The sequence below is a fragment of the Nocardiopsis sp. JB363 genome (assembly GCF_900143625.1).
Classification (GTDB): domain Bacteria; phylum Actinomycetota; class Actinomycetes; order Streptosporangiales; family Streptosporangiaceae; genus Nocardiopsis.
The window spans coordinates 1-57,671 of sequence record NZ_FRFF01000157.1; the positions used below are offsets into that span (position 1 = coordinate 1).

The 57,671-nt window shown below is 68.9% G+C and carries 44 protein-coding genes, 1 pseudogene and 1 riboswitch (1 of these 46 running past the window's edge); of the genes and pseudogenes, 23 read left to right on the forward strand and 22 right to left on the reverse strand.

The window, feature by feature from the left end; genetic code table 11:
* From BQ8420_RS24455 to BQ8420_RS24465, 3 genes are all read right to left on the reverse strand, one after another.
* The coding region (locus BQ8420_RS24455; protein ID WP_200816086.1) for a CPBP family intramembrane glutamic endopeptidase at positions 1-1,186 on the reverse strand (1,186 nt) is incomplete at its 3' end.
* Positions 1,187-1,338: 152 nt separating this feature from the next.
* Complete coding sequence (locus BQ8420_RS24460; protein WP_087101680.1) at positions 1,339-2,100, reverse strand: M48 family metallopeptidase; 762 nt, start codon at positions 2,098-2,100, stop codon at positions 1,339-1,341.
* 42 nt (positions 2,101-2,142) lie between these two features.
* Positions 2,143-4,092, reverse strand: coding sequence for an amidohydrolase (locus tag BQ8420_RS24465; RefSeq protein ID WP_087101589.1), 1,950 nt, complete (start codon positions 4,090-4,092; stop codon positions 2,143-2,145).
* 494 nt (positions 4,093-4,586) lie between these two features.
* On the opposite strand from BQ8420_RS24465, the gene BQ8420_RS24470 reads away from it, so the two are divergent.
* Positions 4,587-5,723, forward strand: coding sequence for an acyltransferase family protein (locus BQ8420_RS24470; RefSeq protein WP_087101591.1), 1,137 nt, complete (start codon positions 4,587-4,589; stop codon positions 5,721-5,723).
* A 73-nt stretch (positions 5,724-5,796) separates the two neighbouring features.
* Here the strand turns inward: BQ8420_RS24470 and BQ8420_RS24475 are convergent, their stop codons facing one another.
* Positions 5,797-6,720, reverse strand: coding sequence for a CDP-alcohol phosphatidyltransferase family protein (locus BQ8420_RS24475; RefSeq protein WP_087101593.1), 924 nt, complete (start codon positions 6,718-6,720; stop codon positions 5,797-5,799).
* Between the two features lie 243 nt (positions 6,721-6,963).
* Here BQ8420_RS24475 and BQ8420_RS24480 point away from each other — a divergent pair, with 243 nt between their 5' ends.
* Complete coding sequence (locus BQ8420_RS24480; protein ID WP_087101595.1) at positions 6,964-8,403, forward strand: GuaB1 family IMP dehydrogenase-related protein; 1,440 nt, start codon at positions 6,964-6,966, stop codon at positions 8,401-8,403.
* Between the two features lie 60 nt (positions 8,404-8,463).
* On the opposite strand, the gene BQ8420_RS24485 is transcribed toward BQ8420_RS24480, so the two are convergent.
* Together BQ8420_RS24485 and BQ8420_RS24490 are read right to left on the reverse strand one after the other, a co-directional pair.
* Entirely contained in the window at positions 8,464-9,240 is a 777-nt protein-coding gene (locus BQ8420_RS24485) for an endonuclease V (RefSeq protein ID WP_087101596.1), read from the reverse strand.
* A gap of 55 nt (positions 9,241-9,295) precedes the next feature.
* Complete coding sequence (locus BQ8420_RS24490; protein WP_235006466.1) at positions 9,296-10,132, reverse strand: M23 family metallopeptidase; 837 nt, start codon at positions 10,130-10,132, stop codon at positions 9,296-9,298.
* Positions 10,133-10,323: 191 nt separating this feature from the next.
* Here BQ8420_RS24490 and BQ8420_RS24495 point away from each other — a divergent pair, with 191 nt between their 5' ends.
* From BQ8420_RS24495 to BQ8420_RS24510, 4 genes are read left to right on the forward strand one after another with little or no spacing between them, the layout of a single operon-like run.
* Complete coding sequence (locus BQ8420_RS24495; protein ID WP_087101598.1) at positions 10,324-11,061, forward strand: ATP-binding cassette domain-containing protein; 738 nt, start codon at positions 10,324-10,326, stop codon at positions 11,059-11,061.
* A complete protein-coding gene (locus tag BQ8420_RS24500) occupies positions 11,048-13,156 on the forward strand; it encodes a YhgE/Pip domain-containing protein (protein WP_087101600.1) in 2,109 nt (702 codons plus the stop codon). The genes BQ8420_RS24495 and BQ8420_RS24500 overlap by 14 nt, the downstream gene beginning before the upstream one ends.
* A 21-nt stretch (positions 13,157-13,177) precedes the next feature.
* A complete protein-coding gene (locus BQ8420_RS24505) occupies positions 13,178-13,813 on the forward strand; it encodes a TetR/AcrR family transcriptional regulator (RefSeq protein ID WP_369825541.1) in 636 nt (211 codons plus the stop codon).
* Positions 13,814-13,855: 42 nt separating this feature from the next.
* Entirely contained in the window at positions 13,856-14,260 is a 405-nt protein-coding gene (locus BQ8420_RS24510; protein WP_087101604.1) for a DUF3592 domain-containing protein, read from the forward strand.
* Between the two features lie 24 nt (positions 14,261-14,284).
* Here the strand turns inward: BQ8420_RS24510 and BQ8420_RS24515 are convergent, their stop codons facing one another.
* Positions 14,285-15,361, reverse strand: coding sequence for an RDD family protein (locus BQ8420_RS24515; RefSeq protein ID WP_087101606.1), 1,077 nt, complete (start codon positions 15,359-15,361; stop codon positions 14,285-14,287).
* Between the two features lie 465 nt (positions 15,362-15,826).
* Here BQ8420_RS24515 and BQ8420_RS24520 point away from each other — a divergent pair, with 465 nt between their 5' ends.
* The 8 genes and pseudogenes from BQ8420_RS24520 (at position 15,827) to BQ8420_RS24555 (ending at position 23,584) form a co-directional block, all read left to right on the forward strand.
* Positions 15,827-18,370, forward strand: a complete 2,544-nt coding sequence (locus tag BQ8420_RS24520; protein ID WP_087101608.1) for a nitrate- and nitrite sensing domain-containing protein — start codon at positions 15,827-15,829, stop codon at positions 18,368-18,370.
* A 2-nt stretch (positions 18,371-18,372) separates the two neighbouring features.
* Positions 18,373-18,816: a roadblock/LC7 domain-containing protein gene (locus tag BQ8420_RS24525; RefSeq protein WP_087101611.1), complete on the forward strand. Its 444-nt coding sequence runs from the start codon at positions 18,373-18,375 to the stop codon at positions 18,814-18,816.
* Between the two features lie 8 nt (positions 18,817-18,824).
* Entirely contained in the window at positions 18,825-19,262 is a 438-nt protein-coding gene (locus BQ8420_RS24530; protein WP_087101612.1) for a DUF742 domain-containing protein, read from the forward strand.
* Positions 19,243-19,827 carry an ATP/GTP-binding protein gene (locus BQ8420_RS24535; protein WP_087101614.1) on the forward strand — a complete coding sequence of 195 codons (585 nt, stop codon included), beginning with the start codon at positions 19,243-19,245 and terminating at the stop codon, positions 19,825-19,827. Before BQ8420_RS24530 ends, BQ8420_RS24535 begins: the two co-directional genes overlap by 20 nt.
* A gap of 149 nt (positions 19,828-19,976) precedes the next feature.
* The gene (locus BQ8420_RS24540) at positions 19,977-20,924 is read left to right on the forward strand and encodes an oxygenase MpaB family protein (protein ID WP_087101616.1); all 948 of its coding nucleotides are present in this window, start codon (positions 19,977-19,979) and stop codon (positions 20,922-20,924) included.
* A 42-nt stretch (positions 20,925-20,966) separates the two neighbouring features.
* Positions 20,967-21,917, forward strand: a complete 951-nt coding sequence (locus BQ8420_RS24545) for an oxygenase MpaB family protein (protein WP_087101618.1) — start codon at positions 20,967-20,969, stop codon at positions 21,915-21,917.
* Positions 21,914-22,161, forward strand: a pseudogene (locus BQ8420_RS24550) (MFS transporter); the annotation flags it as partial. The gene BQ8420_RS24545 and the pseudogene BQ8420_RS24550, both read left to right, overlap by 4 nt.
* 13 nt (positions 22,162-22,174) lie before the next feature.
* Positions 22,175-23,584 carry a DHA2 family efflux MFS transporter permease subunit gene (locus BQ8420_RS24555; RefSeq protein ID WP_087101619.1) on the forward strand — a complete coding sequence of 470 codons (1,410 nt, stop codon included), beginning with the start codon at positions 22,175-22,177 and terminating at the stop codon, positions 23,582-23,584.
* A 133-nt stretch (positions 23,585-23,717) separates the two neighbouring features.
* On the opposite strand, the gene BQ8420_RS24560 is transcribed toward BQ8420_RS24555, so the two are convergent.
* The 4 genes from BQ8420_RS24560 to BQ8420_RS24575 form a co-directional block, all read right to left on the reverse strand.
* On the reverse strand, positions 23,718-24,470 hold the full coding sequence (locus tag BQ8420_RS24560; RefSeq protein WP_087101621.1) for an SDR family NAD(P)-dependent oxidoreductase: 753 nt from the start codon (positions 24,468-24,470) through the stop codon (positions 23,718-23,720).
* A gap of 28 nt (positions 24,471-24,498) precedes the next feature.
* Positions 24,499-25,857 carry an FAD-binding oxidoreductase gene (locus tag BQ8420_RS24565; RefSeq protein WP_087101623.1) on the reverse strand — a complete coding sequence of 453 codons (1,359 nt, stop codon included), beginning with the start codon at positions 25,855-25,857 and terminating at the stop codon, positions 24,499-24,501.
* A 5-nt stretch (positions 25,858-25,862) separates the two neighbouring features.
* Positions 25,863-26,810, reverse strand: a complete 948-nt coding sequence (locus BQ8420_RS24570) for a decaprenyl-phosphate phosphoribosyltransferase (RefSeq protein ID WP_087101625.1) — start codon at positions 26,808-26,810, stop codon at positions 25,863-25,865.
* Between the two features lie 147 nt (positions 26,811-26,957).
* Positions 26,958-27,872, reverse strand: coding sequence for a DUF3068 domain-containing protein (locus tag BQ8420_RS24575; RefSeq protein WP_087101628.1), 915 nt, complete (start codon positions 27,870-27,872; stop codon positions 26,958-26,960).
* Positions 27,873-28,031: 159 nt separating this feature from the next.
* On the opposite strand from BQ8420_RS24575, the gene BQ8420_RS24580 reads away from it, so the two are divergent.
* Positions 28,032-29,378 (forward strand): acyltransferase, encoded by a 1,347-nt coding sequence (locus tag BQ8420_RS24580; protein WP_087101630.1) that lies wholly within the window; start codon positions 28,032-28,034, stop codon positions 29,376-29,378.
* Between the two features lie 4 nt (positions 29,379-29,382).
* On the opposite strand, the gene BQ8420_RS24585 is transcribed toward BQ8420_RS24580, so the two are convergent.
* Complete coding sequence (locus BQ8420_RS24585) at positions 29,383-31,479, reverse strand: glycosyltransferase family 39 protein (protein ID WP_235006467.1); 2,097 nt, start codon at positions 31,477-31,479, stop codon at positions 29,383-29,385.
* A gap of 169 nt (positions 31,480-31,648) precedes the next feature.
* Between BQ8420_RS24585 and BQ8420_RS24590 the strand changes: the two genes are divergently transcribed.
* Both BQ8420_RS24590 and BQ8420_RS24595 read left to right on the forward strand, forming a co-directional pair.
* Positions 31,649-32,389 carry a bifunctional 2-polyprenyl-6-hydroxyphenol methylase/3-demethylubiquinol 3-O-methyltransferase UbiG gene (locus tag BQ8420_RS24590; RefSeq protein WP_200816087.1) on the forward strand — a complete coding sequence of 247 codons (741 nt, stop codon included), beginning with the start codon at positions 31,649-31,651 and terminating at the stop codon, positions 32,387-32,389.
* Entirely contained in the window at positions 32,386-33,165 is a 780-nt protein-coding gene (locus BQ8420_RS24595; protein ID WP_087101633.1) for a bifunctional 2-polyprenyl-6-hydroxyphenol methylase/3-demethylubiquinol 3-O-methyltransferase UbiG, read from the forward strand. The genes BQ8420_RS24590 and BQ8420_RS24595 overlap by 4 nt, the downstream gene beginning before the upstream one ends.
* A 10-nt stretch (positions 33,166-33,175) precedes the next feature.
* Here BQ8420_RS24595 and BQ8420_RS24600 read toward each other — a convergent pair whose 3' ends face one another.
* Complete coding sequence (locus tag BQ8420_RS24600) at positions 33,176-34,465, reverse strand: hemolysin family protein (RefSeq protein WP_087101685.1); 1,290 nt, start codon at positions 34,463-34,465, stop codon at positions 33,176-33,178.
* A gap of 199 nt (positions 34,466-34,664) precedes the next feature.
* On the opposite strand from BQ8420_RS24600, the gene BQ8420_RS24605 reads away from it, so the two are divergent.
* On the forward strand, positions 34,665-36,395 hold the full coding sequence (locus BQ8420_RS24605; RefSeq protein WP_160049414.1) for a PQQ-binding-like beta-propeller repeat protein: 1,731 nt from the start codon (positions 34,665-34,667) through the stop codon (positions 36,393-36,395).
* A 3-nt stretch (positions 36,396-36,398) separates the two neighbouring features.
* Here BQ8420_RS24605 and ligD read toward each other — a convergent pair whose 3' ends face one another.
* Positions 36,399-37,313, reverse strand: coding sequence for a non-homologous end-joining DNA ligase (gene ligD, locus BQ8420_RS24610; RefSeq protein ID WP_087101636.1), 915 nt, complete (start codon positions 37,311-37,313; stop codon positions 36,399-36,401).
* A 251-nt stretch (positions 37,314-37,564) separates the two neighbouring features.
* Here ligD and BQ8420_RS24615 point away from each other — a divergent pair, with 251 nt between their 5' ends.
* Complete coding sequence (locus tag BQ8420_RS24615; RefSeq protein WP_087101638.1) at positions 37,565-38,701, forward strand: PQQ-binding-like beta-propeller repeat protein; 1,137 nt, start codon at positions 37,565-37,567, stop codon at positions 38,699-38,701.
* A complete protein-coding gene (locus BQ8420_RS24620; RefSeq protein WP_143847544.1) occupies positions 38,698-40,263 on the forward strand; it encodes an NB-ARC domain-containing protein in 1,566 nt (521 codons plus the stop codon). The genes BQ8420_RS24615 and BQ8420_RS24620 overlap by 4 nt, the downstream gene beginning before the upstream one ends.
* A gap of 336 nt (positions 40,264-40,599) precedes the next feature.
* Here the strand turns inward: BQ8420_RS24620 and BQ8420_RS24625 are convergent, their stop codons facing one another.
* The 8 genes from BQ8420_RS24625 to BQ8420_RS24660 form a co-directional block, all read right to left on the reverse strand.
* On the reverse strand, positions 40,600-41,544 hold the full coding sequence (locus BQ8420_RS24625; RefSeq protein ID WP_087101642.1) for an electron transfer flavoprotein subunit alpha/FixB family protein: 945 nt from the start codon (positions 41,542-41,544) through the stop codon (positions 40,600-40,602).
* A gap of 33 nt (positions 41,545-41,577) precedes the next feature.
* The gene (locus BQ8420_RS24630) at positions 41,578-42,357 is read right to left on the reverse strand and encodes an electron transfer flavoprotein subunit beta/FixA family protein (RefSeq protein WP_200816088.1); all 780 of its coding nucleotides are present in this window, start codon (positions 42,355-42,357) and stop codon (positions 41,578-41,580) included.
* Between the two features lie 429 nt (positions 42,358-42,786).
* Positions 42,787-45,036, reverse strand: coding sequence for a serine/threonine-protein kinase (locus tag BQ8420_RS24635; RefSeq protein WP_235006468.1), 2,250 nt, complete (start codon positions 45,034-45,036; stop codon positions 42,787-42,789).
* A 389-nt stretch (positions 45,037-45,425) separates the two neighbouring features.
* Positions 45,426-46,226 (reverse strand): enoyl-CoA hydratase/isomerase family protein, encoded by an 801-nt coding sequence (locus BQ8420_RS24640; RefSeq protein WP_200816089.1) that lies wholly within the window; start codon positions 46,224-46,226, stop codon positions 45,426-45,428.
* A gap of 46 nt (positions 46,227-46,272) precedes the next feature.
* Positions 46,273-46,998, reverse strand: a complete 726-nt coding sequence (locus tag BQ8420_RS24645) for an energy-coupling factor transporter transmembrane protein EcfT (RefSeq protein WP_087101648.1) — start codon at positions 46,996-46,998, stop codon at positions 46,273-46,275.
* Positions 46,995-48,536, reverse strand: a complete 1,542-nt coding sequence (locus BQ8420_RS24650) for an ABC transporter ATP-binding protein (protein WP_087101650.1) — start codon at positions 48,534-48,536, stop codon at positions 46,995-46,997. Before BQ8420_RS24650 ends, BQ8420_RS24645 begins: the two co-directional genes overlap by 4 nt.
* Before the next feature lie 2 nt (positions 48,537-48,538).
* Entirely contained in the window at positions 48,539-49,180 is a 642-nt protein-coding gene (locus BQ8420_RS24655) for an ECF transporter S component (protein WP_087101652.1), read from the reverse strand.
* A gap of 76 nt (positions 49,181-49,256) precedes the next feature.
* A riboswitch (TPP riboswitch) is annotated at positions 49,257-49,364 on the reverse strand.
* Between the two features lie 88 nt (positions 49,365-49,452).
* Positions 49,453-51,600: a transglycosylase domain-containing protein gene (locus tag BQ8420_RS24660; RefSeq protein WP_087101654.1), complete on the reverse strand. Its 2,148-nt coding sequence runs from the start codon at positions 51,598-51,600 to the stop codon at positions 49,453-49,455.
* 761 nt (positions 51,601-52,361) lie between these two features.
* Between BQ8420_RS24660 and BQ8420_RS24665 the strand changes: the two genes are divergently transcribed.
* From BQ8420_RS24665 to BQ8420_RS24675, 3 genes are all read left to right on the forward strand, one after another.
* Positions 52,362-54,329: an alpha-1,4-glucan--maltose-1-phosphate maltosyltransferase gene (locus BQ8420_RS24665; protein WP_087101655.1), complete on the forward strand. Its 1,968-nt coding sequence runs from the start codon at positions 52,362-52,364 to the stop codon at positions 54,327-54,329.
* Between the two features lie 100 nt (positions 54,330-54,429).
* The gene (gene treS, locus BQ8420_RS24670) at positions 54,430-56,346 is read left to right on the forward strand and encodes a maltose alpha-D-glucosyltransferase (protein WP_087101657.1); all 1,917 of its coding nucleotides are present in this window, start codon (positions 54,430-54,432) and stop codon (positions 56,344-56,346) included.
* Between the two features lies 1 nt (position 56,347).
* Positions 56,348-57,671, forward strand: the 5' portion of a protein-coding gene (locus BQ8420_RS24675; RefSeq protein WP_087101659.1) for a phosphotransferase. 56 nt of this gene lie beyond the right edge of the window; the window shows 1,324 of its 1,380 coding nt (coding positions 1-1,324); it begins with the start codon at positions 56,348-56,350; the stop codon falls past the right edge of the window.

Genomic DNA, 57,671 nt, shown 5'->3' on the forward strand with positions numbered 1-57,671 from the left:
GCGGGGGCCCCCGCCGCCCCACCGGCAGGGGCGGCTGAGGTGGCCGAGGTTGTTGGGGCCACGGTCCCCCCGAGGGGTTCGGTCCGCCGGGGGGCGGAGCGCCGTAGGGAGTGCCCGGAGGCGGGTATTGCGGGCCGGGGGGCCCGAGCGGACCGGGGTTGCCGAACGGCGGGGTGCTCGCGGGCGGCGCCTGCGACGGCATCGCCCCCGTGGCGGCCCGGGGCTCCGGCTCGCCGTCGTCGACCGCCTCGAACTCGCCGGTGTACCCCTCCTCGTACTCGTCGTCGTAGTAGTCGTCCTCGTATTCGGCGTACTCGTCGGCCTTCGCCAACTCCGAGGCCGGTGGGAAGACGATCGAGCGCAGGTTGAGGGCGACGTGCACGAGGATCGGCACGACGAGACTGCCCGTACCCAGGTACAGGATGGTGAAGAGGGTGCCGGACAAACCGGCACTGACCAGCCCCCACCAACCCTGGTAGAGGTGGGCGAGGGAGAACAGCAGCACCGACAGGACCGCGGCGATCCATAGCGGCACGTCCATGCTCGCCACCAGGACGATGAACAGTCCGCGATAGAGCAGCTCGGCGAACACTCCACCCGTGACCGCCATGCCCGCGGCGAGGATGCGTTCCTTGCGAGTGCGCGGCAGCAGCAGGTGCTGACGACGGCCGGGTTCGGGCAGCTTCATGGGTTTGGCGGGCGCCCGGCGACCGCGGTGGCCGCGGTGACCCCGGTGGCCCTTGCGCCCCCGCGATTCCTCCGAGGCACCCTCGTCGTCGCCGCTCCCCTTCTTGCCGAACTCCGGCAGCTTCTCCAGGACGGGGTACTGCTCCTTGGTGGGCATGCCGTTGACCAGCAGCCAGAAGGCGACCAGCGCCACCATCCCACCGAGGGCACCGCCCACGATCGGACCCCACGCGTCGGGGAAACGCAGCCCGAGGTCGACCGCGTGCAGACCCGGTGAGGTGAGCACCACCACGAGGACGAGGACGCCCCACAGGACGTGGACGCCCATCGTGACGGCGTACAGCAGCTCCAGGGCACGCCCGTCGCCCTCGCGGCGGGAGAGCCACGAGAACGCGCGTCTCCCGAGGAACGGCTCACCGACCGCCGCGAAGAACAAGAGCAGGACCGTCAGCAGGGTCCCGGCGAGACTGAACTGGGGAAGAATCTCGGACCAAGGCACGGGGCACAGCCTAGAAGAACAACTCGGGTCATAGCGCCCCGAAGCCACTCGCCGTGGATATCGGCCGGCCCTCCCCCTGTGATCAGAGCGGCGAACAACGACCATGCCGGGTGTCGCAGGTCACACTTTCGGCGGTGGCCCTGGGGGCCGTTTCAGAGCACTCGGCCGGGTCGATCGCGGTCGGCCAGGGCGGCGAAGCGGAACGTGTTGATCGGGTGGCTGGAGAGCAGGTTGACCAGCATGACGAAGAACCCGGTGTCGGTGTGCGCGCGTTGAGCGATGTCGTCGAAGTCCACGTCCGGGTAGAGATACTTGCCCGCGGCCAGGACCCGAAGTCCCTGGACCCCCTCGGGACAGTACTCGTAGGCGTGGTTGTCGGCGGTGTACTCCTGGGCGCGGCCCAGGGTGCTGCCCACGCCGGGGATCACATTGGCGACCGAGACCCCGAACTGCCGCCAGAACGAGGTGTGCCCGGCGGCGATGTGACCGACCTCGTGACCGATCACGAAGCGCAGCGCGTCCGGGTCGCGGGCGCCCACCTCGAACAGGTCGCTGTTGACGGCGACGTAGCGGCGGAACCCGTGACCGGAGGCGAACGCGTTGATGACACCGTTGCCGAGCACCACGTAGGCGTCGGGCACCTGGCGCATCCCGAACCGCTCGGCGGCCTCGGCCACCATACGGTGCGCCTCGGGGAACTGTTCCTCGGTGATGCGCACCCCGTTGACCCGCTGACGGGCGTAGAGCTGGCCGCGTACGAAGTACACCAGCGCGGGGATGCTCAACAGCAGCAGCGGCTCATTGGGGTCACCGGCCAAGGCCCGGCTGACGGCCCCCGCGACGGTGAACAGCGTGACCAGGACACATCCCACCAGAATGGGTGTTTCCCGGTGATGTCGCAGGGACCGGCGCACACGGGGGTCACCCCATCGCCACGGGATGGCCCCCACCGGCGGTCAGTATCGGTACTGGGAGTCGGGCCGGTCGTCGTCGACCTCCGGGGGCGGGGGCGCGTCGTGTGCTCCACCCATCGGCGGCGGACCACCGTAGGCCGGGCCGGCCGGAGGGCCGGAGGGCGGCGGGGGCGCCATCTCCCCGTCCATGAGGGCGGCCATGTCCGCTGACAGGGTCGATTCCTCTCCCCTGCCGTTACGCCACTCGTCGTACGGTTCCCGGTCCTGTTCGCCCATCACCGCGCCCATGTCCGCGTCCGCGGTGGACTCCACCGCGGGCTCGTCGGGCGCCGGCCAGGACGAGGCGAGGAAGGCGCTGTCATAGGCGTCGTTACTCTCACCGAACGGCGACCCCGTGGGGGGCGGCCCGGCGAGCGGGTCCGATTCGCTCTCGGCGGGCGACACGGGACCCGGGTAGGCGTCCTGCGGGCCCGAGGGCACGTACTGCGGTCCCGGGGGCGGGCCCGTCAGGTCGTCCGCCACCGGATCCGGGGCGGCGTAGGCCTCGGCGGGGGCCAGGCTCTCGCCGCCACCGGTGGTGGCGCGCGGGTCCGAGGTCTCGATGGGCGCGGGTCCGGCGAAGGCGGGTCCGGCCGGGACCTCGGTCGGCGGCAGGCTCGGCCTCGACGGGTTCTTGTTCTCGCCGCCCAGGTAGGACAGCGCGGCCACGGTCAGCGCGGCGAGCCCGGCCCGGAGCGTGGGTTCGCGGGCGGGCGAGAAGTACGGCGAGTGGTTGCTCGGGACGTTGCCCATCTTCTCGTAGGGCGTGTCACCGGAAGCCGCCTCCCACACGTCGTGCGGGGTGGCGCCCACGAACCAGAACACGTACGGGATCGGCTGCGGGTCCTCGGGCAGACCGAAGCGACAGAAGTCCTCGGTGGACGGGGAGGGGTCCGGCAGGTGGATGACGTACTCCTCGCCGAAGTAGGCGAGGTGGGAGGAGGCTACGTCCGAGGTGCTCACCGGGTCGTTGTGGGTGACCCCACTGCCCTGGAAGCGTTCGACCTCGGGCTCGCGGCCGGCGCCGGAGGCCGCGGCCTCGGCGCGCACGATCCGCTCGATCGCCCTCTCCAGCTGATTCGTGACGTTCTCGTTGAGCGCCCGGGTGCTGATCTCCAGGTAGGCCTCGTCGGGAATGATGTTGGCCTTGGTGCCGGCCTGGATCCGGCCGACGGTGAGGACCGCCATCTCGCTGGGGCTGATCTCCCGGGAGACCACGCCTTGGAGACGGCTGACGATGTTGGCCGCGATGAGCACCGGGTCGACGGTGGTGTGCGGCTGGGAGGCATGGCCGCCCTCGCCGTAGATCCGTACCCGGTAGGCGTTGGCGGCGCCGAGGATGATGCCGGCGCGGTGGGAGATGAGCCCGGCGGGCTGCGGACCGAGGTGCTGGCCGAGGATGACGTCGGGGCGTCCGAACCGGTCGTACAGGCCGTCGTCGATCATGCCCTGGGCGCCGTCGAGGGTCTCCTCCCCGGGTTGGGCCACGACCATGAGGGTGCCGGTCCACTCCTGACGGGTCTCCGACAGCAGGTCCGCGACACCGACCAGACAGGCGGTGTGCGCGTCGTGGCCGCAGGCGTGCATGACGGGCACCTCGGCGCCCTCGTCGTCCACCGCCTTGGCCGTGCTGGCGTAGGGCAGCCCGGTCTTCTCTTCGAGGGGAAGCGCGTCCATGTCGGCACGCAGCATCACAGTGGGGCCGGGGCCGTTGCGCAGGATGCCGACCACACCGTTGCCGCCGACGCCCTTGTGGACCTCGTAGCCGGTTCGGGTCAGCCATTCCGCGACGACACTGGCGGTGCGCTGTTCGGAGTGCGAGAGCTCCGGGTTCTTGTGCAGATCGACATAGACCCCCTCCACGAGCGGGAAGATCTCGTCGAGGAGTCTCATGACCACGCTTCCGTGCTGGGCGGCACGGTTCGGGTCCACCGCGTGCGGCACGGTTTCCACCGCCTTCTTCGTTCTCGTCCTGGCAGAGGCTGCAAGGGGAACAGCCGCCTTCCTGCACCTTATCTTTGTGAAGGTCGCGGAATCACACCGGCGCGTCCCGTGCATAGGTCCGATGATGGGTACGTCGGGCGCGCCGGTAATGTGCCATGGGTTAGGGTCTGCACACGGTAAGCCATCCTCTCCCGCGCTCGCGCGGGTTCACCGGAGCCCTCCCCCTACCTTTTCCCGGGGACGAGACCGGCTCTGTGAACTTTTACCGGATTCGTGTGAACCGCTGGCAAATTCGAACATGTCTCAGTAAGGTAACGGACCATGTTCGTCGACGAGCCCCCGGTGCCCCCTACGCGCGCCACGCGGCACCAAACCCGCCGGTCTCCCGCAACACCCGGCAGGTCGGCACCGTTCCCCCGGCCCAAAAGGTCCGGAACGACGAAGAACAAGCCCCACAACCCCGTACGACGGAGTCCCTAGTGGCCTCATCCTTGACCAGACCGATGTCCCAGCGAGCGAAGGACCGGCGCGGCGCGAGCGCGGGTTCCGCGAACGCCCGTGCGTCGGAGAACGCACCGGGTCGTGACGCCCGTCTGGACAACGCCAAGTTCATCCTGATCGCCTTGGTCGTCATCGGCCACGCGATCGAACCGCTCACCGACTACGGGCCCTCCGGTGCCCTCTACTACTGGATCTACTTCTTCCACATGCCCGCGTTCATCATGATCAGCGGCTACCTCTCGCGGTCCTTCGACGCCTCGTCGAAGCGAGTGGAGAAGCTGGTCCTGTCGCTGGCGGTGCCCTATCTCATCTTCTGGGCCCTGCACCAGACGTTCTACGCGGTCGAGCGCGGTGGTCTTCCCGACACCCTGTCGTTCCTCAAGCCCACCTGGACCCTGTGGTTCCTGGTGGCGCTCTTCGTGTGGCGGCTGACCGTTCCGGTGTGGCAGCGGCTGCGTTGGCCCGTGGCCATCTCCCTGGCCGTCTCGCTCTTCGCGACGACCACGGACCTGGGCACCACCCTCTCGGTGGGTCGGGTGCTCAGCCTCCTGCCCTTCTTCGTGTTGGGGCTCAGCCTGCGCCGCGAGCACTTCGCCTACCTGGACCGGCTCTGGGTACGGATCTGCTCCGTCCTGATCCTGGCGGTGACGGCCGTCCTCGCCATCCCGGTCTCCGACCGGTTCAGCCGGGACTGGCTGTTCTGGCGGGACAGCCTCACCGACCGCGACATCGACCCGATCATGCCGAGCCTCGTCATCCGGCTCACCTTCATGGGCATCGCTCTGGCCATGACCTTCGCGGTGCTCGCGCTCACCCCCAAGCGACGTACCTGGTTCACGTCGCTGGGCGCCTACACCCTGTTCGTGTACCTGGGCCACTCCGTGTTCCTGCTCGTGTTCAAGGCCTCGCCCTGGTACGACCTGGTCTCCGGCCCGGTGGGGCTGGTGAGCACGCTCATGGTCGCCGTGGGCCTCACCCTCGTTCTGTGCACCCCTTGGGTGCGCAAGGCCATGGGATGGGCCGTCGATCCCCAACTGACCTGGTTGTTGCGACAGGACGGCAAAGGACTCGCCAAAGCGAAGGACGACGCGTCCAACGCGACACCGCGATCCGAGCCCGCCCCCAAGACCTCTGCCTAGAGGCCGTGAAGAAGGGGCGGTCCGCACCGATCGGTGCGGACCGCCCCTTCTTTCGTGCCCGAAGGTCCCGAACTCAGCTGTCGGTACCACCGACCGGAGGGGCCGCGGCGAGTTCGCGACGGCGCACCTCGAAGCGGCGCGTCTCCCTCCACAGCCGCAGCACGAGGACCACCTCGAAGAAGCCCAGCGCCAGGACGGAGAAGACCGCCACCGGGATGATGAGGCTGTTCAGCGGGGTGAAGAACGCGACGAGCACGGTGATCGGAGCGACCACGCACAGGAACATCTCGAACTCGATGCCGCTGAACAGGTGCGGGCGCACCCGGTGACGCCGCAGCGCGCCGCGCACCCGCGGGTACAGGCCCTTGGCCGGGACGGACGCCTTCCGCTCGGACTCGGCGGACTCGTCGTCCTCGGGGTCGGCCGCCTGAGCCCCGATCGCGTAGTCGCGCAGTCGGTCGGCGTCACCGGAGGCGATCGCCAGGGCCTGCTTCATGGACTTGCGGGTCTTGGCGACCTGGGACCCGTTGAGGTAGCGCAGCAGGTCGAAGAAGACCACCACGGGCGCGACGATCAGGTAGGCGGGGTTGTCGGTGACCAACCACTGCCCGATGAGCAGTGTCATCACGCAACCGAAGAAGCGGATGCGGTCGAAGACGAAGTCGACCCAGGCCCCGAAGATCGAGCCGTTGCCCTTCAACCGGGCGATCTTGCCGTCCATGCAGTCCAGCACGAAGCTCAGGTGGAACAACAGGGCGCCGGCCACCAGCCAGGCCCAGCCCGTGTCACCGGCCCATACCGGAGCCAGGAAACACAAGGCGGAGAGCAGCCCCAGCACCCCGGCGCCCAGCGTCAGCTGGTTCGGGGTGATGTTCGTTCGGTTCGCCGTCCACACCACCAGCCGGCCGGCCAACGGATCGACCAGAAAGACCGTCCACCAGGCGTCCTTGGCCTTGTAGGTCTCTTCCTTGACCTGCGCGAGAGTGAAACGCGACATGCTGGAATTCTCCTGGAGGATCTGGTCTCCCCTGTGCCCACCGGCAGCGGCGTTGTGTCACCGGATCCGGGCATGGGTCAGGCACCGAGTCGAGGCGGGAATCGAGTCATCATGGCAGACGGGGGTACTTCCAAGGTAATCGGTCACGGCATACTTGAGTCGTAAGAGGGGGAACAACAGGGTGCCGCCTGCGCCGAACGGCGGAATGGTCCACCCCCTTCGGTCTCGACCGAGGTAGAGGCATTGCGTTTTCTCAACGACCGGGTCCCCGATCAGGACCTGACCTACAGCGACGTGTTCATGGTCCCCGGCCGCAGCGCCGTGGGTTCCCGTCTCAGCGTGGACCTGTCGTCTCCGGACGGCACGGGCACCACGATCCCTTTGGTCGTGTCGAACATGACCGCCGTCGCCGGTCGGCGTATGGCGGAGACCATCGCCCGCCGGGGCGGAATCGCCGTCATCCCGCAGGACATCCCCATCGAGGTGGTGTCCGATGTCATCTCTTGGGCCAAGCAGCGGGACCTGGTCTATGACACCGCCATCACCCTCAACCCGACGAGCACCGTCGGTGAGGCCCTCAACCTGCTGCCCAAGCGGGCGCACAACGCCGTGATCGTGGTCGACGACGACCGGCGTCCGCTCGGTGTGGTCACCGAAGCCGACTGCGCGGGCGTGGACCGCTTCGCGCAGCTGCGCGACGTGATGTCCAGCGAGCTGTTGACCATCCCCGCGGGCACCGAGCCCCGGGAGGCCTTCGGCATACTGCACGACTTCCGCCACCGGCTGGCCCCGGTCGTGGACGAACAAGGCGCCCTGGTGGGTGTGCTCACCCGCACCGGCGCGCTGCGCTCCACCCTGTACACGCCGGCCGTGGACACGGAGAATCGGCTGCGCGTGGCCGCCGCCGTGGGCATCAACGGCGACGTGGCGGGCAAGGCCTCCGAACTGTTGGCCGCGGGCGCGGACACGCTGGTGATCGACACCGCGCACGGCCACCAGGAGAAGATGATCACGGCGATCGAGAAGGTCCGCGCACTCTCCCCGGACGTACCGATCGTGGCGGGCAACATCGTCACCGCCCAGGGCACCCGCGACCTCATCGAGGCCGGCGCCGACATCGTGAAGGTCGGTGTGGGACCGGGCGCGATGTGCACCACCCGGATGATGACCGCGGTGGGCCGGCCGCAGTTCTCCGCCGTGCTGGAATGCGCCGCCGCCGCCCGTGAGATGGGCGGACACGTGTGGGCCGACGGCGGGGTGCGCCACCCGCGCGACGTCGCGCTGGCCCTGGCCGCCGGCGCCTCCAACGTCATGGTGGGCTCGTGGTTCGCGGGCACCTACGAGTCGCCGGGCGACGTCCTGCGCGACGCGCAGGGCCGTCAGTACAAGGAGAGCTTCGGGATGGCCTCGGCCCGTGCGGTGAAGCTGCGCACCGCCGAGGACTCGCCGTTCGAGCGGACCCGCAAGGCCCTGTTCGAGGAGGGCATCTCCACCGGTCGGATGTACCTGGACTCCGAGCGTCCGGGGGTGGAGGACCTCGTCGACCAGATCATCGCGGGTGTGCGCAGTTCCATGACGTACGCGGGCGCCACCTCGCTGGCCGAGTTCCACGAGCGTGCCGTGGTGGGCGTGCAGAGCGCCGCCGGATACAACGAGGGCCGTCCGGTCGAGAACGGCTGGTAGCACCGGATACGGAACACGATCAGGGGAGGGGCCTTCGGGCCTCTCCCCTTCTTCTCGTGTTCAGGAGCCCGTCGCCCCGCCCTGGGCCTTGTACTCCTTCCGGTACGCCCCGCACATGCGGTCGGCGTGCCGGATGGGTTCGGGGATGCGGTACTTGGGCGACATCCGCAGGATGAGGTCGGCGGCGCCGGCCAGGTCCACCCGGTGGCCCACGGACACGTACACCGGTTTGGTGCGGGCGCGGGTGCGCAGGGTGCGCCCGACGACCTCGACGCCCTGTTCGGCGAGGGTCTCGGTGTCCTCGACCAGTTCGGAGCGTCCGGCCACCATCGGGGTCCAGGAACCGCGTTCCTCGCCGGGCAGCGCGTTGCGGCCGTAGAGCACCGTCTTGGCGGAGCCGACCACGCGGGCGTCGAGGAGGACGCCGAGGTGGCTGGCGATTCCGAAGCGGCGGGGGTGGGCCAGGCCGAACCCGTCGCTGACGAACACGTCGGGGGTGACGTTCAAACCTTCGATGGCCTTGAGGACCGGGGGCAGCTCACGGAAGGCGAACAACCCGGAGATGTAGGGGAAGGAGGGGGTGTCGGCGACCAGGGAGGTGTCGACGACCTCCAGGGTGCGGGCGTTCAGGACCACGGCGGCCGCGGCGAGTTCGGTGTCGCCCACCCCGTAGCTGACGTCCAGGCCGCAGACCAGCTCCACCGAGTCGACGTCGAGTCGTTCGACGCGTACCCGGTCGGCGAGCCGCCGTTGACGGACCACGGCCTCCTTGGGGTCCTCCGGCCAGTTCTCCGGGTCGTCCAGTGCCTTGGCCGCCCGTTCGGCGATCTCCGTCATCGGTCCCCCACCGTCGTCAGTCCACCTGCCACGCGCAGTCTAGACCTGTGGCTGGTCAGTGGGCGGCGCGCGCGACGGTGAACGGCTCGCCGCCGGTGGGGACCCCCACCCCGGTCCAGGTGAAGGGGAGGCCTCCGGCCCGGGTGAGGTCGGCGTGGTCCATCAGCTGGAAGTGCAGGTGCGGTTCGGAGGAGTTTCCGGAGTTGCCGCACTCGCCGATCTTCTGACCCGCGACGACACGATCCCCTTCCTTCACCGCGACGGAACCCCGACGGATGTGGGCGTAGGCGGCGTGGACACCGTCGCCCAGGTCGAGGATCACGTGGTTGCCGAAGATGCGGCGCGATCCGCCCAGGGATCGGACGAAACCTTCCAGGAAGAGGTAGAGCAGCCCCGGATAGGAGTTGCGGCTGAGGTGGTCGCGCTGTCCGTCCGAGGTGCGCACGACCGTGGCGTCGGCCACGGCGAACAAGGGCTCCCGGAAGGACGGGAAGTCGGCTGCGGGGCGCATGGCGGGCCACCAACCGTCGATGATCGGCCGGCCGGAATCGATGAGGATGTCGATCGCGAAGGTCTGACCGAGGCCGTGGGTGCCGTGGCTGGGCACCTTGTCGGAGGGTCCGTTGAGCCCCGTCCACTCGCCCTCGACCGGGGGCGCGACCTCGATGGGGGTCAGGTCGGCGCGGCGCACGGTCCTTCGCCCGGCGACGGCCCCGCACACCACTCCGGCCAGGTAGAGGACGAGCGCCGGCACGGCGACCAGCAGGCCCGAGTAGCCCGGGATGGGCGCACCCAGGTTCGACGCGATGACCAGGGCGAACACCACGGCCGTCAACACGAAGAAGATCCGTATCAGCACATCGCCCGTCTTGCGCAGCCTCATCTCGTCCATGGCCCCTCCTCGTCTCGTGTGCTCCACGCCCAGTATTACGCGATTACGTAATTATTGCAATAACTACGGGAGGCGGACAGTCCTGTGCCGGAGGACACAGCCCCGAACGCGAAGGACCACGGAGTCGGCGCAGTACGGTGGAACTCGAATTTGCACTGACTGGTCAGTTCAAAAACGGAAGGAGACCAGGAATGCGTCGGGCCACCGGAGCACGAGTGCACGCCGAGGACGTCTCACTCACCACCCGCGAGGGCCCCGTCTACACGGGGGTCGACTTCACCGCCCGACCGGGGACGCTCACCGTCTTCCAAGCCGACTCCGGGGGCGGCCGCAGCGCCCTGCTCCTCACCCTCACCGGACGAATGCGCCCCACCCGGGGCGTCCTGCACATGGACGGCCACTCGCTGCCCGAGCAGGCGCGCAAGGTCCGCCGGATCAGCGCCCTCGGCCTCATGCGCGACGTCAACGCGCTCGACGAACGCCTACGAGTACGCGAACACCTCTCCGAGGCCCGCCTGCTGCGGCTGCGCCCCGCCCCGCGCACCGTCGCCGACGAGGCCATGGAAGCGGTCGGTCTGGCCGACCTGGACCGGAACACCCTCGTCAAGGAACTGCCGATGCCCGAACGTCGACGCCTGGGCATGGCCCTGGGACTGGTGCACGAGCCCCGGCTCCTGGGGGTGGACGACGTCGACGGCGGACTGAGCCCTCGGAGCCAGGCCTCCCTGTGGCGCACCCTCAAGGACCTGTCCGACGAAGGGCTCACCGTCATCGCCACCTGCGCCGACGCCCGGGAACTGGCCGCTGTGGCCGACCGCGACACCCAGGGTCCGCTCCCCATCCGTCAGGGCACCGACGAGGACCAGGACCGCGAGCAGAACCGCGAGCAGGACCGTCGGAAGAGGGGCGCCCACCGTGCCCAGGACTGACCGGGCCCCGCGTTACCGCCCCTTCGCCGCCCCCCGTCTCGGGCTGCTCACCCTGCGGTCCTTCCTTCGATCACCGCTGCCCACCGCCGCGCTGGCCGCCCTGATGCTCATCCCCCTGCTCTACTCCGGGATGTACCTGTGGTCCTTCTGGGACCCCTTCGACCGCATGGAGCACCTGCCCGTCGCCCTCGTCGTCGAGGACCAGGGCGCCGAGGTGGACGGTGAACGGGTCAACGCCGGCGAAGAGCTCTCCGACACCCTCCTGGAACGCGGCGACCTCGACTGGCAGCCGGTCGACGCCGACGAAGCCGCCCGGGGGCTCGCCGCCGGCGACTACTACGTCACCCTCACCGTCCCCGGTCACTTCAGCGAGTCCCTCACCTCGCCCTCCCGTGATCGGGAGGACCCCACCACCGCCCTGCTCGTCGCCGACTACAACGACTCCAACAGCTACATCGTCCGCCAGCTCGCGGGCAGTGCCTTCAACGAGATCCGTGAGGCCGCCGCCACCTCCGCGACCAGCGACTACCTCGACCGGATCTTCCTCGGCTTCAACGAGATCCATGACAGGACCGAGGAGGCTTCCGACGGGGCCGATCAGCTGTCCGAGGGCGCGGGCGACGCCGAGAGCGGCTCCGGTGAACTCTCCGACGGGATCGACGACGCGCACACCGGCGCGGGCTCCCTCGACGAGGGGATCGGTGACCTGTACGAGGGTTCCAGGACGCTGGCGAGAGGCGCCGGCGACGCCTCCGAACAGGTCTCCGCCAAGGTCGACGAGCTGGACACGCTCGCCGACGACGTCCTCCCCCAGGTGGAGGAGGACGTCCCCGACATCCAGGAGCGCGCCGAGCTGATCGCCGACGTGGCCGCCGGGGTGAACGACGCCTTGGACGAGCTGCCCGAAGAGATCGACGTCTCCGGCATGGAGGAGGTCGACGGCCGTCTCGCCACCTACTTGGAGGAGAACCCGGAGCTGGAACGGGAGCAGCCCGATCTGCACGTGTTGCTGACCGACCTACAGGACGCCATGGACACCGCCCTGGACGTGGCCGGGTTCGTCAACGACAACCGCGCGGAGATCGACGCGACCGCCGCCGACGCCGCCGCGCTGAGCGATCGGGCCTCCGAGATCGCCGACGACCTGCCCGACATCGTGAGCAAGGCCGAGGACGCCCGCGATCAAGTGGACGACCTGGACGAGGGCCTGGCCGACCTCGCCGAAGGCGCCGGGCAGCTCCGCGACGGGCTGTCCGACGCCTCCGAGGGAGCGGGCGATCTCGATACCGGTCTGGGCACGCTCAGCGGCGGCGCCGGTGACCTGTACGACGGTCTCGGGGATCTGTCGTCGGGCTCCGACGAGCTCGCCTCCGGTCTGGCCGACGGGGTGGAGGAGATGCCCGCCTACTCCGACGACGGCCGGACCACGGCCGCCGAGATGATGAGCGACCCCGTCCGGCTGGACAGTGAGGTGGACAACGAGGTTCCCGACTACGGCACCGGCTTCGCCCCGTTCTTCGTACCCCTGTCCCTGTGGGTGGGCGCGATGGTGGTGTTCATGGTGCTTCCGGCCCTGTCCGACCGGGGGCTGGCCTCGGCCGCGCCGTCCTGGCGGGTGGCCCTGGCCGGACGGGTGGTTCCCACGGTGCTCGGATGGGCGCAGGTGCTGATCATGATGGCCGTCCTGCACCTGGGGCTGGGCCTGGAGCCGGCGAACGGACCACTGATGATGGCGTTCCTGTTGCTCACCGCGTCCGCGTTCGCCGCCACCCTCCAGTTCCTGACCGTGCGGTTGAAGGCCGCCGGTCGCGTGGTCGCCCTGGCGTTGCTGGTGCTTCAGCTGACCTCCGCGGGCGGCACCTACCCGATCGAGACCAGCCCGGACTTCTTCCAGGCGATCGGCCCGTACCTGCCCCTGCACTGGGGTGTGACCGCCATGCGGCACCTGATCGGCGGCGGTGACATGATGCTGGTCGCGCAGGCCTTCGGGGTGATGTCCCTGTGGCTGGTGGTACCCCTGTTGCTGACGTGGCTCGCTGTGGCCCGCAAGCGCTCGTGGACGATGTCCACGCTCTACCCGGCCTTGAGGATTTGACCTGCGGGCACAATGGAGGCGATGAACGTGAAGACCCCGGGCCCGGCCCGACGTGCGGACGGTCGCCGTGAGGCGACCCGACGCAAGCTCTTCGAGTCCGCCGTGACCCTGGTATCCGAGCAGGGGTACGGCGCCACCACGGTGGACGAGATCGCCGAACGGGCGGGCGTGGCCAAGGGCACCGTCTACTACAACTTCGGTGGCAAGGACGAGCTGTACGCCGCCCTGTTGGAGTGGGGCGTGACCCGGCTGGCCGACACCCTGCACGAGGCCGTCCCCGACCCCGAGGTGGGGCCCAGGCAGGCACTGACCGAGGTGCTGCGCGCCGGTGTGGTGTTCATCGGTACCCACGAGGCGCTGGCCCGGCTGCTCATGGCCGAGACCTGGCGCACCAACCGATCCTGGTACACCACCGTCCGACAGATCCGCACCCAGGCCATCGGGGTCATCACCGCGCAGCTCGACGCGATGGTCGAACGTGGTCTGACCCGACCGGACCTGGACACTTCCCTCGCGGGCTCCGCCCTGTTCGGCATGGTGGTGACCGTCGCGCTCGATTGGCGGACCCTCCAGCCCGAACGCCCCGTGGAGGAGATCCACACCACCCTGGCGCACGTGGCCGACGGCTTGATCGGTTCCCCCGCCCCACCGCACTGAGCGTCACCCGCCCCGCGCGAACCCCGGAAGGACTCCCCCTCCATGGCCGACCTGTATCCCCTGCTCCCAGCACTGGCCGGAGCGATCATCCTGTGGATCGTCGCCCGGGACACCCGATTGGAACTGCGCCTGGTCAGGCACGGTGTCCGCGCCAAGGCGCGGGTCATCGGCTACCACGAGACGTCGGTCGCCTCCCGGATGATCGTGCAGTTCCAGACCGAGGACGGCAAGGAGGTCCACGCCGAGCACGAGAACACCGGGTGGACCGCCTCGCGCGCGGGGGAGATCGTCACGGTCTCCTACGATCCGGACGTCCCCGAGCGGGCCCGGATCGTCTCCGGCCCCTGGTTGAGCCACTACGTGCGGGCGCTGTTCGGCACCCTGGGCCTGATCCTGGTGCTGGCCGGGGCGTTCCTCGGCTACTTGAACTGGGGCGAGACCACCTAGACCGTGTCCAGGGCGGACGAGTGTTCAGACGGGGGCCGGTTCCTGTTCGGGTGCCGAGTAGCGCACCAGACGCCCGGGCAACCCGCCGTCCAGGGTGGCGCGGGTACGGACCCGGGTGCCGCAGAGCAGATCGGCCAGCCCGGTGCCGTCGGAACGCACCAGCGCGGTGCAGGCGTGCAGCGCGACCACGATCAGCGACCACCACCCCAGGTCGAGGGCGATGAGCACCACGACGGGCGTGTGCAACAGGAGCGTGCGCGCCAGGACGCGGTACCGGGCGGCCGGACGGGCCGCCGCCGGTTCGGTCAGCGCGAGGCGGACGGCCGCGCACCCCAGGGTGCGACGGTCGCGACGCAGCAGGGGCAGGAAGAGCGCGAACACCAGGGCCAGGCCGAGGAGGGTGGCGACGCGGACCTCGTTCTCGGCACCGGGTTCGACCACCCCGTAGGCGTGCAGCAGTGCGACGACGAGGGCAGATCCGTACCACCACAACCCCAGGTCCAGCAGGACCCCGAGGACGCGGCGGGTGGGGTCGGGGACGCCGTGGTCGGGGACCGCGCCCGGCCAGGAGCGGCGCGGGCCCCACGGCCACAGCGCCGGCACCCAGCGGGCGAGGAGCCAACCGAGGAGGACACCGGCCACGGCGATGCCCGTGAGCGCCGGTGGGTCGGTGGCGTAGGAGCACGGGTAGAGGCCGAGTACGCCGGTCGCCCGGAGCGTGCTCGCCGCCAACGCCAGGGCGGTGCCCAAGGCGAGAGTGACCATGAGGCCCCGGCGGAACCGTGCACGGGCCAGGATTCCGACCGGGAGGAACACACCGAGGGCGAGCAGGACCGAGCCCGTGTCCAGGGCCGATGCGGGTTCGGGCACGATCGGGCACAGCCCGTCGATGGAGGTGGGCAGGGGCCAGACCGCGTAGGCGGCCAGGCCGAGCCCGCCGAGCAATGCGGCCAGAGTGAGCTTTCCGGGCCAGCCGACCAGACGCCCGTAGCGTCGGTGCTGTCCTCGTAGGTAGAGAACGGACGCGACCACCATCAGCAGTGGCAGTCCGGCCACCGCCACGTCGATGGCGGCTTGTCCCCCGCCGAACGCTTGCCCCATGGAGTCCCTCTCTCCGCTCCCCGTTCCCACGCTTCCGGGCCGCAACGCTAGTACGGCCGGGGGTGGGGTGGGCACGGTACCGAAGTTTTGGAACCCGGTACCCATTGGTACGAGGCACATATATGCCAATAAGGAACTATCCGCATACCCCTAGGACTCCATGTGACCTTTGTCCTATAGTCGTGCGCAACACCAGCACCATACTCACCAGTAGGTGTCAGACCTGCACTTGTATGAACATTTCACCGCTTCGTGGCAGACTGCCTCCACCCCCGGATAATCCGGCGTTTCTCAGCCGAGATACGATCCCCCAAGCCGAAAACCCCCATTAGTGGTTACTCTGCGGCAAGACCGTGTCACCCACACCCCTGGCGGGACACGGCGTCTGGGCGGGAGGCGGTGTGTCCACGCCGGTCGCGAAGAGCGACCAGGCGGACACGCCCCCGGACCCGAAGGACTCACCCCATGACGCGGATCGACAGGAGCACCGTGCAGGCAGTACCGAAAAAACGTGGGCGCACGATCACCGCCCGTATCCGCGCCATGGTCATGATCCCCACGACCGCCCTGGTCGCGCTGTGGCTGATCCTCACCATCGCTCTCGGTGGCGACGCGGCCTACCAGCTGATCCGGGCCAAGGGCACCGAGGACCTGATCACCCCCGCCGCGGTCGGCCTCGTGGACGCCATGACCGAACGCTCGGCCACGATCGCCTACCTGGAGAACCCCGACGACGCCGACCTCTCCCAGGGGATGGCCGAGGCCCGGCAGAGTACCGACGAATCCCTCGGTGTCATCGTCGAGGACCTCATGGGCTTCGCCGACCTGGCCCCCGGTGACGGCGGCATGCACATCGAGATGCTGCACGGCATGTACCAGGACATCGGCCAGATGCGCGAGGCCATCGACTCCGGTGACGCGGGCCGCGACGACGTCCTGGACTACTACAACGAGCTCATCCAACACGGCTCCGACAGCTTCGACAGCCAGGGCCGCACCGGTAACGACGGCGACGCGGTCAACCCCGGCTTCAGCGCGGTGTACATGTTCCGCACGGTGGACATCCTCGCCCAGGCCGACGCCCAGATCGCCCGAGGCTTCGCCACCGATGAGCTCAGCGTGGAGGACCAGCACGAGTTCACCGCCATGATGGGCTCCTACCAGACGATGCTGAACGCCAACGCCCCCTACCTGGGGGGTCCCGGCCAGCAGGAGCGCTACGAGGCCGTCCTGGACAGCCCCGAGTACGCCGCCCTGCAACAGATGCAGGCCGAGATCTCCGGTCGTGAGGTCGAGTCCGAGACCACCACCGACCCGGTCACCCTCGCCCCGGAGACCGTCGACAACCTGTCCATGCCGGTGGACAAGACCGAGTGGGACCAGGCCTACAGTCACGTCCTGACCGAACTCACCGCTCTGGGCGCCGACGAAGCCGTCTACACCGCCGCCGTGATCCGCAGGGACGCCAATCGGGCCGTGATGCTCGCGGTCGGCGGCAGCCTCGGTGTGGCCGCCGTGACCGGCCTCGCCTTCTACCTGGCACGGCGTTCCTCCCGCAACCTCACCGATCGCCTGCTGACCCTGCGCGACGAGTCGCAATCGCTGGCCGAGGAGCGTCTGCCCTCGATCATGGAGCGTCTGCACCGCGGCGATCGGGTCGACACCACCACCGAACTCCCCGAGCTGCGTGTCGAGGACGACGAGATCGGTGACGTCGCCAAGGCCTTCAACACCGCCCAGCGCGCCGCGGTCGATGAGGCCGTGCAGCAGACCGAACTGCGCCACGGCGTCAACCGCGTCTTCCTCAACATCGCGCACCGCAGCCAGACGCTGGTCCACCGCCAACTGCGTCTGCTGGACAAGATGGAGCGCGAGCAGGAGGATCCGGAACAGCTCTCCCAACTGTTCAAGCTGGACCACCTGGCGACCCGTTCGCGCCGTAACGCCGAGAACCTGCTGATCCTCGGTGGTGAGGCCCCCGGCCGCACCTGGCACCGTCCGATGCCGCTGATCGACGTCCTGCGCGGCGCGATCTCCGAGTCCGGTGACTACACGCGGGTCAAGCGCGAGCGCATCGCCCGGGTCAACCTCAACGGCCCCGCCGTCGCGGACGTCATCCACCTCGTCGCCGAGCTGGTCGACAACGCGTCCATGTTCTCGCCCCCGCACACCAACGTTCGGTTGAGCAGCGAGGACGTGCCCAACGGTGTGACGGTCGAGATCGAGGACCGGGGTCTGGGCATGACCGAGGCCGAGCTCGAATCGGCCAACACCCTGCTGGCGGAGCCGCCCGAATTCGACGTCATGCGGCTCAACGAGAAGATGCGTCTGGGCCTGTTCGTGGTCTCGCACCTGGCCCACCGGCACGGCATCCGCGTGCACCTGCGCCCCTCGCCCTACGGCGGTGTGCAGGCCATCGTCCTGCTGCCGCAGGAAGTCATCACCGGGGACCGTACCCCGCTGCCGTCCTCCGAGGACTCCGGCGAGGACATCTGGGAGGTGCGCGAGATCGTCGACCGCACCCCCGAGACCGCTCTGGAGTCCGGACCGTCCGATCATGGCGGCGACACCGACAAGCCGCTGCTGACCTCGGTCACCGCCCCGGTCGAGCCGAGCACGGGTGAGGACGTCCTGGCCGGCCCCGGGGACGAGCGTCCCCCGTTGCCCACCCGCGGTTCCCGGATCAGCGCCGTACCCGACCCCGCGACCGGGACCACGACCGGGACCGAGGCTCCGTCGAGCCCGGAGACGGTGCCGGCCGGCGGTGGCCGACCGTCCCTGCCCAAGCGCCGCCCTCAAGAGAACCTCGCCCCGCAGTTGGCCGACAGCCCCTCCTCCGAGGGCACGGGCGGACCCGCCTCCGGTTCCCAGAGCACGACCCCGCACGCTCTGGACAGTTCGGAACGGCTGGAACGCCTGCGCAAGAACATGTCCGCGTTCCAGAAGGGGACGGACCGTGGACGACGTGAGGGCCGGCAGAACACCAACGACACCGACAAGGACTCGTGAACGTGACCAGTACCGAAAGCGCGGGCGGGACCACCGCCGGCAAGAAGGACATCAACTGGCTGCTCGACGAGCTGCTGGACCGCGCGGTCGGTTCCCGGCACGCGATCGTCCTGTCGGCCGACGGTCTGCTCATCGGCCGCTCCCATGACCTGGTCAAGGAGGACGCCGAGCACCTGTCGGCGGTGGCCTCCGCCTTCCAGAGCCTGGCCCGGGGCACCGGCCGCCACTTCGGTGGTGGCGAGGTGCTCCAGACCGTCGTCGAGATGGAACAGGCCTACCTGTTCGTCACCGGTGCGGGCCGTGGCGCCTGCCTCGCCGTGCTGGCCGAGGAGAGCGCCGACGTGGGACTCATCGCCTACGAGATGAACGTCCTGGTCGAGCAGGTGGGTCGCTACATGGACGCCGCACCACGCAATGAGGGTGCTTCGCCGGAAGCCAATCGTTAGGGGTCGGTATGCAAGCGCATGACGAGTTCGGTCCGGGTGGCATACGTCCCGTCCCACCCCAACGTGACGTGGTGGGCGGTTACGGCGAGGACACCGGTTCCGAGGAGGCCGGCCCCCTCGTCCGCCCCTACGTGATCGCCCAGGGGCGCGACCACGCGGACACCGTTCAGCTGGACATGATCAGCGTGGTGATCGCCGCCAAACGGGCGGAGGTCGACGAGATGGAGCTCGAACCGGAGCAGCTGCGCATCCTGGAGCTGTGCCGAAAGCCCCTGTCGGTGGCCGAGCTCTCCGCTCACCTGGACATTCCGGTCGCCGTGGTCAAGGTGCTGCTCAGCGACCTGCTCAACCGGGGCCTCGCCCTGGCCAGAGCCCCCTACCAAGCAAAGAGCCCGGTGAGCCGGGACGTACTCCAGGCGGTTCTCGATGGCATCCAAAGACTCTGACCCGGGCGCCGAGGCTCCGGTTCCCTCCGCATTGAAGATCCTGGTCGCCGGTGGCTTCGGCGCCGGGAAGACCACCCTGGTCGGCGCGGTCAGCGAGATCGCCCCGCTCAGGACCGAGGAGGTGATGACCGAGGCCAGCTACGGCGTCGACGACCTGTCCGGGGTGGAGTCGAAGTCGACCACCACGGTGGCACTGGACTTCGGCCGCATCACCATCAACGAGAGCCTGGTGTTGTACCTGTTCGGCACGCCCGGCCAGGAGCGCTTCTGGTTCATGTGGGAGGAGCTGTCGGAGGGTGCCCTGGGCGCCATCGTCATCGCCGACACCCGCCGGCTGGAGACGTGTTTCGCCGCGGTGGACTTCTTCGAGCGTCGCGGTGTGCCGTTCGTGGTCGCGGTGAACTGCTTCGAGGGCGCCCACCTGTACGAGCCGGACGAGGTCCGCGAGGCGTTGAGTCTGAACCCGGAGATCCCCGTGGTCCTGTGCGACGCCCGCCAACGCGACTCCGCGAAGCAGGTACTGCTGACCCTGGTCAACCGCGTCGCCGAAAGCGTCAACGCCTGACCGTCGCCAAGTCGTCACCCTGCCCCCCTGTACACATGGGCGATCCGGGTAAAGTGCGGGACAAGAAACGTCCCACGGAGCGGCGTTTCGTGTACCCGACGACCCTGGACCCGTCTCGGGCGGGCCCGGACGAAGGTGGGAGTATCCCCATGAGCCGTTTCGACCAGCGCGACAAGATCCACACCCTGGACGCGGAGGACGACTGTGAGGAGATCGTCCGCATCCTGGGGAGCCTGGAGTTCCCCTGGGACATCGAGCAGGCGTTGGGTCTGGCCCTGTACCGCACCTACGCGATGCCCAGCGTCGGACAGCTGCTCGGTGACACCCACGAGTTCACCGAGCGCACCCAGGAGCGCTACGACGACACCGCACTGATCCTGAACGACATCATGGAGCACGGCTTCGGTCCCGGCCGGGGACGTGACGCGCTGCGTCGGATGAACCAGATGCACCGCTCCTACGAGATCAGCAACGAGGACTACCTGTACGTCCTCAGCACCTTCGTCGTCATGCCGGTGCGCTGGCTCAACGACTACGGCTACGGCTGGCGCCGCCTGTCCGACCACGAGATCGCGGCGAGCACCAACTACTACCGCAAGCTCGGCAGGCACATGGGGATCAAGGACATCCCCGAGACCTACGAGGAGTTCCGCGAGCTCATGGACTCCTTGGAGGCGGAGCACTTCGCCTACACCGAGGGCGGGCGCGCGGTCTCCGACGCCACCCTCGCGTTGATGGTGGACTTCTACCCGTCCTGGCAGCGGCCCCTGGTCCGTCCCTTCACCAAGGCCCTGTTGGACGACAGCCTGATCAAGGCGTTCGGTTACCCGGAACCGTCCGCGTTCTGGCGCAAGGCCAGTGACATGGCGATGAAGGGACGCGCCAAGGTGGTGCGGCGGATGAAGCCGCGCAAGGAACGGCGTTGGGCCCGGATGAGCCCCAACATCCGCACCTACCCGGACGGCTACGACCCCTCCCGCATCGGCACCTTCCCCCAGGGTTGCCCGGTCCCCCACGACATGCTCACGCGGGAGGTCCCCGCCACCGGGGCCAAGGTCCCCGCACCCGGCCAGGCCGTCGCCCCCGAACAGCGCTAGAGCCCCGGCGCACCGCCCCCTCTTCCCCCGAAGGACCCCCGCATGAGGCGTTTCGACTGGCGCGACGAGATCCATCGTCTCGACGCCGAGGACGACTGCGTACGGATCATCCAGATCCTGACCTCCCACGAGTTCCCCTGGGACATGGGCCGGGCCCTGGGCATCGCCCTGTATCGGACCTACGCGGTGCCCAGCGTGGGCTCCCTGCTCGGCCGGACCAACGAATTCACCGGCAGGACCCAGAAGCGCTACGACGACACCGCGCTGATCCTGGGCAACATGATGCGCCACGGATTCGAGCCGGGGAAGGGCCGTGACTCCCTTCGCCGGATGAACCAGATGCACCGTTCCTACGAGATCGGCAACGACGACTACCGGTACGTGCTCAGCACCTTCGTCGTCATGCCGGTGCGCTGGCTCAACGACTACGGCTACGGCTGGCGCCGCCTGTCCGAGCACGAGATCTCGGGGATCACGAACTACTACCGCAGGCTCGGCAAGTACATGGGGATCAAGGACATCCCCGAGACCTACGAGGAGTTCCGCGAACTGCTCGACGCTTACGAGGAGGAGCACTTCGCCTACACCGAGGGCGGGCGCGCGGTCTCCGACGCCACCCTCGACCTCATGGTGACGTTCTATCCGCAGCGCGTCTCCGGACTGGCCCGCAAGTTCTCGATGGCGATCCTGGACGAATCACTCATCCGGACCTTCCGTTACGACCCGCCGCCCAGCAAGGCCTGGCGCAAGTCCGCCGACATCGCGCTGAAGCTGCGCGCGAAGGTCGTGCGGCGGATGAAGCCGCGCGAGGAACCGCTGTGGGCGGACATGAACCCGAACATCCGCAGCTACCCGGAGGGCTACGACGTCGACACGATGGGCACGTTCCCCGCGACCTGCCCGGTCGTGCACAACGTCGACCCGGTGGGGCACGAGGAGCTGTACGGCGCCGGGGGTGACCGACCCGGGACGAAGGTCGCCGGGGACCAGTGAGAACCCTCGCCCCGGCCGCACCGCTGCCACGCTCGGTACACGCCTGGCACGGCAGCGGTGCGGTGGCCACCGGTGTCTTCACCACGGTTCCCGGGCTGCTGCTCATCTACCTGACCGACACCCTGGCGGTGAGCCCGGCCCTGGCCGGGGCGGTGATCCTCCCACAGTGACCGACCTTCTGGTCAGTCCGTATATCGGGTTCGGGCATCGAGCCCCGACCGCTCTCGCAGGAAACCGCACCATGTAGTTTCCCTCTCATGGCGAAGCACGACCCCTCCCTGGCTCCCGCGCCCATCCCCGCACCCACCCGACTCGACCCCGCGCTGTGGAAGCTCGCCGGGGTCCTCCTCGTCGGGGCGATGGCCGCCCTGCTCGACACCACCATCGTCAACGTGGCCGTCGACCACCTGTCCCACGCCCTGGACGCCCCCGTGGCCACCGCCCAATGGGTGGCCAGCGCCTACCTGCTCTCCACCGCCTCGGTCATCCCCGTGACCGGTTGGGCGGTGGACCGGTTCGGGCAACGGGCCACCTGGATGACGGCGCTGTCCCTCTTCGGTCTGGGGTCGTTGCTGTGCGCGGCGGCCTGGTCGATCGAGAGCCTCATCGCGTTCCGTGTGATCACCGGGTTGGGCAGCGGCATGATCCTGCCCCTGGTGATGACGGTGCTGGTGCAGGCGGCCGGGCCCCAGCGCCTGGGCCGGGCCATCGGGCTGTTGAGCGTGCCGATCCAGATCGCGCCCGCCATGGGCCCGGTCCTGGGCGGGCTGGTCCTGGACTCGTTGGGGTGGCGGTGGATCTTCCTGGTGTCGATCCCCCTGGTGGTGCTGGCCATGGCCCTGGGCGTGCGCGGCGTGGAACGAGGGAACCCTCGGGCCAGTGAGCGACTGGACGTGCTGGGACTGGCACTGCTCTCCCCCGGGATCGCGACCATGCTGTACGGCCTGTCGGTGCTGGGCGACGTCCGGTTCGCACCGCTGTTCGTGGCCGTGGGCGTGCTCCTCATCGTCGGTTTCGCGGTGCACGCGCTGCGTCGTCGTCCGGGCGGCCCCGCCCCCGTGATCGACCTGCGGCTCTTCGGTGACCTGCTGTTCCGGCTGGGCGCGACGCTCATGTTCGTGTTCGGGCTGTGCATCTGGGCCGGCATGTTCCTGCTACCGCTGTTCTTCCAGCAGGTGCAGGGAACCTCGGCGTTGACGGCCGGGCTGTTGATGGCCCCGATGGCGGCCGGGGTGGCGCTGGTCAACCTGTTCGTCGGCCCGATCGCCGACCGCAGCGGCCCCCGCTACCTGGTCGTGGGCGGGCTGTTGGTGGGCGCCGTGGCGACCGCGCCGTTCGCCGTGGCGGGTCCGGACACCCCGCAGGCGCTGCTCGCGTCGGCGATGTTCGTGCGCGGCCTGGGACTGGGTACCGCGATGGTCCCGATGTTGGCCACCGCCTACCGAAGACTTCCCTCCGACCAGGTGCCCCGTGCCAGCAGCGCCCTGAACGTGACCCAGCGTCTGGGCGCCGCGGTGGGCACGGCCGCGCTCGCCTTGTTGTTGTCGTCCCTGCTCGCCGGCGGTAGCACCCCGACCATGGCGTTCCAGGCCACCTTCGGGTGGATGACCGGTCTGACGGCGCTCGCGCTGATCCCCGCGATGTTCCTGCCCCGGACCCGTCCCTGACCCCACCACGCGCCGATGGGCACCGGTCGTCCACAGGCGGGAGAACGACGGTGGACCGCCGGGGCTCCGGCGTGGTCTTCTCGAATAGGGGGAGCTTCGGTCTCCGCCCACTCAGTGCTGTCCTCCCACACCCTCAACGCCCCAACCTGCGCCAGATCGGGCGGGGCAGCAACCGCATGCCCGTGAACACCGGTCGCAGCACGCGCGGCGCCCACACGGTGGTGGCCTTGCCTCGCAGTCCCTTGGCCACGGCCTCGGCGACCTGGCCGGATGTGGCGGGGAACGGCGCCGGGTCCACGTGCGCGGACATGCGGGTCGCCACGTACCCCGGGCGCACCACCAGGACGCGGGCGCCGGAGCCGTGCAGGGAGTCCGCCAACCCCTGCGCGAACCCGTCCAGGCCGGCCTTGGCGGATCCGTAGACGAAGTTGGCGCGGCGCACCCGGACCCCCGCCACGGACGACAGCACCACGAGCGTGCCGTGACCCTGTTCGCGCAATCGGGCGGCGACGGCCAGGTCCACCGACACGTGTCCGGTGAAGTTCACCGCCGCCGAGCGGGCGGCCGCGTGCGGGTCGCCGTCGTATTCGGCCTGCTCACCGAGCACACCGAAGGCGTCCACCACCACGTCCAGGTCGCCGACCAGGCCCACGGCACCGGCCACCGTGGCGGTGTGGGTGTCGGTCGCCTCCGCGTCGAACTCCAGGGAGTGGACGGTGGCGCCGAGCTCCTTGAGGACGCTCGGTGGTTCGGCGACCCCGCCACGGGCCGCCAGGACCACCTCGCGGGCGCCCTCGCGCACCAGCCGTTCGGCCACGGCCAGGCCGATCTCGCTGCGCCCGCCGAGCAGCAGGACGGTGCGTACGGTTCCCAGCGAGTCGCGCATGGGGTTCCTTCCGATCCGAGTGGGTGGTTCAGACGAGCCGCAGCCGGCGGGCCAGGTCGGAGACGAGGACCCCGTCGGGGTCGACCCGTTCGCGTACCTTCCGCCAGGCGGGCAGGTCGGGGTACATGGCGTGCACGGTCTCGGCGTCCGCCCGGCTGTCCTTGGCCAGGTAGAGGCGCCCGCCGGCCGCGAGCACGCGTTCGTCGAAGCCGCGCAGCAGCCCGGCCAGACCGGGGAACTCGGCGGGCAGGTCCAGGGCGAGCGTCCACCCGGGCCGAGGGAACGACAGCGGCCCCGGGGTGGCTTCGCCCATGCGTTTGAGGACGGCCAGGAACGAGGGGGCACCGGCCCTCGACAACCCCTCCACGACGTGGCGCAGGGTGTCCTCCTCCCCGAAGGGCACCACGAACTGGTACTGCACGAACCCGTGTGGTCCGTACATGCGGTTCCAGCCCCGCACCTGGTCCAAGGGGTGGAAGAACGCGCCGAGGGGTTGTGCCTGGCCGCGTCTGCGCTCGGGCGCCGCGTGGTAGTAGGCGGTGTTGAACGCGCCGACGGTCGCCCGGTTGAGCAGGCGCGGCGGCGCCCACGGCGGGGCGCTCAGCGGAGCTCCCGGACGGTAGCGGAGGGGTTCGCGGCGCAGCGGCGCCGGCAGATCGGTGACGCGTGCGTGATGGGCCCGGGTCAGTACCCCGCGACCGGTGGCGGCCCCACGAGCGAGCAGGTCCACCCAGCACACCGTGTACCGGTAGGCGTGGTCGGTGCGCTCCATCAGCTCCAGTGTGGAGTCGAGGTCGCCGGTGCGGTCCGTGTCCACACGCATGTGCGCGGTCTCCACGGGGTGCACGGCCAAGCGCGCGGAGGTGATGACGCCGGTGAGGCCCATTCCCCCGACCGTGGCCCAGAACAGGTCGGTGTCGCCGTGGTCGGGGCCGATTTCGAGGGTTTCGCCTCGGGGGGTGAGGAGCGTCAGGGAACGCACGTGGGCGCCGATGGAGGAGTCGACGTGGTGGTTCTTGCCGTGGACGTCGGCGGCGATCGCCCCGCCCAGGGTGACGTGCCCGGTCCCGGGGGTGACGGGAAGGAAGTGTCCTCGCCGCAGCAGGTGCGCCATGAGTCGGCGCAGGCCAGTGCCGGCCGGTGCGGTGACCTCGCCGCGGTCGGGATCGAACCGGGGCGGCCCGGTGAGTTCGGTGCAGTCCAGGACGAGCCCGCCGGCGGCCTGGGCGGCGTCGCCGTAGGAACGCCCCAGTCCGCGGGGCAGGGCCCCGCGTGGTCCGGCCTGGGCCAGCGCCTCGGCGGCCTGTTCGGCGGTGCGCGGGCGCACCACGGTGGCGGCGGTGGGGGCGGTGCGGCCCCACCCGGTGAGGAGGGTCGGTCGACTCACAGGACTCACAGGTAGATCCCCAGTCCGACCAGGAGGACAAGGGCCAGGAGGACGAGCTGCAAGGGACGGTCTCGCAGCGCGATCTCCTCGGGTTCCTCGCCTTCGCCCCGGTCCACGAGCAGGTTGTAGCGGAGCACGAACATGATGAACGGAACGATACTGGCCGCGTGGAAGGGCGACCCTCCCGACTGTTCCAGGGCCCAGAGGCAGTAGGTGACGATCATGGCACCGGAGGCGATCGTGCGCGTCTGGGCCAGGTAGCCGGGGGTGTAGCCGAGCAGGGCGGCTCGGGTGGGGTGGGCCTCGCCGGGGCTCTCGGGATTCTCGGGAATCTCAGGGCCCTCAGTGGGCATGCGCAGTTCCGCCTCGCGTTTGCCGACCACCACGAGCAGGGCGGCCAACGACACCACGATCACGAACCACGAGGTCAGCGGAACCCCGACCACGTAACCGCCGGCCATGGCGCGCAGTACGTGACAGGCCGCCACCGCCACCAGGTCGACGACGACCATGTCCTTCAGGTAGCGGGTGTAGGCCAGGGTGAGGATCACGTACACACCGAGAACGGCGCTCAGTGCCGGGATTCCCAACATGAGTGAGGCCAGGGGCGCGGCGACCACGAACAGGACGCCGGTGACGACGGCCACGGGCACCGGAAGCGCGCCGGAGGCGATGGGGCGGTGACGCTTGCGCGGATGCCGACGATCACTGCGCACGTCACGGATGTCGTTGAGCAGGTAGGTGCCACCGGCGGCCACACAGAACAGCGCGAAGGTCGCCGCGCACAGCAGCAGGGAGTGGGGGTCGGTGAGTGCTCCGGCGGTGGCCGGGGCGGCGAACACCAACAGGTTCTTGAGCCACTGTCGCGGGCGACAGGCCCGCAGCAGGGCCAGAGGCAGTCCCACGACGTCACTCCGCCCGGGTCGGTTCTCGGTCTCGGGGGCCGTGGTCACGTGATTCCCCTCTGGGTCCGGCGATGGTACGGGAATGCTGGAACCGGACCGCCCGCGGGGGTTTCGGGCGGTCCGGTGGGGATGGTCCGGTTCCGGGTCAAGGGCCGGGGGGTGGGGGGTGAGGGTTGATCGTTCGGGTCCGGGGGTCTACTGGGTGGCGCGGCGTCCGGTGACGATGAGGACGACGGCGACGCCGATGAAGCCGACACCGGCCACCAGCGAGACGATCGGCAGCGTGGTGTTCAGCAGGGGCAGAACGGCCCGGGCCTGGTCGGTGTTCTCGATGGCGGCGGCGCGGGTGGCGTCGTCGTAGACGAGTTCACCGCTCATCATCGTCAGCACCTCTTCGCCGTCCACGACGACGACCTGGTGGTGGTCCTCGCTGACGTTGATCGGCGAACCACTGATCGGTTCGATCCAGTAGGTGCGGATGATGGAGAAGTTCACGTCACCGACGACGTCGCCCTCACCGTCGAGACCGGCGACCTCGCGCGGGATCTCCCGCTCACCGATGACGGTCGGCTCGACGTTCTGGACGAACTTGTAGGCCTCGACCCCGTCGATGTCCTCGACGCCCTGGAACTCCATGGGGACGACCTCTTCAACGGTCGTCTCGAAGAAGTCGTAGTCCCGCTGTTCGGTGTTGAACGGGAACTTCCAGGCCTGGCCGCTCTGGGTCACGCGTTCTTCGTTCACCATGGCGTCGCAGCAGTCGACCGCTTCACCCGTGACACGGTCGTGCCCGGCACGCCGGCTGCTGGAGCTGATTCCGAAGTCGGTCTCGGCGTCCTTGATCCAGGTGAACTGGTCCCACACCACCACGTCATCGGTGCTGGAGGCCACGTCGGCACGCAGGGTGGAATGCGCCTCGACCTGGGCGTTGTCGACCTGCTCGACGTCTTCGATGTTGAAGTAGGTGGCCTCTCCGTTGAGGACGGTGGCGTTGTAGTAGTCCAGTGGAGTCTTCATCAGGGAACTGGCCATCCACATGCGCATCATGGGTGCCAAAGCGAGACAGAAGACCCCCAGCGCGATGAGAACGACCGCAACGGTACGGCGCATGTGTGCCCTCCTGGGCGGATGAGAGTCTGGATCTGGAACTAGGTTCAGTTCCGGGTAGAGTACTGCCCAGTAGTGAACGACGTCACCTGGGCGTGTCTGAATTTTTATAACACGTTCTAGTGAAACGTGTTCTGACTCCCTCCCGTCCAGGAAGGCCCCATGGCGCCCACGCCCACCGCGCCCGAGGACCCCACCTCCGGCAGCCCCCGGACCGACGCGGACGACCCCGCGCGCACACTTCCCCAGGTGAGCGGGCGCCACCACACCCTCGACGGGATCCGCGCCCTCGCCTGTCTCATGGTCCTCATCGTTCACGTGTCGACCGAGACCGGAGACGTGCTCACCCCGGGAATCCTCGGCGGGGTGCTCAGCGCGACGGTGCTCGCGGTGCCGCTGTTCTTCGCCCTGTCCGGGGTACTGCTGTACCGTCCCTGGGCCCGCGCCGCCTTGGACGGCACCCGAGGCCCGAACGTGCCCTCGTACCTGTGGCGCCGCGTCATGCGCGTCTTCCCCGCCTACTGGGTGGTGGCGGCCACCGCGCTGGTGCTGTGGGCCGGTGAGTACCGCGGATCGGTGGTGCACTGGATCGAGGTCCTGACACTGTCGTTCCCGTTCAACACCAGTCCCCACTGGGCGGGCCCCGGGCCCTACGGGCTCGGGCAGATGTGGAGCCTGTCGGTCGAGGTGTCCTTCTACCTCACCCTTCCCCTGTTCGCCGCGGTGCTGCACCTGTGGGCGCGCGGTGGTGCGACGGTGAACGCGCGCGGGCGGCGGCTGATCGGCGGCTTGGCCGTGATGACGGCGCTGTCGTTCCTCGCGCTGATCCCGCAGTACTTCCCCGAGCCCAGCGAGCACATGCACGCCTGGCTGCCGCGCTGCATGGGCATGTTCGCGGTGGGCATGGGGCTGTCCGTCCTCTCGGAATGGGCCTGGCGCGAATCCGGCCCGGACGGCCCGGTACGCCGGCTCTGCCGCACCATCGCCGCCTCCCCCGGCCTGTGCTGGCTGGTGGCGGCCGCGTTCTTCCTCCTGGAGGCGACCCCCGCCGCGGGCGGTCGCTTCTTCGAGCCGGGCAACCTGTGGATCTCGGCCGTGGAGAACATCACCAACATCGGCTTCGCGCTGTTCATGGTCGCCCCGGCGGCTCTGGCACCGAGGCCGAAGGACGGTCCGCCGCCGGCGCTGCGCACCGCCGAGGCGTGGCGGGGCGGGGCCTGGCTGGGCTCCGTGATGCGGCACCGGGTGATGGTGTTCTTCGCACCGATCAGCTACGGGGTCTTCCTGTGGCAGTTCGTGGTGCTGTACCTGTGGCGTGACTTCACCGGCCAGGAGATCTTCACCGGGTCGTTCTGGCTGGACATCATCCCGGTCCTGATCGTCACCACGCTGCTCGCCAAGCTCACCTTCCACTTCGTGGAGGAGCCCTCACGGCAGTGGTCCCGACGCTTCGTCTCACCCGGGGGGAGGGGACGGCGCCCGACGCCGACGGGCCCGCCCCCACGCTGACGGTTCAGCCCTCGTCGTCCTCGGTATCGTCCTCGGAGCCGTCGCCCTCGGCACCCTCCTCGGGCTCCTCCTCCGAGTCCTCGGCCTCCTCCAGATCGGAGGCGGGAGCCAACGGGCCCAGGGAGGACCAGGTCACACAGGTCTTGTCCGGGTCGGTGTACAGGGTGAACGTTTCGTCGCGTTCGCTCACCGGCACGTACCAGAAGCCTCCGTCGGGGGCGGCCGGCAGTTCGGTCTGCACTTCCTCGCCGCCCACCACCACGACCAGGTTGGCGTCCTCCTGGGAGGTGTAGCCGATCGTGGCCACCTGCTCGACCCCACCGAACTCCCACACCGACCAGGACATCAGGCCGTCCCAGTTGTCCATGCAGTCGTCGTCCTCGGCCGGAACGAACGAGTTCACCTGTGATGGCGGGCCCGCCATCACCAGGTTCCCCTCGTCGTCGAACACATGGGCGCTGGGCGCGGGTTCGGGTTCGTACATCCGCTCGGCGAGTTCACGATCGGCCAACGGTGTCAGCACGTACGAACTGAGCCGGCGCGGACCGTTCCACTCCAGGACGATGTCGTCGGGCACCGGCCTGCTGTAGATCCCGGCGTCCTCGGGCACCTCGGCCAGGGACGTGCGCACGTTGGCCAGGTAGGAGCGCAGGCGGTCCCCGCTCAGCGTCTCGGCGTAGGTGTAGGTGGAGTAGCCGGCCGAACCCGCGTAGATCAGCGTGACGACCAAGGCGAGCGTCCAGGTGAAGCGCCCGAGGCGCACCGGTCGGAGCCTGCGGCGCGGGTCGCGCTCCTCCCCCGCGTTACCCGTGTGTTCCCGGGCCCGCTCCTCCTTCGTGACGAGGAACGCCAACGCGAGGACCAGTGCGAACACCAGGGCCGCGTCGGCGACGTAACGCGGGTCCGAACCGACCTCGCCATAGACGTCGCCGCGGGCGATGACGGTGGGGATCGCGTCGGCGAACAGCAGGTAACCCAGCAGGAGCGCCCACGCCCGCCAGGCGCCCCGACGCACGCGCAGACTGGCCACGACGATGAGGGCGAGCACGACCCACGAGCCCAGGAGCACGGTGCCCAGCGGGTCGAGCAGGCCGCCCGTGGGGGTGATCGGGCTCCACTCGAACGGACCGCCCAGGGCACCCACGGGGAACACCTCGGTGACCATGCGGCGCATCAGTTCGGCGGCGGTGTCCCACACCGGCACCGAAGCGCCCTCCCCCGCGGTGCCCGCGTTCTGCCGGACCAGGTAGAGCACCAGGTAGCCCAGGGTGAGGCCGACCATGCCGGACCAGAACCTCCGGTCCAGCCAGAACGCGTACCGGACCGCCTGGAACAGGCCGCCCGGGTACAGGAAGGCCACCGCGAACACCAGCAACAACGGCGGGAGCAGCAAGGCCTTCACCGAGAACAGCATCCCGAACACCACCGCGGCCACGACCCACCAGGCGTACTGGGTCATGCCGGTGCGCAGGTAGCGGACGGTGAACAGCAGCGCCAGAGCGACCGACAGCTGGAACGGCACCGCGTTGAGCGCCGCCGCCCACCAGCCCAGTACCGGGATGGTCAGCGGAGCCAGGGCGTACACGGTGAGGGGCACCAGCAGCGCCCAACGGCGGCCGAACAGCTCCCACAGCAACCGGAAGAAGACCAGGATCGCGGCGACCTGCAGGACCAGCATGGTGCCCGCCGCCGACACCCAGTGGTAGGGGCCCAAGGCGTTCTGCAGGTAGACCAGGAACATGGACCCCGGCATGAAGTGGCCCTTGTGCAACTCCAGCAGGAACTCGGGGGTGAGGTCGCTGGAGTTGGCCGCAGCGAAGAACAGGAAGTCGTCCTCGACGAAGTACGACTCGCTGAGCACGTAGATCTTCAGCGCCGTCGCCACGGCCACGATGAGCATTCCGATCTGGAAGACCCGGTCGTGTCGCACGTGCCCCAGCGCGGTGAAAGCGCCTCGAACGGTCTCCCCGAGGGTGGGACCCTGCCCCTCCGCTTCCTCGACCCCTCTGCGTACTCTTGTGGTCCCGCCCCCCTCGGAAGCGGACGCCCCTGCGCTCGACCCGACCTCGGGCTCGCGCTCGTTGGGGGAAACAGGCGGCATAGGTACTCTCCCCGCCGTAGGTTGGCCAACCCGGAAAATGGGTGCCAGAATACAACACGTTCCACTTTTATTCCTGACCGTCGCCGCAGGTCTCACAGACCCGGCGTCCAGAACAGGAACAGGCTTCATTCAGCCCTGTTCCGGAACGGTCACCAGCACCGTGGGGGTGATGCCGGTGGGGCTCGAACAGGTCCGCCGAGACTGGACCCGACTGGGATCCACCGAACCGCTCTGGGCGGTCTGCGTGGACCCGGACAAGCGTGACGGCGGGTGGAACGACGACGACTTCCTCGCCTCCGGCCGCTCCGACATCGACCCGGCGATGCGCCGCCTGGACGAGCTCGGGCTCGCCGAACGCCGCGGCCGGATCCTCGACTTCGGCTGCGGGGCCGGACGCCTGTCCAACGCCCTGTCCGCCCACTTCGAGCGGGTGGTGGGCGTGGACATCTCCGCGCCCATGCTGGAGGAGGCCCGTCGCCTGGACCGCTCCGAGGGTCGGATCGAGTTCGTGCTCAACGAACGCCCCGACCTGTCCCGGTTCGAGGACGACTCCTTCGACGTCGTCTACTCCGACCTGGTCCTGCAACACCTGCCCACCGACCTCGCCGAGGGGTACGTGCGCGAGTTCGCCCGTGTGGTGCGCCCCGGCGGCACCCTGGTGCTGGGTGTGCCCGACAGCGAGCGCCGCACCTTCAAGGGGCTGGTGTTCAAGTACGTTCCGTGGCCGCTGGTGGCCCTGGCGCAGAAGGTGATCCTGCGGTATCCGGCGCCGATGCGCATGCACACCCTGAGCACCGAGCGTCTCGCCGAACTACTGCCCGGCTCCGACATCGTGGCCTCCGACGAGTACTGGGGCGGCGACCACTGGCGGCACCTGCGTCACTACGTCCGGGTGGGGGTCCAGGCGTGACCTCCACCGGCACCGGCACCAACGCCGGCACGCGCCCGGACGGCACGGTACCGTTCCGCGCGACCCTCGGCCGTTCCGTGGGGCTGTTCTCGGCCTTTCGCAAGGAGCAGACCGACCCGGCGTTCTTCTACGGCAGGCTCGCCCACGACACCGTCTACCAACTGCGCTCCTACACGCCGTTGGACGGCCGACTGGTGGTGGACGTGGGCGGCGGTCCCGGCTACTTCGCCGACGCGCTGCGCGCCGAGGGTGCCCGATGCCTGTGCGTGGACTCCGACGCCCACGAGATGACCCTGCACGGACGGGACGCCGACGCGAACGCCGTCCAAGGAAGCGCCCTGGACCTGCCGCTGCGCTCCGGGAGCGTGGACGTGTGCTTCTCCTCCAACGTGCTGGAGCACGTCCCCGACCGGATCCGCATGGCCGACGAGATGGTGCGGGTCACCCGCCCCGACGGCCTGGTCTACCTGTCGTACACGCTGTGGTTGTCGCCCTGGGGCGGGCACGAGACCTCGCCCTGGCACTACCTGGGCGGTTCCTACGCCGCCGAGCGGTTCGCGCGCAAGAACGGCCGGCGGCCCAAGAACGATTTCGGTCGCACCATGTACTCCGCCCACGCCAAGGAGATGCTGCGCTGGGCGCGCGGTCGCGACGACGTGGACGTGGTGGACATCCGGCCGCGGTACCTGCCCACCTGGATGAAACCGATCGTGCACGTGCCGCTGCTGCGCGAGATCATCACCTGGAACCTGCTGATCGTGCTGCGCAAGCGGTGAGCTCCGCCGGTCATTCGGTCGGCGGGTGCGCGGACCGGTTCGGGCTCAGTTGGATCTCGTCGATCCTGCGACCGTCCGCCTCGGTGACATGGGCGGTCCACCCGCCCAGGTCCACCCGGTCCCCCGGCCCGTCCGGGATGTGGCCGAGCAACACCAGCACCATGCCCGCCACCGTGACGTAGGCGCCCTCGGGGCGATCGGTGATCTCCACCCCCAGGTCCAGCAGTTCGTGCACGGGGAAGGTGCCGGGCAGCCGGAACGCGCCCCCGGCCAACCTGTCGACCTCCGGCGGGTCCGGATCGGTCTCGTCGGTGATGTCCCCGACCAGTTCCTCCAGCAGGTCCTCCAAGGAGACGATGCCGCCGACCGCGCCGGTCTCGGCGATCACCATCGCCAACTGCTGGCGGCCCTCCGTCATCCGGCGCAGCGCCACCGTCAGCGACAGCGTGTCCGGCAGTTGGAGCACCTCCCGGGCCAGGTCGGCGACGTCCTCGTCCCGTCGCCCGATCAGGTCCGACCAGTGCACCACCCCGACCACGTCGTCCATGTCACCGAACCGGACCACCGGTGCGCGCGAGTGGCCCCACTCGGCGAGCCGGGCCAGGGCCTCGTCCGCGCCGGCGCCCACCGACACGGTGTCCACGTCCCGGCGTGGCACCAGGACCTCGCGCAGACGGCGCTCCCGGAGTGCGAAGGCTCCGTCCAGGATCTGCCGCTGTTCCGGGGTGATGTCCCCGCGCGAGGTGATCATCTCGCGCAGTTCCTCCTCGGAGACGTCTTCGCGTTCGGCCTGCGGATCCCCACCGAACAGGCGCACCACCAGGTCCGTGGAAACCCCCAACAGCCACACCACCGGCCGGGTCAGCGTGGCCAGCAGGTCCAGGGGGCGAGAGACCGCCAATGCCCAGCCCTCCGCCCGCTGCATGGCGATGCGCTTGGGCGCGAGTTCGCCCAGGACCAGCGTGATGAAGCTCAGCACCACGGTGACCAGCACGATCGCGACGGGGGAAGCGTAGCGGCCGAGGAAACCCAGGGGTTCCACCAGCGGCCGGGCCAGAGCGACGGCGGCGGTCGCGGAGGCGAGGAAACCCGCGAGCGTGATACCGATCTGGATGGTGGCGAGGAACCGGTTGGGGTCCCGGGCGAGCTTGGCGACGGTGCGCCCACCGGGGCCGCGCGTCTCCATGCGCCGGATCTGCCCCTCCCGAAGCGTCACCAGGGCGATCTCACTACCCGCGAACACGGCGTTCACCACGACCAAGACCAGCACGAGACCGATCTGGGCCCCGTAACCCTCCATCGGTGCTCCCGCGGTCGTCGTCTCGTCGGATTCGGGGTTCTTCCCCACCATCCCCCGCCATCACACGTACACCGCGAATACCGGGCGTTGGATGCCGGACACCAGGCGGCCGGGACTCCCTCCGAGAGCCATGGCATGCTCTGGTCGTGACGATCAAGGCCGATCGTGCGCTCCTGGCCCACCCCATCCCCGAGGAACCATGACCGTCGCCCTCCTCTCCCGCTATGTCTGGCTCATCCTGCGAGCCTTGGCGGTGCTCACGTTCACGATCGTGTTGTGGCAGCGCACGCCGCTGCCGACACCGCCCCCGCCGGCGCTACCGCCGCCGGCACTACTACCGGTGCTGCTACCCCCGCTCCTCGCCTTCGTCCTGTACTTCCTGCGGGCACCCGGCGACCCGCCCGGGCGACCCCGGTACCTGAACCCCTTCTGGGTGTTCCTCGCCGACCTGCTCGCGGCCCTGGTCCTGTTCATCTCGTTCACGCTCCTGTTCCCAGGACGCCCCTGGCAGCTGCTCGCCGCCCTCGCCGCCGCCCTCTTCGCGGCCTTCGCCCTCCGGTGGCGGGCCACCCCGGACCCCGTGCCCTATCCGCTTCCGCATGCCGACCCCCGCCGGCACCCGGCCGTAGCGGTGCCCGCCGTTCTCCTCACCTTGGCGATGCTCGCCGGGTCGGCCGCCACCGTGACCTGGCCTCCGTTGCGAGAACAGATCGCCTGCGGCGGCCTCGTCTCTTCTCCCGGTGACCCGCGCTGGTGGACGGCGGAAACGACCGAGGTCGCGTTGCCCGAGGAATTCCCCGAACCCTCCTGGCAGCGGGTCCTGGGAGCGGACGATCTCCAGTCACGAGAGACGGTCGGCGCCTCGGACCGATCTCTCGTTCTGGCGGGCGGGAACGGGGTCGTGGCCCTGGCCACCGAGGACGGTGCCCCGCTGTGGCACCTGGACACCACCCATCTGAGGACCACCATGCTCCACGGCAACGGCGACTCCTTCAGCCCGGACGGGGTCGCTCACGTCGGCTCCACCGTCCTGGTCGAATACGAGTACCCGCGTTCCGGCAAGACGCGGGAACAACCCGGGCCGCTCGTGATGGCCTTCGACGACCTCACCGGTGAACAGGTGTGGTGTGGCTCCGGGATGCGTGAGGTGGTCACGGGGATCGGGTCCTCGGAGCACTTCGTGGCCTGGTCGGGGGACGAACCCACCCTGTTCGACTCGACCGACGGGTCGGTGGTCGCCACCCTGCGGGGCGGTCCGAGCGGACCCGTGGACTTCGAGGACGACGAGGCGCCCCGGACCCTGGTCGACGACGGCCGGGTGCTGTTGTGGGAGCGGGACCGTCTGTCCGCCTTCGACCTGGAGACCGGAGACGCGCTTTTCACGGTGGAGGACGTGGTCCCCGACCGCCCCGGGGACGGGCCGAGGAGCATCAAGGCGGTGATCGCTTCGGAGGACGTGACCGTCGTGGAGTTCGGCCGTGGCCGCCTGGACGGGGAGGGCGACGACGCGAACTACCTCGCCGCCTACGACCTCGATGGCGAACCCCTGTGGGACTCCACCGGCGAAGGCGTCATGGAGGTGGGCGACCCGCTCGTCGGCGGCGAGCTCATGTACGACCAGGCCTCCACACGCGTGGGCTTCGACGAGCACGTCCTGACGCGGAGCGCACACGGCGAAAGCCTTCCGGTCCACGCGGTGAACCTACGGGAGGGAACGATCACCTGGTCGTCGGCGGACGAACCCTACGGGGACTGCACGTCTTCGGACGGAACGGTCCTGGGCGAGACCCTGTACCGGACGAACACCGTGATCACCTCGGAAGGTTGTTCTCCCCTGAGCACGCGCCTGGAAGAGGTGTTCGGTGTCCAGGACGCGATGGTCGCCTGGTCCGAACACCGGGACCGCCGGGTGCTGTCCTTCCTCCGCTGAGGCTCATCGGCGCTCGGTGCGCGGCCGGGGGACGACCCCGCCCTCGCGCTCGTCCAACAGGCCCAAGGCTCTGCGCGGGGACCTGGCGTGTCTGCGCATCCCCGCGAACGGGCACTCCTCGCGGTCCAGGTCGATGGTGAATTCCTGGGAGGACGTGAGGCCGTCCAGTTCCTCCCAGGTGATCGGGGTGGCGACGGGAGCCCCCGGTCGGGCCCGCACGGTGTAGGGCGCCACGGCCAACTGCCCCTTCCCGTTGCGCAGGTAGTCGACGAACATGCGGCCGTGGCGGGCGGCCTTGCGCACCCGGGTGGTCCACTCGGCGGGTGCGCGGGCGGCCACCCGGTCGGCGACCGCCTTGGCCAGCGTCCTGACCTCGGAGTCGTCCACCTCCGGCCGCAGTGGGGAATGAACGTGCAACCCTCGGGAACCGGTGGTCATCACGTAGGCGGCCAACCCCAGTTCGGACAGGACCTCGCGCACGCTCCAAGCGGCCTGCCTACAGGTGTCGAACGCCTCGGGACCCTCGCCCACCGGGTCGAGGTCGAGGACCATCCGGTCGGGCACACCCAGGCGCGGGGTGCGGGAGGACCAGCTGTGCAGGGTGATGGCGGCCTGGTCGGCGCACCACACCAGCGCGGCGGCCTCCTGGCACTCCATCATGCGGCCGGAGGAGGTCCACACGGTGCGGATCCACCGGGGATGTGAAGGGTGCTGCACGAGGAAACCGGAACCGTCGACGCCCTCCGGGAAGCGTTCGAGCACGATGGGGCGACCCTTGATCTGCGGGAGCATGAGCGGCGCGATCCTGGCGTAGTAGTCGGCCAGGTCGGCCTTGGTGGCCCCATCGACTCCGAAGAGGGGCTTATCGGCGTTCTTGACCTCCACCTTGCGCCGTCCCGCACGCACCGTCGTTCGCATCGCACCTGCCTCCCTCCGTACCGCCGTTCGCCGGATCTACCCGTGGCCCTACCCCGAAAACCACATAAAACATTTCATATCCGGCAAATCACCTGGAGCAATCCCTCTTGGGCAGGAAACGAGTGCCCGATGCGTCGACCTCTACTTCCGGAATCCTCTGCCGGTTCCGGGCCATTGCGATAGGCCTACCGGCACGGGGCGGGGCGGGGCGGTAAATTCGAGGCTCCCGCCCCCAGCACGGCAAGGACGTCATGCCCCAGGCCCCCGAACGATCCCGCCGGTACCGCCCCCTGCTCTGGGCCACGGCCGGCGTGGGACTCGTCGTCGTCGCGGCGCTGACCGTACCGCTCTACCTGGGGTCCGGATTCACCTGCGCCGGGCTGAACGGCCATCGGGACGCCGGAGGCGGCCATCACGACGCCGGACCCGCGCCCGGCCCGGGGCACCCCTTCCTGGAACCGGGCGCCTGGGCCTTGGGCGACGACTCCCACCTGGCCGGCGGCTTCGACGACACCGTGGTCCTGTCGAACGAACACGGTCCTTCCGTGCGCGCCGCCGATGACGGCCGGGTGCTGTGGTGGGTCGAAACCGACGGACGCACGGCCATCGCGGGTCAGGCCGAGGAGACCGTGCTGGTCGCGGCCGGGGATGTGCTGGCCGCTTTCGACGCGCGCTCCGGCGATCGGTCGTGGTGCCTGGACGGGCCCACCGACCCGGTCACCGACACCGGAGCGGGCGCTCGTCTCTTGGCCCGCGTCGACGACGCCTGGAAGCTACTCGACGCCTCGGACGGTTCGGTGGTCGCCGACCTGCCCGGCGACGCCGAGGCACACGTGCTGCTGTCCGATGGCCGGGTGAGCACGTGGACGGAGGAGGGTTTCAGCGGCCACGATTCCGACAGCGGCGAGCACCTCCATGAGGTCGCCGTGGAGGGGATCCAGGACCTGACGCACGTCGACGACAAGACCGTCGTCGACGTGGGCGGCGACCTCGTGGCCTTCGATTCCGACGGCACGCGCGCCTGGCACCGACCGGAGTTCGGCCTCGGCGGTTGTGACACCCACGGTGCGGTGCGAGGGTTCGACGGTCTGTTCCTGGCCGTGGAGGATCCCGAGGGCAAGCCGGTCCCGGTGGCGCTGGCCGGTACGGACGGCGGCGAGGCCTGGCGTGACGGCCCCGAGGTCGACCTTTGCGGGGTGGGCCAGGGCGTGGTCGGCGACCGGTTGTTCCTGAGCACCGGTTCGGTGGTGGCGCCCGAGGGGCCGGTCGCCCACCCGGAGCCGGCCGACGTGGACCTGCGCTTGGAGTTCGCCCCCAACGGCGTCCTGTCCGGCACGGGCCCCACCCGCACTTTCCATCCCGCCCCCGACCCTGAGGAGGACCATTGACCGGAGACGACTTCGACCTCCGTGAGAGCCGAGCCGGCCGAGACGTGATCGGCAAGAAAGTGGTCAACCACTTCCACCGACGACCACGCCGCGCCCTCAACACCCTGCCCGCTCCCCCGCCGGGATTCAGCGGCAGGGACAAGGAGTTTCGAACGCTCATGGAGGCGCTGGATCCGCGCGTTCCAGAACAAAACGTGGTACACGGGATCACGGGAATGCCCGGGGTCGGCAAGACCGCTCTGGCTCTGGCTCTGAGCAACACGGCAATGGAGCGAAGATGGTTCGCGGGGGCACTCTTCATCGACCTGGCCGGAATGAACTCCCAGCCGCTCTCGCCAGCACAGGCCTTGGCTTCTCTACTGCGACAGTTGGGCGTAGCAGAAGGGGGGATTCCCTCAGAGATAGCCGAGCGGAAATCGCTCTACCGACAAAAACTCGGTGAGGCAACTGCGAAATCCGATGGCTCTATCCTCATCGTGGCCGACAACGCCTCCACCACTGCCCAGGTGGAAGCCATCACACCAGGAAATACTCATCGGCTGCTCTTCACTTCGCATCTCGCACTATTCACCCTGGCTGAGGACAGCTTCCACCTTCGTCCGCTCGCCCCCGAAGACTCCTTAGTGCTTCTGCATAAAGCTCTGGGAAGTCACGCACCTGAACGTTTGGTTGAAGAGCCCGAAGCCGCGCGAAGCATCATAGCCAGCTGTGACGGACTTCCCCTGGCGCTTCGGATATGTGCCTCCCACTTGCGTGCGGACCGTGAGGGCTATCTCCACGTCTTCTCATCTCAGCTGGCTTCTTCCCGGCGCCTGGAGCTCTTGGACAGCGGGCAGCAGACCATCTCACACCGTTTCGGCCTGGTCGTTCGGTATCTCAGCCCCGAATCGAGTCGGTTGTGGACCCTTCTCAGCCAGACTCCAGGGGCAATGATTTCAACCGGAGCAGCAGCAGCCCTGTTGGGATCTTCGTTTGATCACACCCGTGCTCTGTTGCTGCGCCTCACTCACCTTCACTTGGTGGAGCAAAGGTTCCACGATCCAGACGGTTGGCGTGTGCACACTCTCCTGAAGACCTACGCCCAGGGTCACACTCCACGCTGGACACAAGACGCCGAGCATCGAGCTTCGGTTCATCGTATGCTCGACTACTACCTCGCGGTCACTGACAGCCGGCAGGGTTCCTGGGTAGGAGATGAAGGTGTTGAAACTCTCGCCGGAGCCGTGTTCCAGGCAGATGCGCTCGGCCACTCCCAAGCCGCTATCAACATCGCGCTACGTATCGCGGATTTCCTTTGGGTGACCGAAGAGGACCGGAAACTATGCCACTCCATCCTCACGGTCGCACTCAAGTACGCCACCAGCAGCAAGTCCTTGAGGCACCTCGCCCAGGTGTGGAATCATCTGGGCACCAACAGGCAGGACTCCGATCGGTTCGACGATGCGGAATCGGCCTTTCAGAATTCGCTGGCACTGGCTCGGGTCGTGGATGAACCGATTCTGAAGGCATCCTGCCAGCTACGCTTGTCCCAGCTCCTACACAAAACCGGGCGGTGTCGGTAACAACAGGTTCTCAGCCTCCAACAAGTTATGGGGATGAGCACCGAGCGCATCGGAACGCACATCACATGCACTTCCACCAAGATCCGGCTAAGCCAATACCCATCGAGACATCGAACCTCCCCGGAACCGGAACCACAGCCACCGGCTCCCTCACCAGACCAGGTACTGGCTTCCAAGCGCAGGCATGCACTCCAGACTTGGCTGTCACGTCTGCGGCGGAAGACCGCCGACAACAGTCGTGCCCAGGTAGTCCTCTCAAAGGGAGCTGTGGCTGAAAGACCGACGCCCGGGCGGGGTTTCCCGGCCGGGCGTCGGTTCGTACTCAAGCGCTGGGAACTACTTGCGCTTGTTGATCTCCTCGGTGAGCTGCGGGGCGACCGTGTGCAGGTCACCCACGACACCGAAGTCGGCGAGCTCGAAGATCGGGGCCTCGGGGTCCTTGTTGACCGCCACGATGTTCTTCGAGGTCTGCATGCCCGCGCGGTGCTGGATCGCGCCGGAGATGCCCAGAGCCACGTACAGGTTCGGGCTGACCGTCTTACCGGTCTGGCCGACCTGGAACTGGTTCGGGTACCAGCCGGAGTCGACGACGGCGCGGGACGCGCCCACGGCCGCGCCGAGCGAGTCGGCCAGGCCCTCGACGACGCTGAAGTCGTCGGAACCCACGCCGCGACCGCCGGAGACCACGATGGCGGCCTCTTCCAGTTCGGGGCGCTCACCCTTGGCCTCGGCGACGCGCTCGACGACCTTGGCGGCCTTGGCGGCGTCGGAGATGTCGACCGAAACGGCCTCCTCGGCGGCGGCGCCGACGGCGGCCTCCGGGACGACGGAGTTCGGGCGGACCGCGATGACCGGCACACCGGTCGTGACGCGGGCGTGGGTGACGGTACCGCCACCGAAGATGCTGTGCTCGGTGACCAGCTCGGCGTTGACGTCGACGACGTCGGTGAGCACACCGGAGCCCAGTTTCACGGCGGTGCGACCGGCGATCTCCTTGTTCTCGGCGGTGGCCGAGACGAGGATGGCGGCGGCGCCCTTGTCCTGAGCGAGCTTGGCGAGCAGCTCGGCCTTGGGGGCGACGACGTAGTCGTTCACCTCGGCCGGAGCCACGTACACCTTCTCGGCGCCGAACTCGGCCAGAGTGGCCTTGCCCGACTCCGCACCTTCGCCGACCCAGACCGCGGCGGGCTCGCCGATGCGGCGCGCGGCGGTGAGCAGCTCGGTGGTGACCTTCTTTACCTGTCCGTCGACGTGGTCGACGAGGACGAGGACCTCAGCCATAATCCTTGAACCTTCCCTGAGTCTCTCGTCTACCTACACGAACTTCTTCTCGGCGAGGAAGTCGGCGGCCTTGACGCCACCGTCGCCCTCGTCCTTGACGATCGTGCCCGCGGCGCGCGGCGGCGCGGCGGCGAAGTCGACGGTCTCGGTGGTGGCGTTGGCCAGACCGACCTTGCCGGTGTCGATGCCCGCGTCGGCCGCGGACTTCTTGTCGACCGGCTTCTTCTTCGCCTGCATGATCAGTTTGAAGGACGGGTAACGGGGCTCGTTGATCTTCTCGACGACGGAGACGACCGCCGGGAGCTGAGCCTCGATCACGTCGTAGCCGTAGTCGGTCTGACGCTGGATCTTGATGGCGCCACCGTCGACGTCGACCTTGCCGGCCAGCGTGAGCTGGGGCAGGCCGAGGTACTCGGCGAGCGCGGCGCCGATGACACCGGTACGGGCGTCGGTGGACTCCGAACCGAGCACGACCAGGTCGAACTCAAGGGTGCCCAGGGCCTGCGCGAGGGCGTAGGCGCTCTGGATGGCGTCGGAGCCGTGCAGCGCGTCGTCGTTGACGAAGACTGCCTTGTCGGCGCCCATGGACAGGGCCTTGCGGATCGAGTCCGTGGCCTGGTCCGGGCCCATCGTCAGGATGGTGACCTCGCCGCCGTGCTTCTCCTTGAGGAGGAGGGCCTCCTCGATGGCGTACTCGTCGAGCTCGTTGATGACTCCATCGGACGCTGCGCGATCGAGCGTCTTGTCGTCCGCGTTGAGCTTCCGTTCGGTCGCCGTGTCCGGGACCTGCTTGACCAAAACGACAATATTCATGGCCGGTGGCCGACCTCCCTGCACTCCCATATCCGCCGTCTGGCGGGTGGGCGCTGGCGCGCCCCGATACTGCCAACAATGCCGAATGCCGTTCGATCATCCGACGGCGGGTCCCGTGTTCACGTCAACATCGGCCCGCTCATGTGCTCATACACCAGATGTTACTGGCTAGTAGCTTGAAGGCCAACCCCTGGCCTCCGGGTTCGACTTAGGAAAGCCTGACCAAAGAGTGCCCGGAAGTCGCGATAACCCCTCCGGAACGCCGCCCACCAGGGACGACGATCGAAAGGGCGGTGGCTTCACCCTCCACTCTAGTGACCGGTCCCACTGTGCCGGCGGGCGCACCACCGTCACAGTGCCGGTGTACCACCGGAAAAGGACGAACGCCCTCCCTCCCACCGGGAGGAAGGGCGCTGGTCACCGATCGGGTCAGGAGAACCAGTCGGCCGGGCCGGTGAGCGAACCCATCTTCCAGATCGGGGCCGAACCCAGACCGATCGACAGGATCAGCAGGGTCAGCAGCACGAGGCCGACGACCACGCCGATGTACAGGTACAGGTTGTGGAAACGGACCCGCTCCACCAGCCACACCGCCTGGTGCCTGGCCTCGCGCCCGCTCGGCAGGATGTAGCTGAGCAGGATCATCACGAACACGGCGAACGCGCCCGTGTAGTTGGCCCCGTCGTTACCGGTCTCCATCATCGTGGCGTAGACCATCCCGACCAGGATGCCCGCCACCAGATAGATCAGACCGAAGCCGACCGTGCGCAACACCATGCGGCCGAAGGCCCAGGGGAAGCTGAGCGCCACCACCATGCTGTCGGAGCTGCGCTGCCCTCGGGTCTGCAAACGTCGAGCGTGCTCGGCCTTGACCACGTCCAGGGCGCTCAGGCCGGCGATGACGACGATGCCGAGGATGATCCCGAACCACGGGAACCACAGGGCCACACCGGCCAACGACAGCATGATCGGGATGAGCACCAGCGGGTGCATCCGCCAGGCCTCGTCGTACCCGTCATCGCCGTACTCGTCATCGGAACCGTGACCGCGGAAGTAGTCACCGAAACGGTCGCCGCCGCCTCGCTTGAAGCGGCTCAGCAGCCCGCCACGCTCGTTGTAGTCCTCTTCGTCGAACTCCTGGGTGGTGTTGCGACGACCCTGCCGGTCGACCGGGGTCAGGATGTCCTCGAAGGCGCTGGGATCCAGCGGCGAGTTGAAGAACTGGGTCTGCTGGACACCCTCGGGCCCGCGCTGCGGAGCCTCCGCCTGGCCCATCATCATGGTGCCCTGCGGGTCCTCCTGCTGCCGCGCCACCTCGCCCGGGTCGAACCGCTGGGTGCCCAGCACGTCGTCCTGCCCGGTCGGGATCCGCTGGGTGCCCTGCGGATCGTTCAAATCGTCGGAGGAGGACGGGGTGAGGCGTTCGGTGCCCGCCATGCCGCTCAGGTCGTCGGTGGCCTCGTCGTCGCCCCAGCCGGAACGTCCACCCCCCAGGTCGTTGGTGGCCTCGTCGTCGCCCCAGCCGGAACGTCCACCGCTCAGGTCGTTGGTGGCCTCGTCATCGGCCGAGTGACCGGCCGAGTGGGCGTGACTCGTCTGCGGCGCGGAAGGGTTGGCCCACGCGCCTTCGGTCGAGGTCGGAGCGCCGCGGGTGTGCGGTGGCCCCCACCCCTCACTGGCGCTCTTGCCGAGCAGGTAGCCCGCGGCACCGCCGGCGGCCGCACCGCCCAGCACCGAACCCATACCGCCGCGACCACCGGTGTCGGTGCCCGCGCCCGGACCGGGTGTGCGGCTGCGCACGGTGTGTCCACCGGTCTGGTCGATCGGCCCGATCTGCGGTTCCTGCCACGGCAGGTCCAGGTTGAGCAGGCCCGTCTCGGTGACCAGCCCGGCCGCGGTGGGACGCGCCCGCATGTCGCGGGAGACCGCCCGGTTGACCAGGGGGCGCAGCGCCTCGTGCATCCCGTCCAGGTCGATCTCGCCGTTGAGGATCCGGAAGAAGATCACCTCGAACGAACCCGCGCCGTAGGGCGGGCGACCGGTCGAAGCGAACGCCACCGTGCCGCCCCACGCGTGCACGTCGGTGGCCGGGCCCAGGTCGGTGCCCTCGATGACCTCCGGGGACAGATAGCTGGGGGTGCCGACGAACGTACCGGTCTGGGTGAGCTTGGCGCCGTCCACCGCGTGCGCGATGCCGAAGTCGATGACGATCGGCTCACCGTTGGAGATGATCACGTTGCCGGGCTTGAGGTCGCGGTGGATCACATCCACCTCGTGGATGTCCTTGATCGCCCGGGCCATACCGGCGACGAAGCGGGTCAGAGCGCGGCCGCGCAGGGGACCGTGGTCGGTGACCGTGGCGTCCAGGGTGGGTCCGGGGATGTACTCGGTGACCACCCAGGGCAGTTCGGCCTGGGTGTCCGCGTCGATGACCTCGGCCACATTGGGGCTCTGCACCCGGCGCATCGTCTCGACCTCTCGGGCGAGCCGCGCGCGTGCGATGTGGTCTCCGGCGACCTCCGGCTTGAGGACCTTCACCGCGACGAACTGGTCGGTCCGGGGATCCTCGGCCTGGTACACCACGCCCATACCGCCCGCACCGATGCGGCGACGGATGACGTAGTGGCCGATGCGCTCCGGCAGCTCCTCACCCGTGGGGAAACCTGCCGACATTGCCATCGAGAACTCATCCCCTCAAAAGACCGCATACCGCCACGTCCAGCTTATCGGCCGGGGGGATGGGTCACCATTGGCTTGTTCGGCCCCGGAGGGGCCTCGTATGGTCTGTCGGTTCCGACGGAGAGCGGGCGCCGAACACGCCTCGGGGCTCCGGACGAACCGTCCGTCCTGGGACGACCAATGACGAGTATGACGGAAAAACAGCGTGCGCGGTTCCCCCGCCCCCGTCCCGTCTGGCCGGATCCGGTCGACCGCCCCGACCCCTGTCACGCCACTGAATATGACAAAGGTCCATTGTCGTGGCAAAACGTGGCAAAGGGAAGTTCAAGCATGCGGCGGGGCGCCGTAGCGAACACGCGACGCCCCGCCCCGAAACCCGTTCACGTCCCTCAGCGACCGCTGAACTTCGCCTTGCCCGGCCCCTCTTCGACGAAGCTGCGCATGCCGGTCTTCTGGTCCTCCGTGGCGAAGAGACCGGAGAACTGCAGGCGCTCGATCTCCAGGCCGGTGTCGAGGTCGGTCTCCAACCCGCGGTCGATGGCCTCCTTGGCGGCGGCCAACGCGATCGCCGGACCGTCCGTATACCCGGCGACCAGCGCGACGGCGGCCGTGTAGACGTCCTCGTCGGCGACGACCTCGTCTACCAGACCGATCCGCTCGGCCTCGTCCGCGCGCACGTGACGGCCGCTGAAGGTCAGGTCCTTGGCCTTGGCCGGACCGATCAGACGCGGCAGGCGCTGGGTGCCTCCGGCGCCGGGGATCACACCGAGCTGGATCTCGGGCTGCCCGAGCTTGGCCTTGGTCCCGGCGACCCGGAAGTCGGCGCACAGCGCCAGTTCACAGCCGCCGCCGAGCGCGAAACCGCTGATCGCCGCCACGACGGGCTTGGGGATCCGGGCTACCGCGGTCAGCGCGTTCTGCAGGGCGCGCGAGTAGTTCAGCATCTGCGCGTGGCTGAGGTCGGCCATCTCCTTGATGTCGGCCCCCGCCACGAAGGCGTGCTCACCGCCGTACAGCACGACGGCGCGCACGGAGTCATCGGTCGACACCCGGGCCGCAGCCTCGGCGATCTCCTCGGTGACCTGACCGTTCAGCGCGTTCAGCGCCTTGGGTCGGTCGATACGGATGACGGCGACCGCGGGGTTCTCCGGGTCGGCCTCCACGCGAACGAACTCGCCCACGTTGTCCACCTCTTCGTCTCGGTGTCAGTGTTCGGTTGTCACCCAACCACGCGGGTCAGGAGAAGAGCAGCACCAGGGTCCCCAGCCGGGCCGAGGTCGTGTAGGCGACGACCAGGAGCAGTGCGGCGCCGATCAACAGGAGCGTGTCGGCGGCGCGCCAGCGGCTGACCCGGGCGTGGGTGCGCGGCCCGGTGCCGAAGGCCCGCGCGTCCATGGCGGTGGCCAGCAGGGTGCCGATCCGGATGGAGCGCACCAGTAGTGCGAACAGTCGTCCGAAGAACAGTCGGACCACGCTCAGCGGGTTGTATCCGGCCTCCAGGCCTCGGGCCCTGCGGGCCAGGGTGATGGTGCGCCACTGGTCGGCCAGCAGCGGGATGAGGCGCAGCGCCGCGAGCACGCCCATGGCCGGGCGCTCGGGCACCTTGAGCCTTTGCACGAGTCCGTCGGCCATGTCGGTGGGGTCGCTGGTGATGGCGGCGAGGAGTCCGGGCAGGGCGATGGCCAACAGGCGCACCGCCACCCCGATGGCGCCTTCCAGGCCCTGTTCGCCGTACAGGTAGTTGACCGTGGCGCTGCTCAGGCCCATGAGCAGGAAGGGTCCGGTCAGGATCAGCAGGGTGCGGCGGTCCACCCCGCTGAAGGGCACGCACAGCAGGACGGCGGCCAGCACGATGCCGCCGGTGACCACGTCCACGGCGGGGACGAGTGCGATACCGATCCCCAGGGCGGCGATCAGTTTGGCCGCGGGGTTGAGTCCGGTGAGCCGGGGACCGGTGCTCACACGTCCTCCTCATCCGCTCGGCCGGCGGCGACGGGCACGGCGCGCCCGTCGGCCACCCGCACGCGCACGTCCGTCAGATTGCGCAGGAGCAATCGGTCATGGGTGGCCATGGTGATCGCCCGGCCCTGGGTGCGCAGGTCCGCCAGGAGCTCCACCAGCTCGGCCCAGGTGCGGGTGTCCTGGCCGAAGGTGGGCTCATCCAAGGCGAGGACGTCGGGGGCGTGCGCGGGACCGGAGCTGAGCGCGGTGGCCACGGACAGACGACGTTTCTCCCCACCCGAAAGCGTGTACGGGTGCACGTGCGCCAGGTGGGTCAGACGCAGCCGCTCCATGAGTTCACCGACCCGGCTCTCGATCTCGGCCTCGCCCAGACCGGCCCGCAGCGGGGCGAACCGGAGTTCGTCGCGCACCTCGGCGGTCACGAACTGGTCCTCGGCGTGCTGGAAGACGGTGCCCACGTGACGGGCCAGACGCCGGGCCGGCCATCGGGCCAGCGGACGTCGGTCGACCTCCGCCAAGGGTCCGCACGGCACCACACGCCCCCGGTGGGGCTTGGACAGGCCGGCCAACAGGGTCAGGAGGGTGGACTTGCCCGCGCCGTTGGGGCCGGTCAACGCGGTGACGGTCCCGGCGGACACGGTCAGGTCCACGTCTTCGAGGACGGTGCGCGCGGGCGCGGCCCGCACACCCAGTTGGAAGGGGGTGCGCGCGATCACGCCCTCCGCCGCCAGCACCGGCGCTCCGCCGGGGGCCGGGGAGGGGTTCGGCGCGGGTTCCTCGCCGGGTACCCACACCCCCTGTTCGGCCAGGGACCGACCGTGTTCGGCGAATACCTTCGCCGGTGCCCCGTCGGCGATCACACCACCGCCGGGTTCGACCACCACCACCCGGTCCACCAGGTCCATGACGTCGGCGACCCGGTGTTCCACGAGGACGAGGGTCGCCTCGCTCTCGACGAGCAGGCGGGCCAACAGGTCCCGGACCAGCGCGGCTCCGACCGGGTCGAGGTTGGCGGTGGGCTCGTCCAACAGCAGCAGACGCGGTCGCATGGCCAACGCCCCGGCGATGACCAGGCGCTGCTTCTCGCCGCCGGACAGGGCCCCGGTGGAGTGTCGGAGCCCGTAGGGGAACCCGACCTCGGCCAGGGCGCGTTCGACCCGCGGCCAGATCTCGCCGCGCGCCACTCCCAGGTTCTCCAACCCGAACGCCACGTCGTCACCGGCGCGTGCCATCACCAACTGAGCCTCGGGGTCCTGCGCGACCAGCCCCACACCGCCGCGCCCCCGGGAGGCGGGCTCGCCGTCCACCCGGAGCATCCCCTCCTGGTCGCCGCCGATGGCGCTGTCGGGCCCGGTGAGGCCGGCCAGGGCGTGCAACAGGGTCGACTTGCCCGCGCCGGAGGCACCCAACAACAGGACCCGCTCGCCGGGTTCGACGACCAGGTCGACTCCGCGCAGGGCGTGGGCGGCGCGGCCCGCGTGCTTCCATCCCCACCCGGAGAGTTCCACACGCGCGCCGCGCGCGTTCGGGACGGCCACGGTCAACCCTTGGCCGAGGGGAAGGGGGCCAACGCGCCGGATCTGGCCAGGGCCGTGGTGAGCAGGCGACCGCCCACCCCCGCGATCAACGCGCTGCTGATCAGGACCAGGACGCCGTAGACGAGCTGGTGGGAGAGCGGCCAGGTCGCGTAGTAGACGACGGCGTCACGGATGGCAGGGGAGATCGCGGCGGCGGCGCCGGCCAGGGCGGCCACGCCCATGCCCCAACGGCGGTAGAGGAAGAGCAGGAAGACCAGCTCGGGCAGCAGCCCCTGCATGGCGCCTTCCAGGACCACCGTGATCCCCCACTGGGAACCCAACAGCGCCGAGACCGAGGCCGCGGTGATGGAGGTGAGCACGGCCGCGCCGGAGCGTCGGATGATCAGTCCACCGAGGACGCCCGGAAGCAGCCAGACCCCGTAGAGGATCGCCTGGGCCGGGGGGAAGAGCACGAACAACGGGCCGGTGATCGTCCAGACCACGCCCCACAGCCAGAACACCACGCCCACCGCGGCGCCGATCACGGCCGCCACGACGATGTCCACGGTGCGCCAGGCCTTGAACTCGGCGAGGATTCCGTCCTTGATCCGGCCGAGGAATCCACGGAGCCCGCCGGTGCGCCCGAGGTCGGTGTCGATACCCATCGAAAAGAGATCCCTTCGTCGAGTCCGACGAGGGGGAATGCGGCCAAGAGCGCCACCCACGCCGACGGCGTGGCGATGACGGATTCCCACGACTTCCTTCGCCGGCATGACCCGGATCAGGTGTGTAAGGGTCTGCGGTCCGATGCCGCACTCTCAGCGCTCGCGCGCTCCCCTGTCGGTTCTCCTCCATTATGCGCCAACAAGGAGGGCCGTGGGATGTTTCCACCCCACGGCCCTGTTTCCCCTCGGTGTTCCCCTCGGTCCCCCGCCGCTCAGGCGTCGGAGCCGGAGTCCTCGTCATCTGATTCGGGAGGCTTGGCGCTCGGGTTTCCGAAGGCCCCGGGGGATCCCGCGAAACCCTCGGCCTCCAGGTCCGCGGTGCCGCCCCGCATGCTCTCCTGCCAGATCGGACCGGGCAGGGTGCCCCCGTAGACGACGCCGTAGTAGCGGCCGCCGATGGTCACGCCCCGCAGCGGATACTGTTCACCGCCGCGCACGTCACCGACGACCACGGCCGAGGCGAGGTTCGGCGTGTACCCGGCGAACCAGGCGTAGGCGGAGCCGTCGGTGGTGCCGGTCTTGCCCGCGGCCGGTCGGCCGATGCCCAGACCGTTGGCGGTGCCGCCCTTGAAGGGCTGTTGGAGCAGGTGGTTGACCCCGTCCGCGGTCTCCTTCTTCACGGCTCGTTCGCAGTGGGAGTCGGCGGTGACCCGGTCACCGGTGCCGTCGTCCCTGACCGCGCGGACCGGACGCGGCTCACAGCGGACTCCTCGGGCGGCGAAGGTCGCGTAGGAGTTGGCCACGTTCAGCGGGGACACCTCCTGGTCACCGAGGGTGAAGGAGCTCCACACCCCCAGCTCGCCACCGTCGGCGCGGTGCACCCCGACGGCCTCGGCGGTCTCGGAGGTCTCGCACAGTCCGACCCGCCGCTGCAGCTGGGCGAAGTAGGTGTTCACCGAGCCCTTGGTCCCGCTGAGCATGTTGTGACCGCCCTCGTCGCTCTCACCGGCGTTGCTGACGCTCCACGAGGACATGGTGCCGCCCTCACAGTTGGACATGCCGCCGATCGACAGGCTCTTGGGCGAGTCGAAGCTGGTGCCGTATCCCAGGCCGTTCTCCAGGGCCGCGGCCAGGGTGAAGGCCTTGAACGTCGACCCGGCCTGGTAGCCGCCGGAGCCACCGTCCGCGTGGTCCACCGACAGGTTGATCGAGGTGCTCCCGACCTCCTCGTCGTCGAACCCGTAGCGCAGGTTCTGGGCCAGGGCGCGCACCCGACCGGAACCGGGCTCGACCATGGCCTGGGCGGAGAACTTGGTGGAGTCCTCGTGCGGGACCCGGCTGTCGATGGCCTCCTGGGCGGAGTCCTGCGCCGCCCGGAGCAGGCTGGTCTGGACGGTGAAGCCGCCCCGGGCGATGCGCTGTTCGCGCTCGGCCGGGGTGTCGCCGATCAGTTCGGACCCGGCCAACCAGCGCATCGTGTAGTCGCAGAAGAACGGGTACTCGCTCTCGGAGCAGCTGCCCGCGCGCGGTGTGGGGTCCACGCCCAGGTCCTTCTCCTTGTGGGTGGCGGCCTCTTCGGCGTCGAGGTGACCGGTGGCCACCATCCGGTCCAGCACGAGGTCGCGACGTTCCTTGGTCTCGTCGGGGTTGTTGATCGGGTCGTAGTACGAGGGGGCGCGGACCAGCCCGGCCAGCGTCGCGGCCTGCCCGGGGTCCAGTTCGGCTGCGGTGGTCGAGAAGTACCGTTTGGCGGCGACCTGGACACCGTGCGCGCCGGACCCGAAGTAGGCCAGGTTGAGGTAACCCTGCAGGATCTCGTCCTTGGTGTAGCGGTCCTCGATGTCGATCGCGTAGCGCAGCTCGGCGAGCTTTCGGGTGATCGTCTGGGCACTCGCCTGCTCGACCTGTCCCTCGGTTTCGGCGGTCTCGATGAGGAGGTTCTTGACGTACTGCTGGGTGATGGTCGAACCACCTTGCGTGTTCCCTTGAGCGGTACGTAGGGCGGCACGGAAGACACCGCGCAGGTCGAGACCGTTGTGCTCGTAGAAACGGTCGTCCTCGATCGCCATCATGGCCTCGCCCATCCAGGGGCTCATCTCGTCGAGGTCGACCACCTCGCGTTCGCGTTGGGAGACCTTGGCGAAGGGTTCCCCCGAGTCATCGGTGAGCAGGACGCGGGACGACGGGTACGGAACGTCGAGATGGCTGGGCAGGGACATGAAGCCCGCGGCCGAGTCCCTGGCCACGATTCCGGCACCACCGACCAAGGGGATGACCAGGGCCGCGGCCAGCAGCCCGGCGATGAGGCCGAGCCCGGACAGGCGCAGGAGCGCCTCGCGCCGGTCTTTGTCTGAGTCCCCTTCCAACCTCGCGGTCCCGCCCTTCAACAGGGCTCGGGCTCTGTCCCCGAACCGACCCATGCGGCTGGACTCCGTCACGTCGCCCCCCTACGGCCGTGTGCCGCCCACCGCCTCGTGATGGTGGGCACTGCGTCGACCACACTCGCAGTCGCGCCGCAAAGGAAACTGCGTCAAATCGGGCGTGTCACCGAAAAGCTTCCTCAATCCCTGGCAAAGCGCACAGAAGCACCAGAGCGCGACCACTGTGGACTGTTCACGAGAAACCGATCAGAATTCATCTCGACTTCAAGACGAGTTTCCCGACTAATTCACCAACGCGGGAACCGCTTCGGTCGAATACGTGACAAGTGATCCCTAAGGGACTCAACGGACACATGGGGATGTCCGGAATCCGCCTCGACTCGCCCGAGGCGCATTCGGTCATCCCTACCCGCATGAACCCCGTGGTCAACATGGGAGAAGAATTTTCGGACTTTTCGCGAAGAGGCACGGGAAAGCGACCACAGAAACCCCTGAATCAGTAGTGCCCAACTGCCTGATTTGCGAGGTTTTCCAGGGTGAAACCCGACAAATACCAGGTCCGGCCCGGAGAGGCCAGTGTGATGAGGATCACATTAATTATCCGGCCCCGGCACTCCGCCAAACCCCGCTATAGGGCCGACGATAGACAGCGGAGGGCACCGAAGCCGCAATCTGGACAGTTTCCGATCCAGCACTTCGTCGAATCCGTCCTGCGTTGGATGAACTTCTGATTATTTCCGCACGCGAGTCACCGCGTGCTGCCCAATAACGCCCGAACCACGACAATGACGGTGTAGCCAATGATCGGACGACTGCCCATCCTCGATATCTCTCCAGAGAACAATCTCGGTCCGGTGAAAGCGGTCCCCGAAGAACGTTTCACCGTCGGCGCGACCGTGATCCGCGAAGGGCACGACTCCCTCGCGGCGGGCGTTGTCGTCCACTCCCCCCGAGGACGCCGGCAGCCTCTCGTCCCGATGCGCGAGAAGGCCCCGGGGACCGACCGCTACGAGGCCGAGATCAGCCTGCCCAGTGAAGGTCAGTGGTCCTTCTCCGTCGAGTCCTGGAGCGACCCCTTCGCCACCTGGCTCCACGTCGCCCACGTGAAACTCCCCCTCGACACCGACACGGACCTCGTCCTGGAGGAGGGCGCCCGCCTGCTCGCCCGGGCCGGCCGCCGCGTCCCCCGGGACCCCGCCTTGACCAAGGCCGCCAAGGTCCTGCGCGACACCTCCCTGTCGCCCATGGAACGCTTCGAGACCGCCGTCACCGACGACGTCGTCTCCGCCATGGAACACCACCCCCTCCGCGAGCTCGTCACGAGGTCGAAGCGGACCAAGGTCGTCGTGCACCGCGAGCGCGCCCTGTTCGGCTCCTGGTACGAGTTCTTCCCCCGTTCGGAGGGCGCCCAGGTCGACACCGTTCCCGGCCGGGAACTCTCCGGCACCTTCGCCACGGCCGCCAAGCGGCTGCCCGCCATCGCCGACATGGGCTTCGACGTGGTGTACCTGCCCCCGATCCACCCGGTCGGCGCCGCTCACCGCAAGGGCCCGAACAACACTCTGCACGCGCGCGCCGGCGACCCCGGGTCGGTGTGGGCCATCGGGTCGGTCGACGGAGGCCACGACGCCGTCCACCCGGACCTGGGCACCCTCGCCGACTTCGACGCGTTCGTGGCCGAGGCCGCCGAACACGACCTGGAGATCGCCCTGGACCTGGCGCTGCAGTGCTCCCCCGACCACCCTTGGGTCACCGAGCACCCGGAATGGTTCACCACCCGCGTCGACGGCACCATCGCCTACGCGGAGAACCCGCCGAAGAAGTACCAGGACATCTACCCGCTCTGCTTCGACAACGACTTCGAGGGCCTGTACGCCGAGGTCGTGCGAGTGGTCCGGCACTGGATGGACCACGGGGTGCGGATCTTCCGGGTGGACAACCCGCACACCAAGCCCGTCGCGTTCTGGCAGCGTCTGCTCGCCGACATCGCCCGCACCGACCCGGACGTGCTCTTCCTGGCCGAGGCCTTCACGCGCCCCGCCATGATGCGCACCCTGGCCAAGGTCGGGTTCCACCAGTCCTACACCTACTTCACCTGGCGCAACGGCAAGGACGAGCTCACCGACTACCTCACCGAGCTCGGGCAGGAGAGCGCGCACTACCTGCGGCCCAACCTGTTCGCCAACACCCCCGACATCCTCAACGCCTACCTCCAGCACGGCGGCCGTCCCGCCTTCGAGGTACGCGCGGTACTGGCCGCGACGCTCTCACCGACCTGGGGAATCTACTCGGGCTTCGAACTGTGCGAGAACTCCCCCGCCGCGCCCGGCAGCGAGGAGTACCTGCACTCGGAGAAGTACGAGTACCGCCCCCGCGATTGGGCGGCGGCCGACGCCTCCGGCACGACCATCGCCCCTCTCGTCACCCGTCTCAACGAGCTGCGCCGGGCCCACCCCGCCCTGCGCGAACTGCGCAACCTTCGGTTCCACCACGTGGACCGGCCGGAGATCGTCTGCTTCTCCAAGCACCGTCCCGGCTCCCCCGGTGAACCCGACGACGCCGTCATCGTCGTCGTCAATCTCGACCCGCACCGGGCCCATGAGGCCACGGTGCATCTCGACCTGCCGTCGATCGGCCACACGCGGGAGGAGGACCTCAAGGTGACCGACGAATTGACCGGCCACTCCTACACATGGCGAGCCGGCAACTACGTCCGACTCGACCCGGCGACCGGGCCCGCGCACGTGTTCACCGTCAACGGCAGATAGCGGGTCGGGGTCACCGGAACACGGCGGTCGCAGCACCGTCGTCGCCCGGCTCCCGCACGCCTGTTGATCCGATGTCGAACATTTTGGTGGGGAGTAGTAGATGAGCAACGACGAGTCCGGACCCGGCGCACACGAGCACGCCGAACACGGTCCGCTCGCGCCGGCCACCGGGGCCGCGACCGGCCCGCTCATGTCATCGGGAGGTACCAGTGAACCCCACTGGTACAAGCACGCCGTCTTCTACGAGGTACTGGCCCGGGGGTTCTTCGACTCCAACGGCGACGGCACCGGTGATCTCTCCGGGCTGGTGCAGAAGATGGACTATCTCCAGTGGCTCGGGATCGACTGCGTCTGGTTGCTCCCGATGTACGAGTCCCCGTTGCGGGACGGCGGTTACGACATCTCGGACTACTTCAAGATCCTCCCGGAGTTCGGCAACACCGCCGACTTCGTGGAGCTTCTCGACGAGGCGCACCGGCGCGGCATCCGTGTCGTCACCGACCTGGTCATGAACCACACCAGCGACCAGCACCCGTGGTTCCAGGCCTCCCGTGAGGACCCGGAGGGCCCCTACGGAGACTTCTACGTGTGGTCGGACAGCGACGACCGCTACGACGAGGCGCGCATCATCTTCGTCGACACCGAGACCTCCAACTGGTCCTACGACGAGGTACGCGGCCAGTACTACTGGCACCGCTTCTTCTCGCACCAGCCGGACCTCAACTTCGAGAACCCGGCGGTCCAGGAGGCGATCCTGGAGGTGCTGCGCTACTGGCTGGACCTGGGTATCGACGGTTTCCGTCTGGACGCGGTGCCCTACCTGTACGAGCGCGAGGGCACCAACTGCGAGAACCTCAAGGAGACGCACGAGTTCCTCAAGCGGGTGCGCGCGGAGGTGGACCGCCTCTACCCGGACCGGGTGCTGCTGAGCGAGGCCAACCAGTGGCCCTCGGACGTGGTCGACTACTTCGGCGACTTCGAGTCCGGCGGCGACGAGTGCCACATGAACTTCCACTTCCCGCTGATGCCGCGCATGTTCATGGCGGTCCGCCAAGAGCAGCGTTTCCCCATCTCGGAGATCCTCGCCCAGACCCCGCCGATCCCCCGCAACTGCCAGTGGGCGATCTTCCTGCGCAACCACGACGAGCTGACCCTGGAGATGGTCACCGACGAGGAACGCGACTACATGTACGCCGAGTACGCCAAGGATCCCCGTATGCGCGCGAACGTGGGGATCCGACGGCGGCTCGCGCCCCTGTTGGACAACGACCGCAACCAGATCCAGCTGTTCACCGCGCTGTTGCTGTCCCTGCCGGGGTCCCCGGTGCTGTACTACGGCGACGAGATCGGCATGGGCGACAACATCTGGTTGGGCGACCGGGACGCCGTGCGCACGCCCATGCAGTGGAACTCCGACCTCAACGCCGGGTTCTCGCGTGGCGACCCGGCCCGCCTCTACCTGCCGCCGATCATGGACCCGGTCTACGGCTACCAGGCGATCAACGTGGAGTCCCAGCGGGAGAACCCGGGTTCGCTGCTGAACTGGACCCGCCGCATGATCCAGATCCGTAAGCGGCACCCCGTGTTCGGCACCGGGGAGTTCACCGAGCTGAACGCCACCAACCCGAGCGTGTTGGCGTTCATCCGCGAGCACGGCGACGACCGGATGCTCTGCGTCAACAACCTGTCCAAGCACCCGCAACCCGTGGAGTTGGACCTGTCGCGCTACGCGGGTGTGAGCCCGGTGGAGTGCGTGGGCGGAGTCCGTTTCCCGGAGATCGGTGAGCTGCCGTACCTGCTCACCCTTCCCGGCCACGGTTACTACTGGTTCCAGTTGCCTCCGGAGCACACGTCCGAGGCAGAGCCCGAGCGTGGTGAGGGCGTGCCCTCGTACGGGCTTCCCGCGGCGGGGCTGAGCACACCGGACGCCTTCGACACCGGCCACCGCACCACAGCCACCGACCGGCCCGCCGGCGCGAGTCGCGACCGTGGCGGGAAGGGAACCAGGCCTCTCTGACATGTCGCAGCTCGAAGAACTCCTGGCAGTCTGGCTACCCCGTCAACGATGGTTCTCCGGCAAGGGGATCCCGATCCGTCGAGTCCGGGTCGAGAGCAGGTACACCCTGGTCTCGGCCGGCCCCGGCGGCCCCGACCTGAACGTGCTCGTGGTCCAGGCCGGTCAACGCGGCACGAGCTCCCGCTACCAGGTGATGCTCGGATCGCGCCCGCCCCGGTCGCTGCCGCCCCACCTGGCCCGCTCCGCCATCGGCGTGTGTCCGGTGGCGGGCGGGCGGCCCCGGGTGGTCTACGACGCGGCGCACGATCCGCAGCTCACGTCGATGCTCCTGGAACGGTTCACCTGCGATGAGGACGGCGAGCGTCGGGGTCGGGTGCGTTTTCGCACCCTTCCCGGCGCCGAGGTCCGGGCGTGCGGTTCGGGCCGGCTCCTGACCGGCGAGCAGTCCAACACCTCACTGGTGTACGGGAACGACTACGTCCTCAAGACCTTCCGCAGGCTCTGGCCGGGACGCAACCCGGACCTGGAGCTGAACATGGCGCTGTCCGGCTCGCCGTATGTGGCGCGCCCGTGCGGGTGGATCGAGGCGGACCTGTCCGGGCACACCACGCCCACCACGTTGGCGCTGCTCCAGACGTTCGTGCCGGACGCCACCGACGGCTGGGTGCTGGCCACCGAGAACGTGCGCACCCTGTTGGACGGCGAGGACGCCGACTTCAGCGAGGAGTCGGCGCGGCTGGGGCACACCACCGCGAAGGTGCACAGCTCGCTGGCTCAGGCGCTGCCCACCGACGTGCTCTCCCCCGTCTCTGCGGCCGAGCTGGCCGACGCGATGGTGGAGCGGTTGGCGATGGCCAGCGGCGAGGTGCCCGAACTGGCCGAACACGCGCCCAGGGTGATGGAGGCCTACGCCGACTTCGCCCGGGTGGACGAACCGCTGCCGATACAGCGCATCCACGGCGACTACCACCTAGGACAGGTCATCCGCCCCGAATCCGGGTGGGTGCTGCTGGACTTCGAGGGCGAACCCACGGTGTCGGTGCGAGAACGCCAACGCCTGTCCAGTCCGCTGCGCGACGTGGCGGGGATGCTGCGCTCCTTCGACTACGCGGCCGGATACCTGCTGGTCGGACACCCCGGAGATCCGGAGCTGGCATGGGCCGCCCAAGCCTGGGCGCGCCGCAACCGAGAGGCGTTCTGCCGCGGTTACGCCGACGGTGGGGGCGCCGACCCCGAGAAGCACCTGATCGTCCTGCGGGCCTTCGAGTTCGACAAGGCGGTCTACGAGGTCCTGTACGAGGCGCGCAACCGCCCCGACTGGCTTC

What these genes read in the sequence shown, in the direction of transcription:
- BQ8420_RS24630 (WP_200816088.1), bottom strand. Translation starts at nt 42,357, where the DNA reads ATGAATATTGTCGTTTTGGTCAAGCAGGTCCCGGACACGGCGACCGAA.
- BQ8420_RS24540 (WP_087101616.1), top strand. Translation starts at nt 19,977, where the DNA reads ATGAGCCGTTTCGACCAGCGCGACAAGATCCACACCCTGGACGCGGAG.
- BQ8420_RS24490 (WP_235006466.1), bottom strand. Translation starts at nt 10,132, where the DNA reads ATGGACGAGATGAGGCTGCGCAAGACGGGCGATGTGCTGATACGGATC.
- BQ8420_RS24665 (WP_087101655.1), top strand. Translation starts at nt 52,362, where the DNA reads ATGATCGGACGACTGCCCATCCTCGATATCTCTCCAGAGAACAATCTC.
- BQ8420_RS24510 (WP_087101604.1), top strand. Translation starts at nt 13,856, where the DNA reads ATGGCCGACCTGTATCCCCTGCTCCCAGCACTGGCCGGAGCGATCATC.
- BQ8420_RS24590 (WP_200816087.1), top strand. Translation starts at nt 31,649, where the DNA reads ATGCCGGTGGGGCTCGAACAGGTCCGCCGAGACTGGACCCGACTGGGA.
- BQ8420_RS24485 (WP_087101596.1), bottom strand. Translation starts at nt 9,240, where the DNA reads ATGACGGAGATCGCCGAACGGGCGGCCAAGGCACTGGACGACCCGGAG.
- BQ8420_RS24555 (WP_087101619.1), top strand. Translation starts at nt 22,175, where the DNA reads ATGGCGAAGCACGACCCCTCCCTGGCTCCCGCGCCCATCCCCGCACCC.
- BQ8420_RS24475 (WP_087101593.1), bottom strand. Translation starts at nt 6,720, where the DNA reads ATGTCGCGTTTCACTCTCGCGCAGGTCAAGGAAGAGACCTACAAGGCC.
- BQ8420_RS24580 (WP_087101630.1), top strand. Translation starts at nt 28,032, where the DNA reads ATGGCGCCCACGCCCACCGCGCCCGAGGACCCCACCTCCGGCAGCCCC.
- BQ8420_RS24600 (WP_087101685.1), bottom strand. Translation starts at nt 34,465, where the DNA reads ATGGAGGGTTACGGGGCCCAGATCGGTCTCGTGCTGGTCTTGGTCGTG.
- BQ8420_RS24515 (WP_087101606.1), bottom strand. Translation starts at nt 15,361, where the DNA reads ATGGGGCAAGCGTTCGGCGGGGGACAAGCCGCCATCGACGTGGCGGTG.
- BQ8420_RS24470 (WP_087101591.1), top strand. Translation starts at nt 4,587, where the DNA reads ATGTCCCAGCGAGCGAAGGACCGGCGCGGCGCGAGCGCGGGTTCCGCG.
- BQ8420_RS24660 (WP_087101654.1), bottom strand. Translation starts at nt 51,600, where the DNA reads ATGGGTCGGTTCGGGGACAGAGCCCGAGCCCTGTTGAAGGGCGGGACC.
- ligD (WP_087101636.1), bottom strand. Translation starts at nt 37,313, where the DNA reads ATGCGAACGACGGTGCGTGCGGGACGGCGCAAGGTGGAGGTCAAGAAC.
- BQ8420_RS24615 (WP_087101638.1), top strand. Translation starts at nt 37,565, where the DNA reads ATGCCCCAGGCCCCCGAACGATCCCGCCGGTACCGCCCCCTGCTCTGG.
- BQ8420_RS24505 (WP_369825541.1), top strand. Translation starts at nt 13,178, where the DNA reads ATGAACGTGAAGACCCCGGGCCCGGCCCGACGTGCGGACGGTCGCCGT.
- BQ8420_RS24520 (WP_087101608.1), top strand. Translation starts at nt 15,827, where the DNA reads ATGACGCGGATCGACAGGAGCACCGTGCAGGCAGTACCGAAAAAACGT.
- BQ8420_RS24575 (WP_087101628.1), bottom strand. Translation starts at nt 27,872, where the DNA reads ATGCGCCGTACCGTTGCGGTCGTTCTCATCGCGCTGGGGGTCTTCTGT.
- BQ8420_RS24605 (WP_160049414.1), top strand. Translation starts at nt 34,665, where the DNA reads ATGACCGTCGCCCTCCTCTCCCGCTATGTCTGGCTCATCCTGCGAGCC.
- BQ8420_RS24625 (WP_087101642.1), bottom strand. Translation starts at nt 41,544, where the DNA reads ATGGCTGAGGTCCTCGTCCTCGTCGACCACGTCGACGGACAGGTAAAG.
- BQ8420_RS24535 (WP_087101614.1), top strand. Translation starts at nt 19,243, where the DNA reads ATGGCATCCAAAGACTCTGACCCGGGCGCCGAGGCTCCGGTTCCCTCC.
- BQ8420_RS24495 (WP_087101598.1), top strand. Translation starts at nt 10,324, where the DNA reads ATGCGTCGGGCCACCGGAGCACGAGTGCACGCCGAGGACGTCTCACTC.
- BQ8420_RS24655 (WP_087101652.1), bottom strand. Translation starts at nt 49,180, where the DNA reads ATGGGTATCGACACCGACCTCGGGCGCACCGGCGGGCTCCGTGGATTC.
- BQ8420_RS24530 (WP_087101612.1), top strand. Translation starts at nt 18,825, where the DNA reads ATGCAAGCGCATGACGAGTTCGGTCCGGGTGGCATACGTCCCGTCCCA.
- BQ8420_RS24545 (WP_087101618.1), top strand. Translation starts at nt 20,967, where the DNA reads ATGAGGCGTTTCGACTGGCGCGACGAGATCCATCGTCTCGACGCCGAG.
- BQ8420_RS24635 (WP_235006468.1), bottom strand. Translation starts at nt 45,036, where the DNA reads ATGGCAATGTCGGCAGGTTTCCCCACGGGTGAGGAGCTGCCGGAGCGC.
- treS (WP_087101657.1), top strand. Translation starts at nt 54,430, where the DNA reads ATGAGCAACGACGAGTCCGGACCCGGCGCACACGAGCACGCCGAACAC.
- BQ8420_RS24560 (WP_087101621.1), bottom strand. Translation starts at nt 24,470, where the DNA reads ATGCGCGACTCGCTGGGAACCGTACGCACCGTCCTGCTGCTCGGCGGG.
- BQ8420_RS24585 (WP_235006467.1), bottom strand. Translation starts at nt 31,479, where the DNA reads ATGCCGCCTGTTTCCCCCAACGAGCGCGAGCCCGAGGTCGGGTCGAGC.